Genomic DNA, 57,671 nt, shown 5'->3' with positions numbered 1-57,671 from the left:
TGGCCGCGACGAGACCTGGAAGACGCCGTCTCCCGGCCTCATCCTGCATGGTTACTGCATCCGGCGGGCGATCGAGGACGGCTTCAAGACCTATGACTTCCTGCGGGGGAACGAACCCTATAAATATATGTTCGGGGCGGAGGAAAGGCGGATCAGCTGTACCCTGTTCCGTACCCGCAGCGGCCAGAACCTGCACGGCGTGCTCAATCCGCGCAGCATTCGTTTCGTCTACGAACAGGCGCTCGACATGTACCGCAACGGCGCCCGTGGTAGAGCGGAGATTGCCTTCAACCAGGTGCTGCAATCTGCTCCCGGCCATACCGGCGCGGAATTCGGGCTCGCCAATCTGCTGTTCGACCGAGGCAAGCTGACGGAGGCACTGACTGCCTACAAGGCTCTCACCGAACGAGCGCCCGATCCGACGCCGATAGAGATGCGGCTTGGCGACACGCAGCTTGCCCTGCATCAATACGACCAGGCCGCCGAGACTTTCCGCCGGGTCGGCGAGATCGGGCCGCATCTCATCCAGGCGCATTACAAGCGTGGCATCGCCCTTGCGGCGGGCAAACGGCTGGCCGAAGCAGAGACGGTCTTTGCTGCGATCCAGGGAGTGCATTCGGACGATCCGGCCGCACTCGACTATGCCGCCAAGGCGAGTGCAGCGCTCGAACGAATCCGCATGCGTGCGGCGCCTGCTCCTCATAAGGTGGACGTCGTGCCGGAGAGTATCGCCCGCTGGAACCGGGGGTGGCAGTTCAGCGAGCGACGCCGGCCGCGCCTGCATTGACGCGGTTTTGTCATGGTGCGGAAATGCGGTCCGGCGGTTCCAGGACGCGCAGATCGCCATGATCTTTGATTTTGAGCTGAGATCGTTGTTAAACAAGCGCGAGCCTATTTTTGCAACTCCTCAGTGAGAACTCATGCAGACCAATGCAGATGGCGCCGAAAGGGAACGGCTTCTCGCCATTCTCGATTTCTGGCACAAAATCGAGTTCTTCATTCCTTACGATCTCTCCAGCCGTGTTGTCGCAGCTGCAGGCCGAACTATTTTCTGGCTGCATGCGGAGACACTCGAGGATGACGGCGCCGCGCTCAGCCGCCCAGCGATCCCCGAGGAGAAGCAGATCACTGGCTTTACCCTGTTCCTCGGCGTTTTCAGCAAATCGGAAATTGCCGACATCCGCCGGCATTTCGACAGCGTTGCGGCCGATTTATCAGAATATGAGGATGCCGAACGCGGCGACCTCGACGGCGACACCTGCTTTGCCAGCCTGCAGCTCTCCCCCTTGGGACAGCCGATGTTCGAAACGTTTTCGGTTTCCACGCTGCCATGGGCTCTGGGACGGGTGCGAAAATCCGGCCTCTCCTCGCTCAGCCACGAGGCATTTGCCGACAGCAAACGGCAGCTCTCGGAACTGCTCCAAAACTTTCGGGCACAGCGACAGCTGAGATCTCCATCCTCCGAGGACACGGACGATCAGCCGATCGACGCCGGCGAAATCCTGACGCTGCATGAATTGCTCTGCAATTGGGCCGGCTTTGCCTCACGCCAGGAAAAGCCCATCGCCGCCGTCGAAATACGCTACCGAGACAGGGCGGAAAAGCCCGAACTCCTCTCCCTGCCGCCACCGCAGGAGAGCAACGCGCCCGATGCCGCCGACGCGGAGGACGAGAGTGCAAACATCGAAGAAGAGATCGGGATCCTAAACAGCTTCTTCATCGAGGATATCGAGCAGGCGATGATGGGGGTCAAACACGGCGATATCCCCAAGCCGCTCAGGCAATATCTCACGCCGCTCGCGCAGGAGAAGCGGATCGACCTCTACACCGAGGATGGACGCCAGGCGATCGTTCGGGCCTTGCATCCAGGCAATCTCAACCGCGGACGTTGGCTGAGCGACCGTCACCACGCGATGAGCCTCATGCAGCAGTTTGCGATCAATTCGGCGATTGGCGACCTTTCGCAAGCAGGATTGTCCTCGGTCAACGGCCCGCCGGGGACGGGAAAGACGACCCTGCTTCGCGACATGTTCGCGGATAATATCGTTCGGCGCGCCCGGGTGCTCTCCTCCTTGAAGACGGCGCGCGATGCCTTTGGCGGTTCGGCGTGCCGCGTCACTTTCGGGGACCGGAGCACGAGCTCCATATCGGCGCTGATCCCGGCCCTTGCCGGTTTCGAAATGGTCGTGGCCTCCTCCAACAATGCCGCCGTGGAGAATATCTCGCGCGACCTTCCCAAGCGGAGCGCGATCGCGAACACGTCTTCATTCCAATATCTGCAAACGGTCGCGCACAAGATCGCTTGCCAGAAGGACAATGGTGCCACCATCAAGCTCTCCGACGGCGACCGCCCCTGGGGGCTGATCGCCTGTGCGCTCGGCAATTCCCGGAACCGCCGCGCCTTCAAGGAACGTTTCGCCTTCATGGAAATCACAGACAGGCCGAAGCCCGGCTGGTCCGGCACCGATAAGCCGCAGACCATTTGGGAATGGCTGAAAAGCTATGACGGACCGACCTTTGCCGAAGCGTCGGCGGCTTTTCATACCGCCGACGACGCGGTTCGCGACAAGATCGGCCAATGTGCACGCTATGCCGATCTCCATGACGAAATCGCCCAGGTGTCGCAGGATGCCTTCTGCCGCGAGGCGCTTGAAGGGGTCAGGGCAGCCGAAAGCGAATTTCGGCAAGCGCAGGACAGATGCAACATGGTCCAAGCCGAAATACTTCGTATCAGGGAAGGCTTGTCGCATCTGAAGGAGGAGGAGCAGCTGCTCGACCGCAGCGCTCCTGCGTGGTGGGAAAGAGTGTTGCCGACCACTCCTGTCCGGCAGCATCGGCAAGATGTCGGCGCCAATGCACGCGGGCAGTTGGAACTGCGCAAGGCACTGGCGGAATGCGAGCGCCATCTTGCAAAGGCTCATGGACCTGCACTGAAACGGGCGTTGCGCGGACATCAGCGGGCCGAACGGGCGCTCAGATCGCAACGAGAAATCTGGTCCCGCAAGCGAGAAGAATTCGATCGTCTTGGGACGATTCTCGATCATCCCACCCTGCCCGGGCGTCTCGGCGATCTCGAGACCGATCAGTTCCAGATTGACGGCCTGTGGCATCAGGACGAACTGGCGGGTCTGCGTTCGGCTTTGCTGGAAGCGGCGTTGACGCTGCATGAAGCGTGGCTGGCGGATGTCGGCAAGAAAGGCGGAGGTTTTGGCGGAAACATCGTCGCTATCAACAAACTGCTTTCCAACAACGGTCCCGCGGACGGCCAGCACATTGCCTTGATCTGGCAGAGCCTTTTCATGATCGTTCCGATCGTGTCGACGACGTTTGCCTCCTTTGCCCGACAGTTCCGCGGTCTCGAAGCCGGCTCGATCGGCTGGGTCTTCATCGATGAAGCCGGTCAGGCGGTGCCGCAAGCGGCCGTCGGCGCCCTGCTGCGGGCGCGCCGCGTCATGGTGATCGGCGATCCCCAACAGATCGAACCGGTCTTCACGCTGCCCAGCGCCTTGATTGCGGCCACCTCGGCGCTCTCGCCCCACACGGCGGCAGGACTATATTCCCCGAACAGAGTGTCGGTGCAGATGCTCGCCGATGCCGCCAACCGCTATGGAACAACCGTTCAGGGCGAGGAGGCTGATGGGCTCTGGATCGGCAGCCCTCTCAGGGTGCATCGTCGCTGCATCGACCCGATGTTCAGCCTCGCCAATCAGATCGCCTATCAGAACAAAATGGTCTTCGGGCTGGAAGAGCGCCGGCCGGCCGGTGACGCTCCGCCGTTTTATGGCAACAGCACCTGGGTCGACATCGGAGGAAGAGTGTCAGGCAAACAGGCCGTTCCAGAACAGACGGGCTTCATCGTCGATCTCCTCACCGCCACTTATCGGCGGGACGGCGGATTGCCGGATCTCTATATCATTTCGCCGTTCAAGGAGATCAAGAATAGTTTGAAGCAGGCTCTGGCCAATGCAGCGTGGGGCGATTGGAACGGAAATACGCGCTCGGCTCCGCCGAAACTGTCGAAATGGCTGCAGGAACGGATCGGTACGGTGCATACCTTCCAGGGCAAGGAGGAAGACATCGTTTTCATGGTGCTCGGTGCTGATGCCGACCATCGCGGCGCGGCGAGCTGGGCCGCCTCGAAGCCAAACCTCCTGAACGTCGCCCTCACTCGCGCCAAGCGCCGATTCTATATCGTCGGCGATCGCAACCTCTGGGAAGGCCTGCCTTACTTCAGGGAGACGGCCGGCGCCTTGGACACAATGCAGGCGGCAGACTTCCTGGCCCGGAACGGATTGGGCTGAAGGATTGGATCTGCGCGTTGAAGCCTTGGCTTAATTCCATCAGGAAACGCAAAAAGCCCGCGAGGCGGGCTTTTGTGTATTTGATATCGAGGAAGTTTGGTTGCGGGGGCCTGAACACATCGAGACTTGTAATTCCCGACACATAGTACCCTACACGGCGGCAATGATTCCCGATCTGGGCTAACGTCGCGCCTAAAGACAAAAGGGGACCGTTCCTGCAACGATATTTTCCAATCCAGACCAATAAATCTTGGCAGTCGAGGGGGGGCCAAATGAGCGTTCACCCAGAACAACGTCGACCACTGTCTCTAAGATAGCTTGATCGGTTGGCAGCAGCGGCAACCGGCGATGAGATCATCCCCATTGACGGCCCGCTGCCGGAATTCTTTGACCTGATCCGCCAGGGGCAGCTAAGTTGCTATTTTGAGCGCCATCCTGCCCCGTACACTTTCACGAACTGGAGACTTGACATCCGCAGCGGCTTCACCAGATACCGGCGACAGACGATTCATAAGCAATCTTTCTGAATGGATCTACACAAGTTCGTCTGAGTTTCAACCCAACGGATTCGAGCTCCGGCTTCATCTGCCTGGCCAGAGCCGGCGGAATTCAAAGCTGGCCTGATATTCTCTATCTTGGATAACAGCTCCTGTTTTGTAAGCGTGTTACTCTGATTGACGTAAACTTTCTGAAAAAAGCCATAGGTTGCAGCTACGAACTTCCCTGCAGCCGCCCAGCAGGTGCCGCCCGCCGTTTCCACGGTTAGAAGGCACGACACCAGAAGATACTTCGCGACCAAATATCCCCCAGCTGAAAAGAGCGTTCCCGGCACATCATCGCCCGGAAGCTGTTGAACTTGGTTCTGGAGATCATTCAGCGCAGTAACCGCTCTCTGCTGAGCAGTTGCCGGGTTGCCGACAAGATCGCTGCCTTTTACAATCTTATCCCCCTCGACAAAGAGTCTCTCGCGCAACAATTCTGCGGCACCACAGGATAGAGATGCGGTACTTCCCGTTGCGAATAGCCAACTGATGTCAGTCGACACTTTTTCACTTTGTACATTGAAAGAAACCATGCAATCGGGCGGTACGTCTTGAGCGCTCGATGTGGATGGCAGCAATGCAAGAACAATTAGCCCAGTAAGAAGAATTAGAAGTCTGCTCATCGGTCATGCCTCCACATTTTCTCAAGATAGTGAAATATCAACTAGAAATCCTCAGGCAGAGATGTTTCGCTCTTATGTGCCGCCATGTCAGCGAGTAGCGCGACCACCGAGAACAGCAGTTCCAAGAAAAATCTCATCACTGTCTGTGCCCCATCTCCCGCTCACCCAATGCCCGTGCACGGTTTTGTTGGTCAGTCTTTCAGATGCCGCTTCAGGCTCCCGATGCCCTGACCGATGTCACCAAGCAGACCGGAGATGCGGCCGCGGCCGAACAGAAGCATGACAATCCCCAGAACAATCAACCAATGCCAGATGCTCAAGCTACCCATCAGTTTCTCCTTTCCTGTCTGCTACGTTTTCTCAAGGAATGGCACGCGCGCGCTGAAGCGCGGGCCTGACTCAACAAATGAGTTCAGCGCGAACATGCTCCTAAGCGGGACCGGTTCCTTGCGGTAGGCTGCCGGCATACGCCGGTCCACCTCTTCGACATAGGCGACGATACGGCCCCGGCCGAGATCATCAAGCGCGTCGGCTGCGAAGTTGAAGTCGACCTCCCAAACCAGGTTGGCGTTTTCGATCGTCGGCTCGACCTCGCAGTGAAAGTTCTCATCCATCGCCGGGCCTACTGTCGTGCTTTTTACCGGGATGGTCTCGATGGGGGTGCGGACAACGCCGTTCTCACCATCCTCAACCTCGTGAAACAGCGAAAGCTTCATCTTTGGCCGGCGAAGTGTGTCGAAATTGGCCGACCACGCCTCGTCGGCGCCGGGAAGCAAGTCTGGGAAGATATCCTTGATATCATGTGATCCGAGCCCGCTGACCCTGATGGAAACAAAGCGATCCTGTGTTTCCTTGCCCTTTGTCGTGATTTCGATCTGGCGCTCGGCCAGGAGCTGCATGGCCACGCTCACCGGCTCTGACACCATGATGCTTGGAGAGATGGACTGGGCCTGGTAACGCACGATCCCGAAGCGAACGAAAGGTTCCGACGCTCGGATCGGTTTGAGATCGACATCCACGTACCACTCTTCGCGATCGAGGTCGAAGCATGGCTCATAGGTCAGCAGGGAAACGGGAAGATATTCCGTGGCCGTCCCCGAGGCAGCGCGAGGGATGGGCATGAGTGCGCGTGGCACGATCTCTGGGCGATGCGGGGCCTTTCCAAGCCGCTTCAGATCCTCGAAAGCATCCGGAGGTATAAAGTTCGCCTCTTGGTCCGTGGGGTCCTTGCGAATTGGATCTCCGCCCCATCGCGTTATGAAACTGCCCCCCTCGCCTAGGTCGGAATCTTCAAAATCGCGCAGTCTCAGGTTCCGGTCGTTGAACCTGATCTTGTCCGCGTCAACGTCGCTGCTCTTGAGAGTGGCGTAATCCGGCGGCCAGAGCACAATTCCGACCCGCTCGCCCTCACCCGAACTGAACCACCCGCGCCCGAAATAAAGCCGTGTCTTTGCCGTGCGTACCAATATGTGCTTCTTGCCATCGCCAGCCGGTTCGGACTTGCGGGAGATGGTGAAGGAGGGCTCGGGCCGCCGCAAATCGGGAACGGCCGGCCGCACCGTCGATCTCATCCAGATTTCGGCATAGTCCGTATTCATGACGGCCTGGTCCGTACGCTTGAGCGGCTGGCGACGATAGAGAAGCTGTTCCCTGCCCTGCAGGTATCGCGGTGTCGTTTCGAAGGCCGCGGCATGTCTGGAAGTCGACACGAGTTTCAGGGTGAGCTTTCGGGCAATTGTGTCCTTGAACACATGAGGACGCTGTATCTTCAGTACGCGTGTCCGTCGCGAAACATCCTTGGCCCCTTCTTCCATGGCCATCTGAAAGGTGATCGGAACCGACATACCAGCCGCGGCAAAAAGCGGTGCGAGCTCGATCTGGGTCAATCGGTCTGTCGTGGGACCAAACACGGGCTCGCCGGGGTTCTTTCCCGTTGGCGTGGCGCCGAACTCAAGGTCTTCTGGCACCTCGCAGGTGATGCCGGTGTCCACAAGCGAGATTACTTGCCCAAGTGCGCCGTGAGCGGGCAAGTTGCCGACATTCAGTAGCGTCACCGTCTGTTGGGGCAAGGTCACGGAGCCGTCCTCGGCGACCCTGAAGCCAACAACATCGGTCGCAGACACGTAAGCACGTTCGCCATCCTTGGTCATCATTACTGGCCACCGTCCGGTACGCTTGGAGATCGAACTGCGCCCGCGGTCGCGGGAGTCGAGAAGCGCGCCATCGGTTGCAACGGTCTCGGCCACGATCTGTAGGCTGTCGACCAAGGCGAGATCGACTTCGATCTGCCCCTGAAGAAAGAGGCCGGTTGCCTTCAGCTCATCGCTGAGCTTTGGATTGAGAATTACGTCACAAGCCAATTCGTAGTCCTGGCGGACAGCCTTCAGCGACGCCTTGTTCCGCCAATTGGCCAAAAGCGCCGGTTTGTTGACGGCATGACACACCCGCAGCGTCGTGACGGCAGCGACTTCCTCAACCGGCCACTTCGTCTTCATTGCCGCCAGGAGATTGGCCGCAACCTTATCGACAATTCCCTGCGAAGGGATTGCCTCGCCACAAAGTCCGATCACTTGCTGGCATTCAACTGCTGGACCACATGCATCCGCGATCTCTCCGCCGCAGATCTGTGATAGGAGCTCCAGCTTTTTTTTGTCGGTACCTGCTGCCTTAAACAGCAGTGCTATTGTTTCAGACACTGAAAAGCGCCTTGCCAGCATTGAACCTGCCGGAAGGCAAGCGACCTCCAGATCGTAATCCTCACCTGCATAGAGCCTCACCTGGACGTGACTGACCCGCGTGCCCCGTCTGGGCTTTGTCAACCCAAGCTTGCCGGCATCGTCAAGCCAGGTTGGTCCGGCCACGACTGCAATCTCGCTGATCTTCGTTGCATGTGCTGGGCGAACGGTCTTCGAGTTGCCAGCGGCTTTCGCGACGCTCACGACGAGCGGTAGCACATCCGGATATCCCTGTTCGGAGAACGCCGGCGCCTCGATCGAGCCTTCGAGATAACGATCCCCTCCCCGGATACGGGCTCTTATCGAATAGTGGTTGATGGCCGGATCCACGAGATATCCAATCCCGCCGTTTGGCGTCGCGTTGGTTCCACCAGGCTCGAAAACAGGAATGCCTCGCTCTTGCAGGTCTTCCTGTGGATTCGCCAGCTTGCGGCGATAGATTGCGCCTTCCGGATCAAACGTGTCCCGCTTGCTGGTGATTACAATCGGAAAACCACTGGGGCGTGGTGTGTTCGTCGCTTGAGACGGATCGGGCAATGGTCTCGGCGCGAACGATACGTCCAGCAAGCCACCTCGGCGAACGCGCGGCACGTTGCCATTGTCGAACTGCCCGTGACGCACGACGAGATCAAGCGCGGCTTCAGGAGCAATAAGAATACGCATCGTACTTTCCGGCGTCGTTCGTACGGGCCCTCCGACATATTCCCCTCTTATGTCGTCGAGGTCACTGATTGTTTCGAGCGCCGAAGAGACGTCGTTCCAGGAACGTACGATGGCCTGGTCGGCCTGTTCATAGCCCATATGAAGCGATCGCGCCTCCGCAAGGTGCTTTGGTAGCATCAGGACCGGGGCCGCGATGCTCTCGTGGCGAAGGAAGCGACGCGGCTGGGCAACATCGCCGACGGCAACCGGTAGAACGCTTAAACTGTCGGTGGTGGCCTTGGTGCTCTCATCGGAGGCGTCGGGGGAACCTCCCCCGAGGAACATTGAACGGCAGCGGCACATGTACGGAAAACCGAATCGCAACGGTGCTACACGGAGCCCTTCCTCGTCAGGCAGCGCAAACGTGCGATCGAACGGGAAAAAGCTCGGCAGATCGACGTTCCCCACACCGGCATCCGTGAGGACGCCGGCAGGCGTGCCATCCCAGAGGAAAATCGCTTCTTCCGCGACAGCTTCAACGTCCTGTCCGGTGATCGGCATGTAGCGAGCTGCCACCTGAAATGACACCTCCTCGAGGATGCCCTTTTGCCCCTTTCCCGGAAACAGTTGTTTCAGGACTGCTTCAGCGACCGGATCTCGCGATTTGAAATCGAAATCAACGTAGCGATGCATAAGACTTCGCCAGGTGACACTGCTAAGTTTCGCGCCAGGAGCCACCGCCGCAATGTCGATCCTGCGACCGACTGTCAATTCCTCTGCATGAAGGACGATCACGGCCCCCTTGCCCGGTAGTGTTTGCGCTTGCATCGCCGACAGGGCCAGATCTCGCGCGATCTGGTCGGCGCGGCCCCGATCGAGGATTGTAAAGCCGGCAGTATGATGTTCCTCCCCACGGTCTCGGCCCGTGGTCTTACCATCAATGGAACGGCGAAGATCGAGCGACACGATATCGTAGCGCGGAACTGCTGCCTCGCCGCCCCCGGCATTGACCTTGCAGCATGTGCCCAACCTCCAGATACCATCGCGCTGCTCGACGAGATCGTCACGATGAAGGATCTCGAAGCTTCCATTCGTTTTCGACTTCACCACGTGGGCTTCGAAGGCGGACACCGGCCAGAACCCATTTTCATGACGCCGCGCGGCCGTGGCAATCAATGCGCGCCGCGGGCTTGGCGTCCAAACGGCCAGGTGGACCTTCTCGGTCGCAACCTTTTCCGTCAGACGCGCCTCCTCGACCTCGAAGTCGATTGCCATGCAGAACAGCCGTGCGAGCGTCGGATCGCCCTGCAGGGCGAAAAACACACCTCTGTGGCGCTCGCGGAGTGCCGCAGCCGGCACCTGATCGGGTTTGTCGTCTACCACGGGGCGGGAGGTTCTGCTGTCGCTTCGGTATTTCGCTCGACGCTGCAGCCAAGTTCCATACTGGTGTGTTGCCCGTCGCTTGCCGCGATCGGAGGTCGGAGGGCCGGCGCCAACTAGAGGGGCTTCCTTTGGAACCTGCTCAGCGACAACATCACCGGGTTGGGGGATAATCGAGGCTGTTGTTGGTTTCGGGGCGTCATTGGCGATGGCAGGCCCGCCTGAGACTAGAGCCGCCACCTGCAACGAAGTCGCCTGAGTGCGCTTGCGCTCCTCGTTGGTCCCATCGGTGACCGACCTGAATTTTTCCTCATAGCCGGCTTCCTCCGGCTCTTCGCGCTCATCGAGAACAGCGAAAGGTCCACCCTGTTGCTTTGCAAGGATGCGGACGGCACGCTCCGATTCCTCCTCGATGGCAAGGTCACTTTGGCGGATTGGAATCACCCCCTTGACGGTAACAGTCTGTTCCGCGTCATGGGGCGCGGCGATGATGGCGCCATGCGCATCAATAACGGGCGTTCCCGAATATTCCTTCTGCAAATCAGAGGAGCGTTTCGCGCCCGTCAGTGACCGCTCGATGTCGAGTGCCAAGTCTCTCCAGTTACCAGCTATGGGTCCGGCAAGGGATCCTTGCCATATCGCATTTATCTCCGTCCACCGGTTGGGGTTGTCGAAGGCTTTTGAGGCCGCGGCCTCCAAGAGTACCTCCTGCCAGTCCGAGCCGGGGGCGATATCAGGGATAGCCGCTGCAATGATGGCACGTGCATGGAGCCGCAGTCGCGCATCGCCTGCAGGCGTCACTTTGCCCGCAAACGGTCCTTCAGCGCGACCGTTGCGCATCCTCTCCGCCATTTCCTTCGGCCAATTGGCGAACTCGAAGGCGCCGTCTTCCGCCGTGAAAGGCTGCTTGCTGTCGTACTCAGGTGTCGCGATCAGGGTGAACTTGAGAACATCCCCATTTTTTCCCTTACGCCGGCCATTGGCAACCACGCGAAGCAACGGGCGGACAGGCACGAAAAGTTGGTCGATCATGGTGACAATCCCTCGAGCAGGCCGACGTCGAAGTAGGCCGCGTAGCCGTTCCAGTCCGTGAGTTGGTTTGCAGTCTTGATTTTGGTGAAGCCCGGCGCGTCCTCGACGGGGCTGCCGGTAGTGATGGGATCAATCCCAAAGGGAGCGTCAGCGGTGGCAAACCGGGTTTTTCCGCCACCGTCAGGCAGCAATGCCGCTCGCTTGGAGCCGAGGGAGTTTTCTTTTTTAAATGCTGTAATTGAATAATCGTAGTCAGCTATCCCAAGGCTAAATGAAAACGAATAAATCGCCTCGCCGTACATGGCTCCGCCTTCGGCGGTCCCCAACCTCACGTAAAGTGATGTAGAAAACTGGAATACCCAGATACTCGCCGACCCACCTGCGAAGAAAGTCCCGTAAATCTCTGTAGTTTTTTTGTTATTTACCTTGAGAATGCGGACAAAGACACCGGCGGAAATTCGGCATTGGGCGCTCAAGGGACCGAATCCGATCGCACCGCCGCCGCCGTATTCGAATGACGCTTCAAATCCGCGGACTCCATCGGCCGCGGCGTAAATTGAAAAATATCCTGACCCGACGAACGGCAGAACGCCCATGCCGAAGGGAGACAGGCGCCTGCCAAGAGATACCTTGAAAAGGGATTCGTCGTCCCCGAAGGGCAGCTCTGCGGAAACGTTCAGTGACACATTGAAAAACGATGTGACGCCCACGCCGATTGTACCGAGGTTGATTCCGTATCCGACCTCGATGCCCGCGCCGCGCGTCATCGGTTGAATGAAGACGCCGTTCCCCTCCTTCGGCGTAAGGTAGCTTTGCAGTTGCTGGGCGAATTCTAGGTCCTTGCCGATTTCGAAGTCCTCGTACTTGACATCGAACCGCGCGCTGGACCCGCTGCTGACGCTAAAGGCGGCTCCGCCGAACGAAAGGCGCAACGCGTCGGCTACGTCCCCGATGAGATAGATGTCGAACGGGCCCAGATTGGCGCTTGCGGAATAATCGCTCTTTTGCGTCAGGAGATCGTATGAGGCCCTGACGACAATATTGAATTCAGAGCCCTGTTTCGGTTGGAAGATATCTTTGGCGCTTGGCGGCTCCGCTACGGTCGAGCCAAAATCGTAGGAGAACTTGACCTTGGTTGGAATGAGTGCCGCAATGGAATCCTCGAGCTGATCGCGGAATGCTCCAAGATCGACCGCCGACAGGACATTGCCGCGAAGAAGGTCTTTGCCCATTTCCTTGGCCTGCTCGACGATGAGCAGCGGCGATGCCTGACCATTGCTCCATCCACGCAGCGCCAACACAATTCGCTGGCGCAGTTTCGAGCGCTCGTCATCCTTGAGACCCGCGAGCTTGCGGGCGTCCACAAAAACCATCACCTCCTGGGCCAGGCGATCACATTCGGCGAGCACGGCGTTTTGCTCTTTCGGATCCTTCACGTTGCAGGCGCCGTTGCCCGCAGGGCCTAGTCCGCTCAGCGTCTCGACGATGAGCGCCCTTCGGGCGAATGGGGCAAAGAAGGTGTTTTCGGCGGCTTGTGACAGGAGCTGGTTGCGCAGGACCTTGATTTGATCGTAACCGGTCGCCAGCTTGTCGAAGAGGCCAAGGGTGACGACCGCGTTTTCGGCGGCCTCCTTCATTTCCGCTGGCGCGCCCTCAAGGCGCTTTTGCAGCGCGCGCCATTCGCGCAAGAGTGCGGATTCGAGGTCTCGCAGGTCCTTTGCGGCTTTGTGCAATTCCGAGACGCCACCATCAAGGACGGAGAGCTCCTTCAGAGTGGGGTGACCGCCTTCTTTCAGAGGGGCGGCGAAGAGCGCTACAAGCGTTGCCTGATCAGTCGGGATAGATGACACCTTCAGATTGCCGTAGGTGGTCAGTTGCACTCTAATGCTCGCAAGCCTTTTCTGCAGGTTCACCACTTCCGGATCGAGCGACAATCCTGCCTTCGACGCAAGGCCGTTCAACAGGGGAAGCTGGTCTTCCAGTGTTTTGATCCCTTGCGCCGTCCCTGCTGTGGTCGTGCCGATCGAGGCAAGGCCGAGATCGATCACCGGAACGAGAGCTGAAACAAGGCTTTTTTCAAGGAGATCCGCCCGGCTGCGGGCATTCTCGAGGGCTGTCCGCACCGTTTGGTCGATGGTATTGAGGTCGATGCCGTTGCTGCTGGCGAAGACGACGACGTTTCCGGCGATCATGCCTGCGGCTATGAATTCGGGGTTCTGTTGTGCAAACTGTCCCGTCGACCTGACGATTGCGGTGAGGTGATCGGCAATCGCTTTTGCCAGGAAGCGGATCTGCTTTGCAAGCGAGCCGATTCGCTCGATTTTGGCAAGGTCAATGTCGTCGCCCGAAAACGAGAGGTCGAGATCAGTAACGGCCACGGTGAGATCGACGATGTCGCTGTAGAGCCCGGCAATCTCGTTGGACACACCACCCGGTCGCGAGTCCTCGACGCCAAGGAACGTCTCCAGGTTGGAAACGAACGTAGTCAGCTTCGATGAGACCGCTTCAAATCCGGACGAAGAGGCCGCTTCCGTAACCGCGGGCAGTGAGGCACGAACTTCCTCGATTGTCTTGAGGGCGGTTGCAAGGCCCACTAGCAGCGATGTGCTCGCTTCCACCTTCTGATTGACATCAAGCAACGGCAGAGTCGACTTTTGCGGCGTTGCCAATTTTAGAGGCGCGCAGGCCTCGATTTCACGCAGAAGGATGTCGGCCTTTACGGACACCACCTGGTCCGGAAGCAGGGTTTTTCGTGCCTCGCGAACCGATGCGGCAATCGGCGCCGTTACGGTCTGCCGGAAGCTTTCCGCCATACCGTCGACATCGATGCCGAGCACCTCCGCGGCGAACGTTCCGCCGGCGTTGAGGATCTCCTGAAGTTTGGCGTTTTTAACTGCATCCGCCACGCGTTTGACGCTGTCAAACGCGTGGCTCGCACGCTCGACGCCGGCGACCAGCACCTGAATTTCGTCGGGATACTGCTTGAGGCCCCAGTCGATCGTGTCTGTAAGCAGTTGCTCGGCGTATCGGTTGAGCGCCGCCTCAAGGCCGAGCGCGGCGCGACGTTCAGCGTCCGCCGCAGAGGTTTTGAACGCCGCAACCGCAGTTTTTGCGATGTCTATGGCCGTCTTGACCTTCGAGCTTACCTGGGATTGATACTCGCCGACGCCTGACATGAGAGCGGCCTCGACGGATTGGCCCTGTAGGAGCGACAGAAGCACGTTCTTCAGGGTCGGCCGGATCGCCTGACGAGCGGCGTCCCTGACAGCTTCGGCGAGGATCGGGCCAACGCCCTTGTCTGGCGGTGACGAACCAAGAATCGCCTTGCCCAATGACGCGGCGTCCTTGTTGATGTCGGCGACCAGGGCCTTCAGAACGACTGAGAGATCGAGCGGCACGACTGCGAGCGGGAAGAGATTAAGAAATTTCATCGAAGCCTCGAGATCGACCTCGGACTTAGGGACCGCGCCGGCCATTTTCCCGTATATCCAGTCGGCGGCCTGTTCGGCCACGTCGGTGGCAGCCGCGTCGAGCAAATCTGTCGCCAGTTGCTCTAGGCTTGCGACAAGCGGCTGCAACTGCGCAATCGCGTCTGTTACTTCCAAGATGCGCGCCTGCAGGCTGCCGATGACAGCGTCCTCAAGCCGTTCCACCGGGTTCGACGCGATAATGGAAAGTCCGCGAATGAGTTCCCGGGCAGCGGAATGCACCGCCGCCAGTCTTGGGACGAGCGCCGTGGCGTCCTCGGCCGCCAGTGCTTCGTCCAACGCCTTCTCGACGGATGACAAGCCTTGATTCACCTCGGGATAGATGTCTGCAAGGCTGAGTGCGGTGGATTTCGAACCGGCCCCAGGAATAGGGACTTCTACTTTTTTGTTCCGGAGCGACTGGTCAAGTGCGTTCCATTCGGCGCGCAACTGCCGGATCACATCGCGGAGCGGTGCGAGAACGCGCTCGCGCACGTCGTTGCTAAGGCCATCGAGTTGGGAGTTGGCGTTACGCAGGGCGGCGGTGCCGTATTCCAGTCCCTCCTTCAAGACGGGGATGCTGTCCAACTTGAGGTCGAGCAGCGTCATCAGGTCCTTGAGCTTGACCGTGCCAAGCAGTTTGGCGTCCAAGCTGAAGAAGGACTGGACCTGATTCAATATCTCTAGGTTGGCGGCATCCGGCGTCTTGGGCGCGAAGGCAGGCTGCCGGTCTTCTTTCAGTGGTGTCAGCGCCGGCCGCGGCACTTCTTTATTGAAGTAGTGTGCCAGCGAAACAAGCGTTGTCGACCCCATCGCCGTGTCGAGCTTGGCGTCGATGGGCTTTCCGTTAACCTGCTCGACCTTGTTGACATCTGGGGCCTTGTTTTGGCGACCAGTGCTCCACCAGGTCGTTTCGTCGCCTCCAAGCGGGCCCTTGCTTCGGCTGATCGCCACAATATTGGATTCGGGGCGGGCAATCCCGCCTGCGCGGTCGCCATTGCCGCCCATGCCGAAATTTAGCACGCTGCGCAGGTTGAGAAACACTTCCTGGGGATTGGCATTGGCGCCCTTCGCCGGTTCGAGGCCGCGCGCCACGCTGTCCTTGTCAAATCCATAAAGGACATAGTGTCCGTCGTATTGCACCTCCACAGCGCTTGGCGTGCCTCCGCTCAGGCGCTCAACCGGACCTAGTCTGATTTTTGCCTTCTGCATGGCTGGATAGAAGGGCGGCTGTCCGGCACCTTCAAGCACGCCCGACGTGACGAAGTTGTCGATGCCCTCCAGTTCACCCGTCCAACTGTCTGCCTCGACGACGCGAGTCCTGCCATGGGCGCGGACCAGAATCTCCTCGGTTTCGAACTGAGCCTCACCGGCTTTGCTGTTGGGTGCAAAGTCGATCTTGCCCCCGCCGACGGCCAGGGTGCGATTTCTCAAAAGAATGTCCTGTAGGCCGGGCGTAGCATCGGGAGCAAGTTTGCCGTTATAGTGATCGACTGCTCGCTTGAGGGACTCGCCGGTCGTTGCAGCGATATTGTCGACGAAAATCATGGGCAGCGAGGTCGGGGTGCCGTCAAATGTCACCTCAAAGCGGTGCAGGCCGTTGGCGGTTATATCGGTGCGCGGCCAAAAGGCCAGTCCTGGCCCGTCACCCAGAAAAATCCGTCCATTGAGGCTTTCCGGATTCTGTTCACTCAACGGGCCGAGGGGGATGCTTGGGTCTAGGATATCCGGCGTCTTGTCAGCAAGCAGCCTGACCCTCTTGGCGCACCACATGCGCCCGGCATGCGGCTGCGCGAGCGCACCGTAGAGCTTTTCGGGCTCGCTTATGCGCAAGAACATCCGCTGCCGCAGCATTGCTTTGATGCCGCTGTTTGGCGTGCGAAGAAAGATCCGTTCCGTCAGTTTTATAAAGGAAGCTTGATGTCCTAATGGTAGGCAATAACCCTTGTATACAACTTCCGTTCGAATATCTCGACCGAGCACGATGTCCTGCTGCAGGGTGTCGATCGAGAAACCTTCGAATATTTTGCGGCCGCGGAAATCGTTGGCGCCTGCCGAAGGCTTGAAGGACGTTTCATGTAGGAACGAGCCGCCAAGCGCAGTCAGCGACAATGCCTTAACCTTGAACGAGACGGGCTTATGAAGTGCCTGATCGTCAGTCGCATCGAGCAGCGAGAATGCCTCGCCGGGCTCGATCTGGCCAGAATCCGTAACAAGTCCACCAGCGCGATCCGCGTCTTCATCACTGCCTGCGGAAGCTTTCCGTTTGCCGATGACCGGGAGACCGTAAGTCGATGTCAAAAGGACCAGTTGGTGACGGTCGAACGCATCGAGCGATGTGCGGAAAAGGGTATAGTCTTCGACGGGAAGGCTCTGCCGGAAACCTGCGCGTTCGCATAGCCAGCGGATGAGCCTGTATTTGCTAGGCGCCTTGGGGGCCAGGCAAAGATCGGGATCCTTGAGTTCATCTGCAAGGGTCTGCGCGGCCACCGTACCGCTTTCAAGCTGCTCAGGCCCGATAAACCAGGGGGCATAGGGACCGCGTGGCGGAGCACCCTCCCCCGGAAACCGCGCAGTCCCCGGCTCACGAGGACCGATGAGAGCCGACGGACGAAGATCGGGTGAAGAGACGGCCCTTAGATCCGGTTTGAGAAAGTCAGTTTCGAGCCGCACAGACCATAGGTCGCGCGGCTGGACACTCACGGTTTCGATTTGCCCGGCAAGACCGGCGCCCTCTTCAAGCCCGATCGGCTCGCCATCAACCGGCGCGACGGGACTGTCGTTTACGGAAGAAGTTACTTCCGGTGGCATGCGCCGATTGGTGCGCCACACCGCGTCCTGGGCTGTCGACAAAATCAGGCGCGCAGGAATCTCGATGGCCGTTTCGAGGTCGAGCGGCTCGCCAGGAAAGGGCGCCTCGCCTCTTCCGGAAAGATCGGCGACACGTTCGCTCTTCAGCGAGGCGCGCACCTCAGCCATCCGCGATGCACCGGTGATAGGCCCTTCCGAAAAACCCTGAAACCGCATCATTGCGTGGTCGCTTGGGTTGGCTGAACGGCTCCCGGGCCGAGGAAGGAGACCGGAAGGAAGGCTCTCAAAGAGCTTTCTGGCGCGCTTTGTGACCGCAGGCTCGAACCGCGACCAATCGGTCAAGCCTTCGAATGTAAACGGGATAGGTTTGAACCGGGAAATGCCAGGTCCGGTTCGGCTGGGCCCATCGTCGGAACTCGACATCGTTCCGGCCTCATAGGCAGTGGCAGTTTGTGGCGGATCGCAGTCGATGCGGAAGGCAAGCCTGCTCTTGCCCGAAAGGCGCGCTCCGACGAGGTCCGGGATAGCATCGAGTCCGAGCGCGAACTTGGCGAACCGGTTGACCATCAGTGCGACCAACATTGCGAGCTTGCCCTCGTCATATCCGACGAAACGATTGTTTTCGATCAGGAACTCGCCAAACTCTGGATAGCGTGCCGGGTCAGCCTCAGCCGGCATGATAAAGCCGATCCTGTCAAAGATCTCTTTTGACGGGACGTTGTGCTGGACAAGTGCGAGGTAAGTGACGATTGTGTCACGCCAGAAAGTGCGAAACACGCCGTAGAGGGGCTCCAGCGACTCGAACACCGCCTCATTGCGAAGGGCGCTTCCGCGGTAATCCGGCGTTGCATTACCGGCAACCGCAGGCGACGTCGGGTCAGGCTTTACCGGAGCCAGCTTTCCCAGCTTGGAAAGAGGCCCGGCCGGGTGCGCGTGGACGTTAACGCGCGCAAGCAGGTCGTCAACCTCGGCTTCTACTGCCGCAGGGCCGATCTGCGTTATCAACACGCGCGCAACGCCCATGCCATCCGCATCGATTGCAAACGGCCCGATGTAGATCTGCTGGTCGGAAGGAAGCGTCTTCGCCTTTTGCGCAAAAGCCTCGGCCATTGCCTTGAACGGCTGCGGCTTTCCAGACTTTGTTTTCCCCTCCTGCTGAATCTTCAGGCCTTGAATGGTCAGCCGAAGGTTTTTTCGTTTCTCCCGGTCCGCCTCGTTCGCAAGGGCAGCAAGAATGTTCTCCCGGGTCCACCATTGGTCGCCGGCATTGGCTGGTTTATCCAGGTCGACGTCGGGAAGCGGCGGAGCCTCAGGGCGAAAGATGGCTGCCTCCATTAGATGTTGGGGGCTGAGTTCCGCGACAATGATTGGCCGAGTATCATGCACGGCGCCATCGTCGCCGATATGGACGCGCGCATCGTCGCGGGCGGGCACGATCCTGGGCTCAGGCTTATATTCAAGCAGGAGATCGCGAAAACGAAGGCATAGCTTCATGAGGTCGTAGTCGCGCCCACACGTGAGCGTCGCGTCCGAAAGATCGAAGGACGCGCGTCTTTCACCAGGAGACATCGGCCCGAGCCAGACGAAGCTCCCGGCGATCGGACGCGGGTCTTCGCCGCCTTTCAGTTCCGCAATCGGCGCGCCGTCCTCGTAGACCAGCCTGAGATCGGAACTCCTGAAGGTTAGCCGGCTGAAGCTGGTGTCGGGAAGAGCAGCATTGGTGGAGAATAGCGAGACGTCGAAGTGGATGCGCCGTATTGCCGAAGCGTCGGTGTTTCCGTACGGACGATCATGAAGGACATAAAGGGTGGCATCGGGTACGCCGCCACGATCGCCGTTCACAGCCTGGAAGAAGCGTGCGAGATGGTCGCCTGTCGCGTCGACAGACGCGATCGGCTTGCATGCCTGCGGGCCGGTGATTGTCACTTCGAGCGGAGCAGCCTCAGGCTTATCCTTCGCGGGAGTAGTTTCAGGAGGAAGTGCCTCATTCGAGGAATCCGCCCCCTCGCCCTCAGTCTGCCGGCGGCGCGTCGTTGATTGCGGCGCACCAATTCCGAGAAGGCCGACGGGAGAGGGAACATCTCCCTTCTCCTGCCACTTCAGATGTTTCGCATCCGGCTTTCCGACCAAGGGGCCAGTACCGCTGGCTTGTCCCCATAGGACCGTACGCCGTACCCGCGGCAGGTTGGTCTGGGGAGTGTCGGTCTGAGCGAACACAAGATTTCGGCCTGCGAGGCCATCAGTCAGGGTCCTTGTGCCGTTGCGAACCTGAAGAACGCCTTCACCGATGCTGAGGGCCGAAACGACCTGCATTTGTCGCGGCAGCGACGAGGCGGGTCCAGTAATGACATCAAGATTGACTGTACAGAGATCGCCGGGGCGCAGCCTGACTTGGTGACCATCGGACCGGCCAATCTCCAGAACGCCAGCGCTACCCGTCAGTTTCACATCATTAGGGCCCGCTTGCCCCGAAAAATAGATCGCTTCCGTCGAGCCGCTCCGTGCCGCATCCGTTGGGGCCGCCTCGGGATTTGCCCGCCGCCATGCAAAATTGAACTCGGAAATATCCAGCCGGCCATCCAGAGCCGAGACGGCGTTGTCACCGACTCGCTTGACGGTCCAAACCAGATTTCGATCCAGCGTCACTCGGAGATATCCGGACGAACCCGGCCTTACGCCGACCTGACCTGCGAACATGATGTCAAGGGTCGACCCGACGCGACTGTGAACGACATCCTCGAACGGCAGCGGTCGGGTGCCTGGATCCGGATCGGGATCCATGAAGGCATGAAATTCCGCGGGCCTGCTTGCGCGGATACTATCCACGCCGCCCTTCGTCAGAACCCACAGGTCGGTTATGTATTCGATGGTCCAACGCGTGCCCGGCCTCTGAAACCTGAACCCGATGAAACCGGGTTTGCTGCTGCCAGCTTTGACTGTCGACTTATCGCCTTTGGCGAAGCGCAATCCGTAATCGACGTTGCGAGCATAGACAGTGCGCGCCGGAGCGGGCCCGACCTTGCCGATGTCTCCCGCTGCCGGCTCTTCCATGTCGAAGTAAGCTGCCGGCCCAAAGGCAAGTGCAGGTATGTTCCACCAGCACGCGACCACACGAGTGTCCGGCGACGCGGCATTCGCGTCAGCATTCGGCTTGCCCGCGGGCGTAACCTTGATCTCGAGAACGGTTAGCGATCTCTGGTCCTCGGCCAGTTCAAACTGCAGATCGTACCAGGACTCCCCTTCCGCGTGGCTCTTGCTCGCGTACAACAATAGCGGCGCGGCGCCGAGACCGCCAAGCAGACCACGGCGGGTTATCTGCGGATTGATAATGTCCTGCCAGCCGACCGGACGCGCGTCGGTTCCAAGCCCCACTGCTGCCCCCATACTTGTTCGACAAGTTCGCCCGTCACCAGGCGTAGATCATTGCGACTGCCCAATTGATTTACACGGGCGAACAGATTGGAAACTCGACGGAAAACGGGCAGAGACGCCCTATCTCCGCATAGGAAATCAGGCCGCAGACAGGTCGAATGGGGCTGACCCACAACGACCTGCACGGAAAAGCGCAAGCGCAAAACAGAGAGCGAGGCCATCGTGAACAACCTCGTTGCGCATCCATTTAGTGAAGCCCGAAATTCAGCCTAGTCGTTTGCGAACCGCGTTGACCATGTCGGCCAAGAAGTAAGCTCACAGTACTTCTTCGCTCCTACCGAGACAAAAGCCACAGCAGGATTCAGCTTTTCAACAATAGTTCAGCAATGCAATCACTCACACGATTGCACTCTCCACAACAATTCGGGTATTCCCCCTCTAATCCTCGTAGAATACATGACGTACCAGCGCGCTTCCACGGGAACAGCAATTTTATATTATACTTTCCAATCACGCTCAAGTGAAAATTGCATATGCCAGATACACACGCAGGCGAACGGTTCAGCAAAGATTCAAGTGGCTGCGTTGGCCGAACCGTTTAGGAGCAGACGACAGGACCGGACGTGGGTCAGCCTTATTACCGACGCAGCTCAGAGGTCCCAGGCGCTATTCTTGGGCCTGAAACCACGGAGACTTATAAATTCTCCGCCTCGAGCCCAGCCTTGACGGCAACAATTCTGCTTCGCGCCGCCAGGAGCCACCTTTGCTCAGTCATTTTTGAAATTTCACGTTCGGGGCCGGAAGCGGTAAGAAGGCTTTTGGCGAATGGGCCGTCTATAGCGGTCGTTCCGAAGCTGGACGGATTTTCGGTCGAACATCACGAACGTGAATCCTCTTCCCATGCTCGAATGGGAGATTCCGACTTGGAAACAGCCAACTGCGGGGCCACACGTGAACAGGCGAAGGCGAGCGATGCCCCACCCGGGCATGACTATGTCTGGTCTGTTGCCGCGCTCTATTGCTTCTGTGCGGCGCACCCCGCAGTCAGATCCGTCGGCATCGAGCGGTCACGACTTCAACGTGTCTTCCGCCTAACGGGGTAGCGTCACCTCGTTATCGGCCGTGGCACTTCTTGTATTTCAGCCCGCTCTTGCAGGGGCACGGGTCGTTTCGGCCCACTTTAGGGAGCCCGACTGCAGGCTGAATCTTTTGCGGCGCTGCTTTCTGACCACGCACGAAGTTCTTAGCACGCTGTTTTATGCGTTCCGCTTCATCAAAAATATGCGCGTTGGCCTCCGTGCGGTTTGTGTGTCGAGTGACCGGGAAGGTGGAGGCCGCCTTGTAAGTGCCACCGGCTGTCGTTTCGATCATCAAGCCGGTCACCGTCCCGGTAGGTGTCATCAGGGCCGCCGAACTCGCCTTGTCATTCACCTTCTTCCAGTCGATGATGCCACCGGATCTGTGGAGCCATATGAAGAACGGTGTTTCCGCTTCCTGACCGTAAATGAAGTAGCGGCCGTCGTGTTGGTTCAATGATCTGCGAAGCTCAACAAGCATCGCCGCAAACTCTTTGCGACCTTCGCTACCCAGATTCCTGAGGTAACTGTCCGCTCGAAGCCAACCGGCCTTGCGCGTCGCGTCGAGAGCCCCCAAGAGCTTGAGCATTTCGTCGGGATATTCTTGTGTCGGACGTGGATCAGTCTCCCAGTTTTCACCTTCGAAGCTTCGGTCAACGTCAAAGCTCATGCCATCCCACACAACGAAGTCGGCGTCTTTCTTGAGCTGCTCGGTTAGTTCGATATCGACGCGGTTTTTCTTCAAATAGGCGCCCAGATGGTCCAGCTCGTCGAACAGGTGGGCGCGCCGCAGGCCAGCCACGGCCTGTCGCACTTCCATATAGTGCGTGAATTCGCCCGGTGTCGGCAGGAAACGCCTGAGGACGAACAAGTCATCGATCGAAAGGGAAATGAAAGCGTGTTTCCCAAGCAAAGGCACGATATCGGGCAGTTCCTTACAGAATGCCGAAAGCGGAGAGAACGATTCAACCGTGAGCCCGATGGGTAGCATTACACGGTAGTCAGCGCGGCGCACGCGCGCGCACTCCACGTGCTTGCCGTCAATCAAATGGAAGAGTGGCACTTCATCGGCGGTGTTCAGGTAATTGAAGAAGCGCTCGCATTGCTTGTAAGCCTTGATGACCAAGTCCTGCACCGACTGAGCATGACGCCCGAAGTCCGAGGCCGGTGACGCGATCGTTGCTGCGGCGCCTGCTTTGGCCTCGACCAGATAGAGAACGTCATCAATGAGGATGAGCGTGTCGTTCTCCGACCATTGCTTGCTGACAGGGTCCTTGTAGTAAACCTCCTGCAAAACCTTGGCGCCGGGCAACTGGGTGCTGAGAATGTCGGCGAAGGCGGCTTCGCTCATTGCCTTTTGGCGCTCATTGAACTGCACCTTGTAGACAGGTTTACGCTGCAAGAGGTTGAATAAGAGCGCGCGATACCCGGCGTCGCGAGTAAAGCATGGATCGACGGCGAAATAGTCCGATCCCAGTTTGATCAGCGGTTTTTTGCGCACGGGGAGCGTACGATAGGGCGTGCCGGAGTGGTCGCCAGCCGCGAAAAACTCTTTGTCCTCGCCGCGTTCATAGGCCAAGTCGGCTAGAAGTTCCTGTGGCAGGTCGGTATGACGGCTGACATTGGCTACGCCACCACGGAACAAGTCCTCCATGGCTTGACCGGCCGCTTTCGACTGGTCCTTGTTTTCCGCGACCCACTCTTCCATGACCTCTTCGAGCGGTTTTGCTTTTGCTGCAGCAAAAGCATGTGCCGCCTGAAACTGGTTCATAATTTCTTCGATGGCAAAAGCTTGTCCGGTGCGTGCGGCGTCGGCCATGGCCTGAAAGCCCGCAGCAATCTCCATCGCCCCTACGCCGTAAATCTCTTTCAGGGCCTCGTCATGCGGTTCAAGGACGTAACGGTAGAACTCACCTTCAAGGACCTGGTAGCGGTTGCCACGAAGCAGAACCCAGCTAGACTTGGCGTGAAATTCTATGTCAGCAGTATTTGGCCCAAACGCGCCGTCCTTCTGGTCGGCGGAGCTCGCCATGGCGTAAAACATCGCCTGTTCCCTAAGCTTGCTGCTTAGCTCAAGCAGCTCCGCACATTTCTCTTCACTGAATTCCACCTTGTCCGGTGCTGGGTCTGTGGCCAGCACGGCGTGGATATACTCGAAAAGGAACTGGTTTTGGTTGATGAGGTCATCCGGCCCCTGGGCCTCACGCTCCTCCTTCGTGGCGTTCTTCTCCGACATCGCCTTCATCATGCGCTGCGCATAGATGTAGCCAAGAAGGTCGTGCGGCGGCATGCAGACAATAAGCTCACGCATGCGCGCGGCGGTAGCTTCCATATCCTTCATCAAAGATGCTGCGACTTCCTTACGCTTCTCTTCGTCGGCTCGGTTTTGTATCATGATGTCCCCTAAAACGTTTATTATAATCAAACGGGGTAGACTTCGTATCTCTTCGAGCCAATCACGTCGAAATAGACGATTTCTACAAGTGCTGTCTAAAAGTGTTTGCCTTCGCAGTCTTGCTCTTGCTCATGATTCAGCCCATCACCTTACTCGACGACCTATTTTAGGTCCCCTTGGAAGGCGTGACCACGGGCCATACCCCGGCCTTTGACCTTCGTTCTCAACCTCCGCTTTCGGAAAGCCGCGAGTGACCGGAATGAGGGGGCGTTTGCCGTCTGGCCGGATCCGCCCCCATCTCTGTCGTTCCTAGGCACTGACCGCTTGCCGAAAGCCGCCGCTCCTGGCGCATCCAACTGTGGCTGTAGTCGGGGCCGGAAGCGGTCATCCGATCGTACGCGTTGCGCTCATCGAATTGAGTGACCGCCATCATCAGAAAGAGCTTAGGATTTACCCGGAGATTTAGCGCGCCTAGGGATCGGCGTGGGGCTGCGCTTCGCGGGCGAGCGGGGTTTTGCCGGCGCGGACTTGGGCTTCGCCGCCGGCGCGGCAGGAGCGTCGTCTTCATCTTCATCGTCGGCAACCAAGTTACCATGGTCATCGATGTCGTCGAGGTCGAAAGCGCTCACCTCGTTCGCCCGGATCGCCAGCGCCTGCCACTTGTTCTCGTGTACCTGCTTGGCCAAGTAGGCACGCTTGATGACGTGGTAGGGGTTGTAGATTACGGCGAACGAGAGCTCGCCCAGCGGCCCGGGCATCACGCCGATGAAACCTAGGTTGGCCAAGCGGTGAATACGGTCCTTCCAGGTCCGCAGTGCACGCTGCCCTTCAAAACCTGCATGGAATGCCATCTCCTCGGGGCGATTGAGCGCGATGAAGCTCTCCTCGATCCGGATCCTCGACCAAAGCTCCAAATAGGTCCGGCTGACCGGGACGCCCTTGCCCGCAAGGTCGTCCATAATGCTCATCATCAAGGGCATCAAACGCGGCAGCGCCACCCAGCCCTCATTGTCCATGCTCCATAGCATGTCGCTCGACAAGTCGGGCCACAGCTTCTTGCGTGCGTCGAGCTGCCGTCTAAGGATGGATCGTGCTTTGCCGCGGGCCATGGATCACCTAGTTGCTAAAGTAGAGGCGGGCTCGGGTTTGGACGCCGAGCCCTTCGCTATCGATCTGCCCCAGGAACCGTGACGACCGAGGGCTTTTCGGGATTCGGCTGGGTCTGGACGCCAGCTATTCCCGTGACCTTCACGATGCCTGCATTATGCGTTCGGCCGCCAGAAAAGTCGAATGCGTAGTTTCGGCAACAGCGCTTGAATCAACATGAAATCTGGCAAACTCCGATACCGAGTTCGCGTATACAAGCCATCATTGAATATTCAGTAGGTTCATAGTCGCGACAGCTACAGCGCAAGCATCTGAAGATACAAGGAGATTTTACCGATGGGCAGGTATCACGGTTTCGGATTATCGGCGTGTCGAGGTTTACCGGTATCGTAGTATTTGGGGATCCCAAGGGGGCCTGTGTCCCTAGGACCATCCATTGAAATGGCGGCCGGCGGAGCGCCCGCAATCACTTGCCTAGGCCATTGGCGTCTACTGTAACGTCCAGCAAGATCTGGGTAACACACCGCGATCGGCATGGTAATTAGAAGCATGGTCAGGTGAAAAGCGATTCGGTTGATGGATGTGAAAGTGCAGACGGCTGCGAATACTTCGGATGGCGCTGGCGGCGCGACGATCCTTCGGTTGAAGATCGATCGATTTCGAGCTTTTCAGACGTTTGACTGGTTTCCGAAAAAGGGTTTGAACGTTGTCCTCGGAGGCGGCGACGCTGGCAAGACCACCATTCTCGAAGCGATCGCACTCTTGCTCAATCCGAGCAATTCCGCATTGGTCTCCGACCACGACTATTGGCAGCGGCAGCGCAGGGATGGCTTCTTCATCGGCGCGGTCATCAGTCTGCCGCCTGACAGCAGCATCGCCACGCAATCACGCCCGGCATTTCCATGGGAATGGGACGGCAGGAAGGCCTGCGCGCCGCAGGAGTCTGAGGAAGGCGAGCCCATGCGCCCGGTCGGCCCGCCTGTCTACAAGGTTTCGGTCAGCGGATCTGACGAGCTGGACCTGACCTATGCGATCCACAATCCGAACGACACCACCGACATCTTCTCTCCGACCCTGCGCCGGGAGATCGGGCTGGTCCGGCTGGGAGGCGACGATAGGAATGACCGCGACCTCCGCCTGGTCCAGGGCTCTGCCCTGGACCGGCTTCTCAGTGACAAGGCCCTTCGTTCGCGTTTGACCTCGACGTTCTCCGACGTCGACGTCAAAGCCGAGTTGCAGAGTGAAGGCCAGGAGGCGATCAAGCAGTTGAACGCGACCTTCGGCGAGCGCGCCCTGCCGCATGACCTCGGCCTCGGGCTCAGCGCCGGACAGGGGCAGTCCATCAGCGCGTTGATCGGCCTCACCGCGGCCATTGAGGATAGCCGCCTACCACTATCGAGCTGGGGATCGGGGACTCGGCGGCTGGCGTCCTTGGCCGTGGCCCAGGCCTGCCGGTCGGGCTGCCCGATCACGCTCGTGGATGAGGCCGAACGTGGGCTCGAACCCTACCGTCAGCGCAAACTGGTCACGGAACTCGCCGAGGGACCCTCCCAGGTCGTGATGACGACGCATGGCGCGCCTGCCTTGGCCGCCGCCAAGCCGGCGACGATCTGGTATCTCAGCCAAGGCCACGTCATCGCCGAACTCTCCAGCCCGCGGGTGCTCCAACTCCAGCAGCGGGATCCGGAAGCCTTCCTGTCGCGCCTAACTCTGGTGGGAGAAGGCCCGACCGAAGTAGGTTTCATCCAGGAAGTGCTCGGGCGGGAAATTCCAACCGACCTGCTCGACCTTGGCATTCGGCTTTGCGATGGCCAGGGCAACACCTTCACGCTCGATTTGCTGGAGGAGTTCAATAAGGCCAAACTAGCCTTGGCCGCCTTTGTCGATTGTGAGGGCGACAATACCAAGCGCTGGGCCGATCTAAAGACCGCGATGGGCGACCTTCTATTCCAATGGCCGACAGGCTGCACGGAAGCCAATGTCATTGCTCATATCGGCGACGACAAGTTGGAAGCTCTGCTCGTTGATCCAGAGGAGACTCACACCCAACCTCGCCTAGCCAGCTTAGTGGAACGACTGAAGATCCTCGAACCCACTGCTCAGTTCACCAAGCACGACTTCGCCACAATCAAGGCCGTGGCTGGCGACCGCTTGCGGACGCTTATCATCGCCGCGGCGAGCGGCGACCCAGGCGGCGCCCCAGAGAATGAGGCGAAGACCTGGAAGAAGCACGGCAAGCGCTGGTTCAAGAGCCTCGAAGGGGGTCGCGAGTTGGCCGACAAGGCCTACGCTCTAGGCGCGATGCCCGAGGTGAAGCCCCAACTACAACCCTTGATCAGCGCGCTCACCGCCCTGGCGGCAACGACATCGAAGGCGACCGACGGTGGCTGACGTGGCGGTGGCCGCAGCCCTTCGTTCAGGGGCAAGGCTGGTGGTGATTGAAGCGCCCGGCGGCTGCGGGAAGACCTTTCAGGGGGCGGCTTTCGCCGCCGACATCTGCCCGACGCTCGGTCCAGGGCGGCTCTTGATCCTGACCCACACGCACGCCGCCTGCGACGTCTTCGACGATCGAACCCGCGGCCTAACCGGATTGGAAATCCGAACTATCGACAGCCTGATTGGCCAGATCGCCGAAGCCTACCCCGAGCCGGGGAGCATACTGGGCGCTCCGCCAGACTATGACCGCAATAGCCGGTGGGCGGCGGGCCTTCTGAAACGGCGTCCCTTCATCGCCGACATGCTGGCCCGCCGCTATCCAATGGTGATCTGCGACGAACACCAGGATGCCAGCCCTGAACAGCATGCGTTGATCGAGGCACTGCACGGCGCAGGGGCGAGGGTTCGCGCATTCTTCGATCCCATGCAGCGCATCTATGGTGCAGGGGCAAACGCAGTGCAGAGCCAAGCTGACGATGATCGGCTAGCCGCCTTTCAGTCCGCAGCCGACATATCGGAATCGCTCGATGTGCCGCATCGGTGGCGCGGCGGCGGGGAAGACCTAGGAGACTGGATTCTCGAGAATCGAAGCCGTCTGGCTGGCGGCGGCAAGCTCCGTCTGACCGGGGCGCTCCCGCGCGGCCTGAACGTCGTCTTCGCCGAGAATTCCGCGCAACGGAACCTTGGCTTTGGACTCGACACTCGCGACCGTCGCCTTCTTGATCCCGATCTCGACGGCATCCAATCCTTGCTGATACTATCTCACTATAACGAGACGGTGCGGGCTATCCGTGCCTATCTCGGTCGCTCAATGCCGATCTGGGAGGGCCATACGCGTTCGGCCTTGCCGCCGCTGGCGGAACGATTGGCGGGATGCGCCGATGATGCCGCAGCGGCGGCCGACGCTGCGGTCGCTTTCGTGCAGGAGGTCTGCACCGGCTTTTCCGACAGTCAGTTCGCGACACGCTTTCGCGCCGAGGTGGCTGGCGGTTGCGCCACGCCCGCACGAGGCAAGCCAGCGCAGATTCAGGCCTTGGCGCGCCTGATCGTCGACCAGCCCAATCATACAGGCGTCGGCGCCTTCCTCCGCGGCCTATATGGCGCGATCAAAGATCAAGCCGGGTTCGCCGGAATTCACATCGATTGTCCTCGGGAGTTCTGGGAGGCGGTTCGCCTCGGCGCTGCGCCGGATCCCCAAACCGGCCTTGTGGAACAGGCGCATCGCAACGCGCATACGCGCCGACTGCCGCCAGCACGCGCGATCAGCACAATCCACAAGGCAAAGGGCTTGGAAGCGCCAAACGTCTTGATCATGCCGTGCGACGGCACAACGTTCCGCGAAAGGGACCGTCGCCTGCTTTACGTCGCGGTCAGCCGCGCGAGCCGCAGCCTCACGCTGGTGGTGTCGCGCTCGAATCCGAGTCCGATCATAGAGATTTAAAAGGGTGGAGGGTTTTTGCCCCATCGGATGGAAGAGCACCTTCGAACGTCGCCGTGAGTCTTTGCGGACGTTCCACCTGCCCGACTAAGGCGAATTGGACTGCGGTTTCAGTCGGAGAGAGAGGCTTGGCGCCTAGGTGCACACCTACATTGATACGATCACGACGCCTGCGATTAATGTTTATCCGAAGGCAAGACCCTTTCGGGCAATCGCCGTCAAAGCCGCCGAGCAGGGTTAGCCACTGCGCTTTCCCGATGCCTTGTCCTCGCGCTATCACCTCAATGATCTCTCATCGCTCCCGCGCGGCGTCCAGCCTAATCGAATGCGACACATCGCAGGTCATCGATTGAGCCTCCTGCTGCTGCTCGTGAACGTTTAAAGCTCCCAAACGCGCTGTGAACAATCGGTTCTGACGCGAGGGTATCGGGTAGCGTTTAGGCTGTAGCGGGGGAATGCAACATTTCCCCTTTGCCTTCTTCAATAGAGTCTCAGCGCCGGTCTCGCGTACAACAAAGGATTCGGAGCCGGTACCGACGGAAGACCGAATGCCAATCGTTGCATTGTTGGCAAACACAGATCGACCAGGGTCATCAGGACCGTGGCGACGTTCAACTCTCGATTCGAGAGATGGAACTCCGTTTCTTTATTGTGAACGATTGAGCATCGAATTTGGTACAGCAACTTTGGAAGGAGGTCGCAAGCTTCGTTGAGATTGCCAAGGTTGAGTCGCTGGCCGTTTGGCTTCACAGTCAGCTTTTCCATGAAATCGTGAAAGTCGTCGGCAACAAAGGCTGGGTCATGGAACAACGCGTCGAAGCGATCGCGGACATAATCGCGAAACGTTTGGATGCCAATCTGCTTCTGCCAGGATTCGGAGATTAGTTGGCTCAGATGGGCCATCTCCTTCTTCTCAACAGCAATCTCCATCTGCTTAAAATTTCGAATGCCAAACAGCGTGGATCCATTGTTGCGCCCAACAACCTTAGCGATTTGTGCGCGGATCATGTAATTTTCGAGTACATGGTAGCAACTGAGTAGCGTGTCGAGAACCGTCGTCCGGCTGTTGATCTCTCCCAATATCTCAAACGGCTCGCTAAACTGGTTGTATTCCTCGGCGGTTCGGAGTGTCTCCGCGATCCCTTGAAGAGCTAGTGTAGAGGGCGCAAACACTGGGTTCGTCAGAAGGTGCCCCGCGAGAAGGACGTGGTACTTGCAGAAATACAGGCGGCGCTGCTCGTCTTGCACAGACGATACAATCCACCTCTTGCCTGTAAGATCAACCGTTTCGAGTCCCGCTCGGATGGCGACACACGCTGCCATTGTGTGTGGAAAATTCGCCGAGTTAGGTGCGATTTCAAGGCCACTACTGAAATCCAAGAGAGCGACCGACTCGTTGAAGTTTGTTGGGTGCTCGTAGACAAACAGCTTCAATCTATCGCCACTCTTGCTGAACGCCTCAAGAGCTGCCTCGCGAATAAACAAAGTACCCAGTTCGGCGGGCACTTCCTCAGCCAGCTCGTCGGGATCAAGCTGGTTAGCGAGATTAAGGAACGCGACGACGTTCGTGGCCTTTGGGAAAACGTCCTTCAGTGGCGTCGCTATAGGTAGACGCGCGAAGAGCGAAACAATCTCGGATATGAAAGTGCGGGCCGTGTCCCCGAAAATCTCGGCGGCCATAGCGGAGAGTTCATCAGCCCTAAGTATGATGTCTGTGATATTATCGAGTTCGTCCTGAGGAAGAATCGTTTCGTCCGCCGTCAGGGCCTGCGTGATGATTTCAAGAATCTTCTCACGAAGCGTCATGGAGCTCATCCTTGACGTTCACGTTGCGCCAGTTGATCGGATCAGAAATCTTGCCTCTCAGGAATGCCGAAGTGGCATTGAAGACAGCTCGCTTGTTCACGTTGCCGATGTTCACCTTCGAGAGGTCAAGCGTATTCCGCCACTCTTCGAAACCTTCGAGGTTCAAGATCTCGGCGTACTGCTCGATGCGGGCGTTGAAATTTGATAGAGCTTCGATTTTTGTTCCAGGGTGGTTCTTTGCCATCGCGCCGATCGCGCCAAAGATTCCAACCAGCACCACTTCGCGACCAAGCCATCGAATTCCCGACTCGCTGCGGAGCGCGCCATCAAGGAGCCTCAGTGTCTTAGCGAACGCCGAAAGCAAACGGTCGTCGATATCGAGCAGTGACTCGTCGGAGCCGTTGTCACCGCTAAACGATTGAGACGCTGAGAATTCCGCGTTCGTCGTTACCGTTTCGCCTTCGGTGAGCGAAACGAAAGCGGAAATGAGATGCGCGAAGTGAAATTCTCCGGGCCTTCTGCCCTTGCTGTAGGTGGTGGAAGCCTTGTCCTTCTCACGAACCATCGTGCTCGGCGCCAGTTCGTTGGCAAGAACCTCGAAATTACTCCAGAAGATCAGCTCGATTTGGTGCTTGATGTTCACCGACTTATGCCCGGCGTTTAGTACAAGCATCTTCTGTATCTGCTGCGCTTCCGACAAGCCGAACCAAATCTCAAGCCAGATGGTGTTGCTCTCGAAGAGTTCCACTGCCTCGATGCCTTCACGCTTCGCCTCCAACACCTTCTGAAATATTTGGGGGCTGAGATCGATTTCGCGCAATTTTAGCGCGAATTGGCGCGTCAATCGCGCGACGGAAACGCTAGGCTGGTCATCGAACTCTTCGTTGATATATGCCAGCGTGTCCCAGATTTCCTTGAGGCGATGACTCCGTTGAAGTCCGTCAAGAACCTTGAAGTCCGAGCCGAGATTGAAGACGGAGCCTACGTCGTGCGCAGGGGGGGTCGGCCCGGCGACGAGCACGATCGGGGGGATGTGTCTTTTCTTCGAAAGCGTGTCCCAAAGGTTGTCGAGGAAGCGGTTCGTTACTATGCCTCTTTGAATATAAAATTCGCGAAAATTAGCTGGCAAATTTTCGACGTATTGAGCGAGCGATGTCTTACAGAGGAAACATACGGCCTCACCCTCGGAAATCCTGTCGAGTAATTGCAGTTCCACGGGGCTAGATCCTTGCCATCAACGCCACTTTGGCGACTAAAACTGAGTTACCCTGAAAAGGTTGATTGTTAGTTTCAGTATCACCTCTTGGTTGATCCAGCCATTTTCATCCACCAACTTGAGCTTCGGCGAATGGGCCGGCGCAGTCGGGGATGCCACGATACGAACGCGCTGCTCGACCGCACCTATGATTCCACATCCTAAAGATCGGAAACGATAGCTTGTGCTTTAGGAACACCACAGCGCACGAGCCCAAAACCACGAAGGAGAAACATAGGAACTAGACCAAGCGCGTAGGCCTCCAAAAAATGCCTGATAGGCGGATGAGTTCTCAGTGGCATAGTGACCGGAAAAAATCCGGGAAAGTTCAGCACCAAAGATCAAGCTTGTCTCTCAAGTATTTTCAGTTAACGGTCCTCCTATGTCCCCACACGCCCCATCGCAAAAATCGCAAAAACCTAAACCGCCGGATTTTGCGGATGTGCCGGAATCCCGACGCCGGAACATGTCCGCCATCCGATCGCGGGACACCAAACCCGAACACATCGTGCGCCAATTACTATACCAGCTCGGCTATAGGTTCCGGCTTCATCGCAAAGACCTGCCCGGGCACCCGGATATCGTCTTTCCCGGCCGTCGAAAGATAATTTTTGTGCATGGGTGCTTTTGGCATCGCCATGGCTGCCGAAATTCAGTACTGCCCCGCACACGCAGGGAATGGTGGGAAGCCAAGCTGGATCGTAACGTGGAAAGAGATCTAGCAGCCCTTTCAAGACTCAAAGAATTGGGATGGTCGCCATTGGTTGTATGGGAATGCGAAGTTGGGGACAGGGAAGTTTTGGCTGAGGTGTTGCACAAGCATTTGGGGCCGCCGGGCTCCCATACGGCCCAGATGTGCTACTGAATTATGAATGGCTCGCCGAGTCGCGCGGCGCAGGAAGCAAGAGGATAACACGACAAGATGAACAAGGCCGCAGCCGGCATCGTGGCTTCTCCCCTTCTCTATAAGCTGGACAGACTTCGTCGGGGCGAGCCAGCACGCGCTCTTGATCTGTTTGCAGGCGCCGGCGGCATCAGTCTTGGCTTCCATCGAGCAGGCTTCGAGATGCGGGGCGCAGTTGAGATCGATCCCCTGGCGGCTCTCACCCATGCGAAGAACTTTCACGGGCATTTAGAAGCGGACAAGTTTAGGGCACATGCCCAACCTCGGGATATGAGGATGGACCCAGCAGCTCTGGCGGAGGAACTTGAGCTGGGCGACGTTGAACGTGCGATTGACGTCCTCGTTGGGGGCCCACCTTGCCAAGCCTATGCCAGAGTCGGCCGCGCCAAGCTGCGTGAAGTGGCAGATCACCCCGAGGCGTTCCGCGTTGACCCGCGAGGCAACCTTTACCTGCGCTATTTGGCTTACGTCCGCGCGTTCTGCCCTCTCGCCGTCCTGATCGAGAATGTGCCCGACATCCTTCACTACGGCCACCACAACGTAGCAGAGGAGATTGTTGAGGCGCTGGACGACCTCGGCTACACGGCGCGATACTCGCTAATCAATTCGGCGTTTCATGGCGTGCCGCAGATGCGAGACCGCGTCTATCTGATCGCCTACAGGCGAGAGCTGGGACTAGATATACGCTTCCCTAAGGCTACCAATCATCTCAAGCTGCCACCAGGCTATGCCGGCACCCGTGCGGTTGCGCTGCGCTACGTGGATCGCCAGGGTGTGTCAGGTTATGTCTCTCCGGACCTCGGCCATGATGGATTGGCTGCCCCGGTATCCGCCGAGGACGCGATCGGAGACTTGGCACCCATCAGTGGTCGTTCCGTGAAGCGTGGCACCCGACGTTTCGATAAACTCTCTGTGTACCGCGAAGACCGGCAGCCGTCAGCGTACGCGATCAACATGCGGAATTGGGCTGGGTTCGAGTCGGACGAAGGCGTCTGGGACCATGTGATCCGATACCTGCCGCGGGACCACCTTACCTTCGCCGAAATGCGTCCGGGCGCAGAGTATCCTGAGGCTCATGCAACGGCGGCAAAGATCGTTGACCGGGTTGCGTCTGAACGTGGCGTAAGGCAGGGAACGCAAGCATTCAACGAGCTATGGAATAGCATCGTTCCACCGTACGACGTAACCAAGTTTCCGAATCGCTGGTGGAAGCTCAGGCCAGAGTTCCCAGTCCGCACCTTAATGGCTCATATTGGCAAAGATACCTACTCACATATCCACTACGATGCTGCGCAGGCGCGGACGATCTCAGTTCGTGAAGCGGCTCGTCTCCAGTCCTTCCCAGATGGGTTCGCCTTCAGCGGAACCATGAACCCGGCTTTCCGCCAGATTGGCAATGCTGTTCCGCCCATGATGTCATTTGCGCTGGCTGAGGTGATCCACGAAGACCTCAGGACGGCGGCCAACGCACGAACAGAAACGCAGCTACTGCAACGGCGGGGTTAACCGAACGCCTGCGACGCCCTAACCATCTCGATTACCTCGTCTACCCCCAATGTCGGAAGATTGGCAAGGCTGACAGTATAGCGAACCGACAGAACCCCAGAGGGTGGTCGGAAGTCTTCATTGAGACGCGGAAACTCATCATCAACGTCATAAAGCGCGGCATCACGGAGATGAAAGTGGAGGAGCTCCCCAGACCTCCTCATTTCGTCCGACCAGTTGAGACGCGAGAGTTTGAGCAGGAAGTCGTCGACCGCGGCGGGGTCATCCCTAATTAACTCGATGACCTCATCGATCAGGGACGCAAGGGTGAGCGTCCCGCCGACAGACGCCTCAAGTTGCACTGACGCCAGCAAAAGGCGACGACCGTCCGGCATCCACAATTGATCCAGGCGAGAAATGTCGTGCTCATGCCGGCTGGCGCGGGTGGTTTTCACCTCGAGATGAAGGTTCCCCGAAACGAAGTCATGGCGCTCACTCTCCGGCCCGCTCCAGATCAACACGGCGCGCGACCCGAGCGCATCGATCATAATTCTGGCAAGGACAATCAGTTCTCCGGCTAGGCCGACCTGGGTTGTCTGACTCATATACTGGCGCGTTGGACGCCAAGCCGACTGCCACTGCCTGACAATGGAAGCGACGGCAGTCCATGGTTCACGATTCTGAACCAGCACGGCCTCTACGACCTCCCTACATACGGGAGTGAAGACGCGCTCATGAGGGGCTGTCGCTACCAGACCAAGGAACTGACCCTCAGTGGTGACACGATGCCGAACCATCAGACCGTTTAAGTCCGGGAACTCCTGGAACGATGGTCCCTTGGAGACTGGGACAAGCAGATGGAGATCGCCTTCAGCGTCCATGCCCATGAGGATGGCCGTCTCTTCATCACGGTAGTGAAGGCCACGCGTCACCAGCCCATCATCCGAAGTCGGACGTCCGGACCTCAGCTCCGCCCAGGCCTCCGGATTTGGCTCCTCAGCCATCCGCCACCCCCCGATTGACGATACTGGTGCTTGCACCGTCAGACGTTCGAGGCAAGCTTAGGGCTACAGCGATCACAGCGTCTATCTCGCCGATGCCGAGGGGACTCGGGTCAAGCGGATACACGATAAGTAGTCCCTCGGTCGGAGGGCGAGCAGCGCGCATGGACTCCGCGTCGTAATTGCCATTTCGGCGGCGATAGGCATCGGGGCCACCCGGCAAGTCGACTCCCTCGTGCCGTGGGTCAATCAAAATCCCGATGCTCTCGGAACTTGTACGAGATCTTGTAACTACCCCAGTTAACAGCCCACCAATTTTTATTTCAGCACCTTCCCGGGAACCGGCGACAAATACTGACCAATTCACCAGTTCTCCTGTCCCGGCGCGCTCGCTGATCCAGTCCGCCAACTCTTGACCGCGGAACGCAATCACATCGTCATGCGTGCGGTACAGGCGCAGGTAGTCGCAGATGATTTCAGGTGGGGCATCCTGAAGCAGCCAGCCGCCAGCAATTTGCCGCCCGCCTCCGATACTGCTTATAAGACGCTCGGTCAGCACCCAGTTATCGGCCAAGCGATCCGGGTTACCAAGCGGCAACATGACGGTCTGTGGGTGCTCGCCGGACCAGGAGTCCCGGACTTCGGTTGAGAGCCCCGATTTGTTGCGGGCGGTCAGCAAGAGACCGCTATGTGCGCGAAGGCGAATTGCCATTTCATCCGGTCGGCGGCCAGCACGCGCCAGAGAGCGAAGAGAGTCTCTCAATGACTGTTCGACGAGCGCGAGCTCCGTAAACCACTGAGCGATGCCGTCTGTAGTCCAGACGCGAACCAGATCTTCGTAGCCCGTTCGGAACCCGTACCAGCGCGCCATTTGCAACAAAGTGTCCACCATGTTGGTGGTACGGAGAAAGTAGGACACTGTCAGCCCCTCAAGTGTGAGGCCACGAGACAGTCTGTTACCCCCAACCGCAACGAGATGCCGTCCGGGATGGAGGTCGTACTCAAGATTTTCTCCGGCGACGCTGTTGAGTTCGAGGATCTCCAGTCCGCCCATCACCCGACAGGCGCGCGCTATTATGTCTGACTCATCAGCCGGAAGCTCTACGCCTGCGAGATGGCTCCTGATAATTCCGCGAAAGAGACCGTCCAGGCTCTGCCCCTGTTGAAGCGCACCCTGCCAGATGTCGCGCTGATCCTTCAAAGCGCCCGCGATACGAGCCTGATCAGCCGTCCGCGAGCTGACATGCACCAGCATTGTATGCGGTTGACCTGCAAGGCCGGGGCGGAGTTCCCGGACGGCACCGGCCACGCAAAACGTGAGAAAGGCATCCGAAAGCGAGGTCGGGATCAAGTTTTCGGCAGGGCCAACAATGAGACCCGCGCTCCGGCGCCTGCCGGTGGTGCGCAAACGTTGAACGTCGTCTTCCAGCACCGGCCTTAACATGTCGCGCCCCTGCGCCGCGACACCAAAGAGCTCTTCGGTGCCTGTGTATCCATCCGGTCTCGGTAGCTGGAGAGCGAAGTCGCGCGGGAATAGGTCTTCTCCCGCCTCACTATCAAGCGCTTGAGGATTTATGAATATGTTGGCGAACGGGGTCGCCGTGTACGCGACGTAGCTGACCCGAGGCAACAGCCTCAGAATAGTACGGATCAACCTGTTTGTCGGCGAAGGAGCAGAAGCCTTGTCGCTCGCGTCCTCCTCATCACTGATTGCTGGGTCACGGTTGCCCCGCGTATTGATTGATGCTTGATCCGCCTCGTCGTCGATCACAAGCGCCGGAAGGTCCTCGACGAGTGCACCTGCCGCCTGGAGGAACTCGATTAGCTTGGCAAGGACGTGTGTGTTCTTCTTGATGACCGCCAGAAAAGCCCCGCCCCGCTGGAGAATAGCGGCATCGGTAGGCGCAAAATCCGCGTCGCGTCCGGTCAACAACGTCCAACCCGGAGCCTCCCAACTCTCTTCGGACAGCCCCACCAGTTCGCGCTCAAGGCGCGCCTGGGTCTGATTGCGTAGGGAATCGTGGATCCCGGATAGCACGATGATAAGGCGATATCCCGCGTCTACAGCCCGCGCCGCCACAGCGGTGTAATTTGCGGTCTTCCCGCTCTGCACGTATCCCACAACAAGGCCACGCCCACTGAAGAATCCATTCGAAAGTGGATCCCGCAGATGCCGAAGGACACGGAAGGATTCTGCGTCAAGCGACGCGACCTGATCCGGCTTCCAGCGTCCGTTGCTTAGCAATAAATTCTCCAGCCGGCTCCATGTTGGCCAAGAGGCTCCTGAGAGTCGGTCCACCCAGCTCGGCGCTGATGGAGGTGTCGCGAGTAAACGGAGGTTAGGCATCAGCGCTCGCTTGAATCTAGCAGGAGTGCCTGTACCCCCTTCTCGTCGAGCACCGCCAGGAACGCCACGAGATCCCCCGTGGCATCGGGGTCCTTGGCGAGACGCTTCGCAAGGACCGCGAGCTCTGGCATACGATTACTTACCTGCAAATCGCGTCCGCCAGTCAAATTCTGCGCCACTTTCCAGGCGAAACGCTCCGTTGTCACAGGCTTGTAGTTTACGACCGGCGGCGGTGCCGGATGAGGAGATGTGGGCAGCGCGGAGATGGTTCCGCTTTGGGTTACCAGAGGCATTCCACTCGCCGGCAGCCTCTGCACCGGAGTAATAGCTGGAATAGCAGATGCTCCGAGGGGCCTTGCAGGCTGAGGCGATGCTGGCTTTTTATACTTCGCCTTGCTCGCATTACGGGCGGGGTTGGCCAGTTTCTTGATTTCTTCCTGAACAAACGCGGGAAGGCTCACTGAACGCTTAGTAATGTTAATGTCGAACGCGGTATCAAGTTTCGTGCCGAACGAAACGATCACCCGGGCAAGCTTGGTCTTTTCGTCAGATGTTGACCACATCTGGTGCCAGCCGCCCCACTTGATCAAGCGGTCATTCCTATAAATAAAAAGACCCTGCGACTCATTGCGCTTGCCAAAAAGCCCCACGCGCCCCAGTACGTCATTTACGACCTGAGGTCCCTCAGCCTTGTGGTGCTGCTTTATCTGGTCTTCCGAAGGAAGAACAAACGGCTGCACCGTAATGGTTTCGTCGCCCGAGTTCGTGGGCATTCGAATTGGCTTTAGCTCGTAAGGCTCGACCATTGGGTGCCCAACAGGGTTATTCGGTCGAACTTCCACACCGTTAATCCGGATTGTCACCTTTTTCCGGTTCTTTGCATCCCCCTCAAGGAACCGGTGAAAGACCAGTCCCAGATGCCGTTCAAGCTCCATCACCTCGGCTGAATATGGGGACACCCCTGGCACGAGCGGAGCTGCGGCGGGCGGCGTCATTTCCTTCCAAAGAATGGCCGTACCCTTTTCTCCAAGGGCGGTGGCATTGCGTTCCCATTCTTCCAGAGGCGCGTCGCTCGGCTCCCAGTCCCCAAGGTTGTCGATATCCCAGGTGAGATGGCTGAGTGAACCGCCACGTCGACGAGTAACCACTGTAAAGACGCGCGCTTGCGACCAGGACGCGCCTTTAAGGCCAAAGCCGAACTTGCCGAGGCTATTGGACTCATATTCGACATCGCTCCCCAGGGTCATTGCCTCATCGAGTTCTGGCCCTGACATACCGTCACCGTTGTCTCGGATCGTTAGCCAACGGCCGTTCCCACTGTCCGGAGGGGCGAAGGTAATGTCAATCTCGGTTGCGTCGGCACTGATTGAATTGTCGACGAGATCTGCCACTGCGCTCGGAAGACTATGCCCAGTCTTTCCAATGATCTCTGCCAAACGCTTAGGGCGGGGCGGCAACCGCTTCCGACCCACGACACTTCCACCGTCGTTCATGATATCTACCGTTTCTCTGTCTCGCCCGAACATTTCAGGTCTGGCGTCATTGAGTAGGCACTGCACGCGCACGCCTTCTTCCCCATGCAGTGCAATCATCCCGGCCTGTGTTAATTCGGCGGTAGCGCCATCCGACAGAACTCCGATCGTCACCTCAGCATCCGCGGGGAACACAGCCCAAGCGCCTGTAGCCGGTTTGACGCCCGCGTCGACCTCCATGGCGAATAGGCATCCCGGATCAACAAAATCGTAAACCTTGTCTCTTGGGCAATTGCCCTCGAACCGCCAGTTCTTTGCTTGACGTGTAAGCCATTGCTGCTTGACAGCGATACCGTCATCCGTGTCATACCGAAGTTTCAGCGGTATGCGATCGGTGTCCAGTGCTGTCGGAAAAACCCGGTCTACAACCGCGCCATCGAAGTTGATTGCACGCTGCTTCGAGCCTTCTTTGCCCTGACGCCGGTACTCATGGAACATGCCAAGTTCACTATGGGTCAGGACTCGCAAAATCAGAAACTTCATGCTGTATAATTTTGACAAGAGAGCGAGATGCGGCCCTTCATTTGCCGATCCTTGGCAACAACCCAGACTTTCAAGTCAACATGCCGTTTAGCCGTAGAAAACTCAAGCCCTGAGGCATCGGTAAATACTGAGATCTTGCCACCGCACTCATTCTCCAAATCATAATTCGGACCCGGAGCACCCGGATCGTGTTGTAGTATTGCTGATATTAACGTGCGTTGCCGCAACTCGGACGGCGCCGGATTCTCGTTTCGTACCTACGCCCCTGTCATACCTTGCACTGATCCCTGTCGAGGAGCTTCATCACAGCCGCTCCTTCGAATGCCTGGACAACTAGGAGTGCTTTAGCCAAAGCAGGAAGGTTGAGCCAAGCCTCTTGAGTATCGCCGGCTCTCGGTCGAGTGGCGCCTCCCGCTTAGCAGAGATCGTGTCCCGCCTCGTGGAACACGAACCGCCAGCGCGGCTCGTCAGACACAGTGGCACGATCGCTGCGTAACAGGTCACCCGCTTGCTACGACGCGCCTTCAACCGTGCCTCCCGGACAATGCCTAACATCGGCGCCGGGATAATAGCTATTGACGCCTTCGTGAGTGGTGGTCAGAAGACCGCACTTCGAATAGAGGCTCGGAATGCCACCGGGCATGGCATTTAAACCCTTTTCGTTGCGATGGAGAAGCGCCGAACTCCGACGACTACTGAGACTGATGTGAAAAGTTCCCTCAAGCACCTGGAAGCAAGACATGACCGTCTAGCCGCGTAGTTCCGTGCTTCATGTCTTACTGTTCAATCGCCGAGCGAACAACGCCCGGCGACCTAACTTAACTCTAAGCTGCCTCCCAAACCTGATTGAGAATTCGTGCCGCCAATGCCGCCTTGTCCTGCGGTAGGAAGCGACCATAGTGCTTGGCGACCATGTCTGCCGTATCCTGGATCGCGTAGCTGGCCTGCTCGTATGAGCCGGTCTGCTTCAGGATGTGCGTGGCGAGCACATCACGAACATTGTGAGGACCATGCGGCAGCAAACCTTTGATCGCCCCACGGCCGGTGTATGGATTGTAGATGCCGTAGCGCTGGATGGTGAGCCGCCATGCCTCATAGAAGCTGGTTATGTCGTAGGCTGCGTCGGTACTCGTCGTCTTGACCGTTTTCACGAAAAACGTCCCGGGATCGGCAGCACCTTTAAGAAGGACCGAACGATGGCGCTCGACGTAGTCATCGATGTGGCGGTAGAGGTCGAGCAGATCGGGCAGAATCAGCCTAAATGGTTTGTCTCCGAAGAACGACGAATGGGCGTTCTTGAAAGCCACCGCCGGGATCAACACCTCCCAGCCACCGTCTCGGTCACTCCAGCGGATTTCACCACGCTTGAGCTTTTCGAGCATGCGTTCCGAACGGGGCATTTGTCCGCGCGGGCATAGCATCAACTGCCGCAGGTTTTTCTGACGAAGTCCGAGGTGCAGCCCCAAACGCAGCATGAGGAACGAGCGAACCGCCTCGGCAGCCGGACGCGGATAGCGCTCCTCATCAGGCATCAGCCTGATGACCTCCTCGGTGATCTTCCGATATTCGCCGACCGGGCTGTCAGCTTCGAGCACCGGCATGATCGGCTCGAACGGATCACGATGGACCCGGGCGATGCGCTGGATCTCTTTCACACGGTGGGAGGCATGTTTGTGAAAATCCTCGCAAGCGCCGTGCCAATCCTCCCGGGCATAATCAATCTCGTTCTGCGAGACGAGACCAGCAATAGGCTGCACACGCGCCAAGAGTTCGGGATGCTGTCGAAGCCACCCGGTGCTTTCTTTGGTGATCGCCAAGGCGATCCGCAGCATGTCGACTTCCCACGCAGTGTAGAAACCCCGGCGGCTTTCGCGCCATTGCAGATACCAATCCCAGACGCCCGGAAAGATTAGGAGCCCGAAGGTCAGTTGCCGCAGCGGTACCCCATATCCCCTGATCTCTCCCGCCTTTGACGCCGAAAGAGCTCCGAACATTAGGCCAAGATGCTCGATCTTCTGGGAGGCGGTTTCCTCGCCCCAGACACCGTTTCGCTGAAAGCCAATCGATGTCAGTGCCGATGTTTTGAAGCGGACGAGGTCGGCCATTTCCATGGCAAGCGCTGGTGGCGCATCTATGACGCCGGACAGCAGATCGGGATCCTCGATCCACGTTTCCTGGTAGTTCGTCGGTACAGTGATCTTTCCATCGCGTGGCGCACGTCCCCCGTAGGATACACCGGGGAATCGGATGGCGTAGCGCTGCTTAGCGGCAGCAGCTTGAAATTTGCGGTAATCCGTCGACCCACTGATGATGACGCGACGGACCCAATCCAGAATCTCCTCGCGCTTAGCGAACGGAAGCGAATTGAAGTCATCAGGTAGATGCCAGGCGATCCTGCGTCGCTCCGCAGGCTCGATACCCGATAGATTGAACCCGGACGCCGAACGCGACTGATGCGGCAACTTCGCTTTGAAGTATCCTTCCGGGAGATGGTAGCGGCGCTCGATACGACCAAGCACGTCGAAGCTGTCAGTGCTTCGCGGCACGCGTCGGCCTTCGATCCAGCTCAGCAGCGTATTCTTGTCCATGGGCTCATCAGGCCGCACGACCGATCGATAAAGAACCCAGTAGCTCTCACCGTGGCGACGCATGTGGAGTTGGAGTGCTTCGGCGAAATCCGCTGGGTCATCCCACTCGCGAAACAGCGGCTCCGGAAACTCGACCTTCACTCCAGGCTTATTCACTGCGGGGGCAGCCTTTGGACGCGCAATTTTCGGTGGTTCCGACTTGATTGTCGGTCTCGCTTTCTCGGCGCTGGCATTCTTTGCCCTCGTTCCACTTCCGAGTCTTCGGGGCCCCTCTTGCGCCGCTCCAGCCGTTTTCCCGACGTCCCTGTTCCAACGATCGATGGCATCAAGCCCGGGGTCGATCAAGCGGTGATGCAAAGCAAGCGATCGAGCATCGATCCCGGTTATGCGGGCAACGACATCCCATTCGGTGCGGCCTGCCGTTCGGGGAGGCCCACACCGCCTTTCGATCAGCCGCCGCATATAGGCCCTGAGGGCTTCGGCTTCTTCCCCGGAAAAGGTGGTCGAAATACGTAGCTCACAATACGCGTCGATCTTACGTTGGAAGGTTTTGATTGCTGTTAGCTTGGTCATTTCACTTCATGAGGTTTGTTGCTCGGACCTTCTAGGCGAAGGGTCGGCCGAGCTAAGCGACGAGGGTTAAGGAAGGATTGGAGTTGCCTGCGTCACGACTTCATCGCGTCCGCTCCCGTGCAGTGGCTCAACGTCTTTCAGGATTTCACTGACCGCCGTCTCATCCATTGCCTGGGCATCGAACAGCGCCTTTGCGAGGGCGTGGAAAGTCGGCCTACGTCGTTTGAGGATCGCCACCGCTCGTTCGAGTGCCGCTACCAGCCTGGCATGAACGCGAGCAGCTAGCTCGGCCTCACGGTCGAGAACCGCGCTAGGATCGCGATGGGGCCGATAGAGCAGCGGATGCTCGGTTCCGAAGCCGAGGGTGCGCTCCATGTCAAAGGCGAGCCACGTGGCCCGCGCCAGATCGCTGTCGTCGGCACCGGCAGAGCCGCTTGAGACGCGCTTGAGCACCAATTGCTCGGCAGCCCGCCCCGCCATCAGCATGGCCAGCATGTTTTCATACCAGTCACGAGTGTCGGTGGCCCAGACGTGGAACCCGACGAGATTGTAGCCGCCTTGCCCGGTGTCGATATTGAGGCCGCGAACAGGTCCGAGATCAAGCGTATGATGGACAACTGCATGCCCTGCCTCGTGGAAGGCGAAGCGCCAACGGAGATTATAAGGCACGGGCGGGCGATCGCCGCGAATGCCGTCTTCGATGTCCTGATAGCGGATCACCCGCTTGCCGCGACGCGCCTTCAACCGCGCCTCCCGGACGATGCGCTCGATATCCGCGCCCGTCAGCCCCATCGCTCGCGTGGCGAGACGCCTGAGGATCGCGTCGACGGGATTGCCCTGCTGCACGGCTGCCGACATTTCCGACGCGTTGGTATTCTGTGGCCCGGTCATCGGCTGGCTCCCTTCCGTTCACTTCCTGCGTCTTCCGCGAGATAGTCGGCGACGATCTTCCTCAGCGAGAATCCGTCCTCGGCTTCTGACCCGGCGTCCGCCACCGGCTCGGAGACCAGCGCCATCACATCGTCACCCAGATGATGAGCAAGGATCTCGGCAAGCGTCGGGACATCGGGCTTCTGGATTTCGACATGGGTCTCCAGCCGCCCGGAGCGCTTGATCGCCTCGTCGATATGCTCGGGCCGGTTGGTGGCGCCGACGACGATCAGCCCCTCGTTCCTGACCGCGCCATCGAGCAGTTCCAGCGCCTTGTTGACGACGGTATTCCAGTAGTCGGCATATTCCCGCTCGGCCGGCTGCCTTTTGCCGATGCCGTCGATCTCGTCGATGAACAGGATCGCTGGCGCCATGGCCCGCGCTTCGACAAAGGTCTTGCTCATCCTGTCGATGACGTCGTTGAGATGACCGCCCTGCAGCCAGGTCGAGACCGAGCTGACCACCAGCGGGATCTGCAGGCTGTTGCAGAGCGCCCGGGCAAAGGTCGTCTTGCCGGTACCGGGTGGACCGGACAGCAAAAGCTTGGTGCTCATCTCAGACCAAGTGAGGATGCTGGAGCGGTAATCGTCGAGATCGGCCTTGAGATCGAGCGCCCAGTCCTTCGCCTTGCCATAGCCAGAAAGCGTCTCGACGGTCACGGGCGGCTTGCGGCCGGGCTCATCGCCCGTCGGCAAAGGCTCCGGCTGGATCACCTCGGCGCCCGATGGCTTGTCCTTCTTCCAACGGCCGTTGTTTTCGGTGTCGGACGGCTTCTTGTCCGATCCCTGGGGTTTCTCGGGGGAGGTACTGGGCGATGCCGATCCGGATGCGTCGTCGCCCCCCTCACCGCCATCCTCGTCCTCGCAGTCGCCGCGATTGCGATCGATCAGCGTCGCAAGGACATGCAGCACGTCCCGGACATGGCGTCCCGGACGGAAGGCAAGGACGAGATCCTCGATCGACAGCCAGCGCGCCTCGGCATCCGACGGCAGGCCGAGCGTCCCGATTGCCGTACCGGGATAGAGCACCTCGACCAGATCGGCGATGAACCGTCGATCGAGCTTTCCCGTTTCCAGCGACAGGTCGGCGGAGATCCGCAGCAGGGAGGGAATATCCGACTGCTTCTCCGCAATAGCGAGGATCGGAAAGTCCCGGGACAGCGCACTGATCATCCGCCGGCGTAGGGCATTGCCGGTGACGCGATGCACGCCTGCGCCCGAGAACGTCATCAGACGCCGGCGTGTCTCCCCTTCCACAACATCGAAGTGATTGTCGTCGTACATGAGATCCGACTCGACGATCGCTAACGGGCCGCCAGGCACCAGCCGGGATTTTTCCAGCAGCCGAAGCACTTCCCGCTCGAAGCCATCGAGCGGCGCATGGAGGGTGACCACCGGCGTCACACGGGTCAGCGTATAGACAAGCTCCCGAAGGGAGTTTCCTCCATCCTTGATCGCCCGCGCCAGAACCAGGGCTGCCACGATATGAGTGACCACTGGCGCAGCCGCTGCCCGATCGACAAGACCGACCGCATAGGCACGCCGATCGATACCGTTGCCCGGCACTATCTCTTGTGCCATTGCCCCGCCGCGCATTCGGGGAAAGGCAAGCAGCGGCGAGACCGGCGTCATATCGACGGTCTCCATCGTCACGTCGCCGTCTCCGCTGGGACTGGGGCCGGAACCTGGCTTGCCCGCTTCCTTCGGCGCGACCAACCCCGCGCCAAAATTCCGGCGGAACCAGACATCATCCCGAACGGGGTCACCGCTCAGCCTTGTCGTATCGAAGGCCGGGCTATAGCGAAAAAGCAGATGACCATCGACATCGACGATCCTGGCCGTGAGCAGACCGTTGCGCAGCGCCATCCGGCGCGCCTCGCGACGGGTAAGATGCCGAAGCCGGCGAACGAACAGACGGGAGAGCTTATCCATCGGCGCGCCCTCCGGTTTCCGCGGCAATAATTGCCGTTTTGGTGCTTTGCACCGGATCGCGCGGCCACGTCCGGCCGCGGCGGCGCCTGTCGATGGGACCGGGTTTCGCGATCTTCGCCAACACACGCTCGCGCGGCGAATGGCGGTCAGCCGACATGACAGGCAACACCCTGTGCCGGTCGAAATCGCGATTGCGGTTTTGAAGCCAGTCGAGCAGCAGGTGGCATGCCGCATTGCCGCCGTCGGTAAGCGCACGCAGCCGCAGCATCACGGGCTCCGGCACAAGACCATCCAGCAGAGGACCTTGGCGAATGAAGGCGAGCGCAAGGCCGATCAGGACTGCGGGATCGTCGCGATCGCTCGCGTCAGAGGGGTCGAAGCTGGGCGCCAGCCTGCTGCGAACGCAGGGCAACGCAACGGTATCGATCGTGATCTGCTCACAACGGAAGCCGGCCACAGACGGGCTGTGGGTATCGATGGACATGACTGTCTCCTCACCGGAGCGCATCGGCATCCGGCGTTTTCGGAATGGAAGAAGGGGAAGCCGGCCACGCACTCGGCGCGGCCGCGATCAGTGCCGTTAAGCTGGCAGCGCGTCAGTGCCGGCGCGGACGGCGGGCAAAGCCGACCCGGATACGGACCGGTTCCGGTTCATCGTCCTGATCCTCGTCGAAGCAGCCGAGGTCATAATGACCATCACCGTCGTCCCGCGCGGCCATCGCCAACTCTTCCTCGTAGCTGCGCGCCGGACCGTTCAACGCGATCGGTGGCTTGCCGTACACTGCCGAGGCGGATGCAGCATCGGGCACGACACCGAGGGCCTTTCGCGCTTCCACCTCCAGAAGCTGCTGCACACGGCGGCCGAAGCGCAGGCGCAGCTCGGCCATGCAGGCGGCAACCCCATCGATCTCAAGCAGGTCGTCGATCTCGGACAGGGCCCAGATGCCGGCGGCATGATCGCTCGGGCGGCTGGCGCCGTCAACGATCGCGACCTCGACGGTGTCGACCATCAGGCGCTTCTGGTTCTTGTACAGCCAGTCCGGCAGCACCATCGCCGACGCCATCATCTTCAGCTTCAGCTCCTCGAGCCGGCTGGTGTCGCCGTAGGATGCAAGCGAGCGCTTCAGGTCGAGAATGTAGGCGGTGTGCCGGGTGCGGTTCACAAGGATCAGGTCCGGCGTATAGCTGCCCTTCGCGGGCGCCTCGCAGTCGAGCTTGATGCCGTCGAGGCTTTCCCAGTCGTTTCCGCAAACGGCCTCGAGCGCCGCCTTGACCAGCGGCAGTTTCAGCGACTGGGTCAAGACAACGATGTTGGGATTGGCTTTCGCCAGCCGCTCGACCGCCTGCTCCAGCAGCTTGCCCTCGCGGAACGAGACGGCGCGGACGAGCGAAGCGATGTGAACGTAATGGCCGAGGATTTCGTCCTCGACCGGTTCGCCGTCGGCAATCGCCGCGATGGCGCGGTCGATCAGCAGGTCGAGATCGGCTTCGACCTCGGCGAAGCGAACGATGTGCGGATGGCGGCGCAGGACGGGCGGTTCGCCGATGCTGCGTGCCCCGAGGCTGAACGAGCGCTGCGAGAACATGGCGGCCGCTGCTGCGGTCGAACGGAGAACTTCCCCGGCGGGGACAGAGAGAGTATGCGTGGTCATAGCCCGATTCCTTTTCGCGAAGGCTGAGGGTCAGGCCCTTGTCGATGTTACCAGCATCGGCTTGGGCCGTTTCGTGTCCGGTCTTCCGAACAGCCCCAACTTGGCAGGACCGGCGGGCGGGCTCAAGGACCCGGAGCGCAAAATCAGAACAAAGCCGGTACAAGGTTAACGCCGGGCTCACACGGCCCATAGCCGACAATCGGCTCCGAGGATCAGCACCATCCGAAGCCAAAAGGAAAAGGGCCGCAACGCGGCCCTCTTGAGTTCGTCGGGAAGGCCGGAGCCTTCGAGCAAGCTGCATCTTACCGGACGAGCGCCGGCGCCGCCTCGACTTCGACGACAGCGTCATCCGCAAGCGGCGGCACCTTGGCAAACTGCTTGCGGCTCCGAGGCGCCTCACGGCTGACCGTCATCAAGCCACCGGTCGCCTCTTCAAGTGCGGCACCCAACCGCCCAATCGCCTCATCCGAGACCTCGGCATCCTTCGAGACCTCGTCCGGCATTGCCGGTTCGGCATCCTGACGATCGCCGTCGCTGTCCGCCTCTTCCAAAACCATCGGCTTGGAAGCCGGAGCACCCGGCGCCGCGAGCGGCCATTCCGGTGCCCGCTCCTTCGATACCGCCCAGCCGAGCACCGGAAGCACATGCAGCGCAAGCCAGTCCCGCATCTCCTTCGACTTCGGCCAGGCATCGACACCACCCAATGTGTAGAGCGTGTCGTTGACCTCGGCCCAGCCGGTCTTCTTCGGGAACTTCGTTGGCTTGGTGTTGCGGCCCCAATCGAGATCCGGCTCGATGAACAGCGCCAGGCTTTCGAGCTCCTGACGGGCGACGCGGGCAATGTCCTGGATGTCCTTCGCCAGCGCTTCCTTGATCACCCGGCTCTTGGCCAACGCAGCCTCGATCGCCTGGCAGATCGCGACGATATGGGTAATGAACGCCTTTAGACCGTCGCGGATCTTGATGGCAATCAGCGCCTTCAGCCCGGCAACACCGCCGACACGGAACTGGTCGCCCGTCTCCGGCTTGTCGCCGCCCTCCACGCCGCCGGCCAGGATGGCCTTCACATCCGCGACCTGCAGACGCCCATTGTCTTCGGCGAAGGCGATCGCCGCCTTGACCTGGTCCTCCGTCGCCGAACTCAGATGGAACAGTACGGTCGCTCCGACCGAGAGGTCGACCAACTCGTCACGGAACTGACCGAGATTGCGAAACACCGCCATATTGTTGCGAGCGCTGCGCGCAGAGAGACCGCAGCGCGTCTTCACCCATTTGTCGAAACGGCCGTCGGCCAGGAGGTCCGCGGCCTGGGCCAGATGATCGCCGAGTTCGAAGGTCTGCTCGGTCGTGCGGCGGCCGAGGTCGAAGATATGGGCAGCGCTGGCTTCGAGCTGCTCGCGCAGCGTCTGCCCGATACCGTTGTCTTCATAGGAGAAAGCGGCAGTCGCGGTCGTCTTGTTGGTCTTTGTATGCATGGAAGTCTCCGGGTAACGAGATACTAAAACATCCGATGAACTTCTCACCGAATGACACTATGATCGCACCAATATCATCGCCATGCAAATTCAAGTAAAACAAAGACATAATATAGACTCCTATTAATGCTTCATTTTTTACCGTACTTTCGCACAAAAACTTTGTACTTATCCAAATTTTAACCGACACAATCTTATTTCAATAATTATTCTCGGAGATTTATTACTTAAAATCGAACATCATTATTTGAATCTCAAATCAGAACGAAAAGCGGGATTACGTCACCACTCACCTGAACGGCCTTGCCTAAGACGTGTCGGGGACAAAAAACGGAGCGCCAAGTAAATATGGCTATCTCCACCTCGCCCATGCGCAGCGTCCGCTCCCCGTCATCCGCCAAGCCGGTCACGCCGCGGCACACCCGCGCGGAGGATATGGCCTGTAGCCCGTGATAGGCACAGACCTGCTGACGGCAGACGGCTGGCAAGTCCAGTCAGATCGCGCACGCGTCATCTCAACGTGTTCGCACGTTAAAACAAATTGCGCTCATTTGATTCCGGCTTCGAGATTTTTGATTCCGAACGCTGATCATTTGATTCACGGCCGCCGTTTGCCCCTCGCCAGGTCACCTCGACCTGTCTCAACGTGCCCGCAATGCATCTCAAGTTGCGCTCATTCGATTCAGAACCGCGGACAAACGATTCATAAACCGGGATTTCCGATTCCTTGCAAACGGCGTTGCCGCAGCGGCGACGGTCTGGCATGCGAGGCAGGAGACCTGACGGGGAAGAGTGTATGCCAGCGAAGTCCGAGGAGATCCGCAACCGCAAGCAGCGCGAGCGGCAGCAGAAGTTGCGCGACGCGGATCGCAAGGCCAAACGCCCCGGACGCGACGACGTTGCCCGCACGGCACTGTTCATGGCGATCTCCGCCATGGCGGCCGAGGGAGCAATGGAGGCGCTGGGAACGTTTAAAAAACGGGTGGTCAGGATGCTGGTCAAGCAGGGCTTCGACGAGCACGAATCCCGCACCGTCTTCGATGGGCTTGTCGAGAAGTACCGGGATGGCGACTGGCCGTTCCGGCGCAAGCCCCACCTGCTCTATCCCGACGGCGCCGATCAGGGCGACTGAGCGGTTCCGCTCTACCTGCCTGCCGGTTCCGGCCTTGGCCATCCCACGCTGCCGATCGAACGCCTGACGGCGTTTGCACCGTTTACGACTTCTCCCCCCATTACTCGGTTAAACGCCGTTTGATTCCTGAATCGGATTTACAGAGTGCTGGGGGGGGACAGATCGCCCAAGATCAGCTCATCAGCACCCATCCGATTCGCTAAAATGCTATCGATCTGATTAAGCCCTGGTCAGCCAGGTTTTCAAATAAAGCTGACTCCCGCCAGGCCGCTGCATTGATTTCGCAAGGGGCATGGATAATGTCGCCGGCGGCTGAGGTGAACGCCTCGGCCGGAATGCGCACCAGCGGAAGCCCTTGCATGGCGGAAACTGGTTTTCTGATTGGCTTTTTGCTAACCGGGACAATCTTGCAAGAGAGGACTCCTGGCGCGCTCGTGACACCGATGATCGAGTGGCGTACCGATTTTTTACAGAGGCTCTGGCCGGTGCGGACCGTCCTGCAGAGCATTGCCCAGCCTGTGTCACCTTTTCCGTGTGGTGGCTTTACAGGCATTAGATGATGGGGATCGAGGGCGAACGGACGCCTGAGGGATCCAGAGTGGTAAGCGCATTCCTTCAACTCCACCCTGGATACGAAGGATCCGAACGTGCCCAACATCATCTACCTCCCGTCCGCACTCGGTGCGATCAAGACCCACCTCCTCCACGACGTCGATAACGACACCAGGACCTACCCGTACGCTGCCCCGAGCGCGATCGCCTCGATTACCGGCGAGCCGCTTTCGCGCGTACGAGACGCCGTCCGGCTTGTTCGCTTCGGTGCAGGCTGGGTGCACCGTTCGCGGTCTCCGATCATCAACTATATGTCGGATACCGACATTGAGGAGACGATGCGGGCCCTGGGCTATGTCGGCGCGTGGAACGACGTTGCCGGCTGTCCGACCCTTGCGGCCTATCTGAAGCACCGCACCGGCATTCAAAAGAGCCACCCCTGTATCGTTTTCCTGACCACGCACTGCGTCGCCATCAGCGGCGACCTGTTTTGCGGCCCTGCCAATAATGGCGTTATGATCGACATCGACAGGGCTCCGGGGCGCCGCAAACGGGTGAACGGCGTCTTCGTCGTCACCCACCGCATCACCGCAGCCCATATCCCGTCGAAAGCGCCCTCACGCAAAAAGCCGGACCATCGTACGGCGGAGGAGAAGCGCATGATCAAGGAACGGGACCGGCTGTTTCGCGAAGCCGTCAAGGCGGAGACCGGTGCAACGCGGATCATGGTGACCTCTACCGAAGTCTTCATTATCCGCCCCGCCGATACCGGCTGGACGTGGTGCGGCGCGCGCGACAGCGTCGTGGACAGCCTGCTCAAGCTTCAGGAGCATGGCTGGATTGGCGGCAACACCGATGAGGCTGCAGCCTACCGCGCCACGATGGGTTACTGACCAGCGCTCATCAGAAGCGGCTCTTCATCGGCGGCAATTATTGCCGCCGGCACCCACACCTGCCGGGCCATGATGACCTGGCATGGCTGCGGGGCTCTCAAGCTCCCCGCCGCCGGTTACCATGTCCCCCAACTTAGCCAATTCGAACTGAAGAGTACCCCATGACCAAGACCGTCCTGTTTTACGCGCGCTATTCGACCGACCGCCAGAACGAGGTATCGATCGAGACCCAGGTCGAGCTCGGCAAGACGTTCGTCGCCGACAGGGGCTGGAAGCTGGTCGAGACCTATGCCGATTCCGCGATCAGCGGAACCTCCTTCACATCGCGCCCCGGCATCCAGCAGCTTTTGGCCCATGTGAAGCGCGAGCGGATTGACGTGGTCCTCTGCGTCACCGTCGACCGCCTGTCGCGAGACGTCGAGCACAGCTCGAAGATCCTCAAGGACCTCAACTACCACGACACGGCGATCTGGACCGTGCAGGCCGGCCAGCCGATCAGCCATATCGAGCTGCATATGCGCTCCACACTCAGCCATGAATTGGTCGAGCAGATCCGCTATCGCACCCGCGAAGGCATGAAGACGGCGGCACGCAAGGGCAAGGCGACCACCCGCTTGTGCTACGGCTACCGGCTCGGGCAGCAGCGCGATGCCAACGGCGACAGGATCAGGGGCCTGCGCGAGATCGAACCGGCCGAAGCCGAGATCGTGCGCTGGATCTTCGAGCAATATGCCGACGGGGTCAGTCCGGCGACGATCGCCCAGAGCCTCAATGCCCGCGGCGTGCCGGCGCCGCAGCACAAGTACTGGCGCGACGACACGATCCGCGGCGACGGCAAACGCCAAACCGGCATTCTTCACAACGAGCTCTATGTCGGCCGGATCGTCTGGAACAAGCAGAACTACCGCAAGAACCCGGAGACCGAACGGCGAACCGCCCGCCTCAACGACAAAAGCGACTGGGTCGTGACGGAGGTTCCCGCCATGCGCATCGTCAGCGACGAACTGTGGGCGCGCGTGAAGGAACGGCAACTGACGACGCTGGAGAACTTTTCCCGCACGACCACCAACCGGCTGAACCGGACGCATCGTCCAAGCTACCTGCTGAGCGGCATGCTGGAATGCGCCGAGTGCGGCGGCTCCTACGCCATCATGGCCAAGGAGCGCTACGGCTGCTCGAACCACAAGAGCAAGCTGCCGGTCGACGGCCTCGGAGGCGCCTGCTGCACCAACCAGAAGACCATTCTGCGCAAGAACCTGGAGGACCGCGTCCTGTCCTGCCTGCCCGCCGCCTTTTTCGGGATGGGCGTGTTCGACGATATCGCCGAGGAGGTTCGCCTGACTATCGCAGCCTCGATCCGCAACGAACCCGACCAGCGTCAGCGCATTTCCGGGGAGTTGAAGGCCGCAGAACAGGAACAGCGCCAGATCATCCAGCAGATCAGTGACCGCGCCGCCGAGGGCCGGCCTCGCCTCGCCGCCCTCGACGATATGCTCGACACGCTTGAGGAGCGTCGCACCGGCCTCGAGGCCAAGCTGAGCCAAGCGCCGGCGGAGGAGGATTTCGGGGGGAGGATCAGGAAGCTGAAGGCCGAGGTCCGCCCCGAGGCCGTGGAGCTGGTCCTCAATTCCGCCTTCTATTACATGCGTGAGCATGCCGATACCGAGACCAAGCAGCCGTTCATCAACCTCGTGCGCCAGTTCATCCAGAAGGTGGTGATCGGCAAGACCCCGGGCCACCAGCCGGCATCCCTTGAGGTGCACGGCCGGATCGCCAGCATCCTCGCGGCGATGGAAGCCGCGACGATCCTGGAGAAGCAGTTCGAGGCACTGAAGCAGCACGATTATCTGGAGAAGCTTCGCGCCGGCGAGCTTGAGACGGAGGCCAAACGCAAAAAGCTCCTCGACGCTTACGCGGAGGAGCTTTCTTTGAAACGACTTGAATGGTCAAATATTCAAGTCTCAGTGGTTGCGGGGGCAGGATTTGAACCTGCGGCCTTCAGGTTATGAGCCTGACGAGCTACCGGGCTGCTCCACCCCGCGAGATATATTTTAACACGAAAGGCCGCTTTGAGAGCGGCCCTTTTGTTTCGGCTATGGGCCGTTGTCTGTGAATGAGAAGATTGTTTTCAAAAAGTTGCGTTTTGCAGACCTGGCAGCGACCTACTCTCCCGCGTCTTAAGACGAAGTACCATGGGCGCAGGGGCGTTTCACGGCCGTGTTCGGAAAGGGAACGGGTGCAGCCACCCCGCCATAACCACCAGGTCGGCAAAGCGCAACTTAATGTTTGAGAAGCTGGCAGGCGTTAGCCTGTTTTTTTTGAACACGTCTTACCTTTCGCAAGGCACCGTCGGCCAGAGGCCGCAAGCGCAAAGCGCGTCGCCAATCGTTTGGCGCGCCGTCCGCAGCGCTTTCAGCGCGTGAGGACAGAAGGTCAAGCATCATCAGCCTCTGGCTGATGAGCATAGTCAATGAGAACGATCAAGCCGATCGAGCTATTAGTACCGGTAAGCTTCATGCGTTGCCGCACTTCCACACCCGGCCTATCAACGTGGTCGTCTTCCACGGCTCTGATAGGGAATACTCGTTTTCAGGTGGGTTTCCCGCTTAGATGCCTTCAGCGGTTATCCCGTCCATATATAGCTACCCTGCTATGCCCTTGGCAGGACAACAGGTCCACCAGAGATATGTCCATCCCGGTCCTCTCGTACTAGGGACAGATCCTGTCAATATTCCTACACCCACGGCAGATAGGGACCGAACTGTCTCACGACGTTCTGAACCCAGCTCACGTACCGCTTTAATTGGCGAACAGCCAAACCCTTGGGACCTGCTCCAGCCCCAGGATGCGATGAGCCGACATCGAGGTGCCAAACAACCCCGTCGATATGGACTCTTGGGGGTCATCAGCCTGTTATCCCCGGCGTACCTTTTATCCGTTGAGCGATGGCCCTTCCACGCGGGACCACCGGATCACTATGACCGACTTTCGTCTCTGCTCGACTTGTCAGTCTCGCAGTCAGGCGGGCTTATGCCATTGCACTCGACGACCGATTTCCGACCGGTCTGAGCCCACCATCGCGCGCCTCCGTTACTCTTTCGGAGGCGACCGCCCCAGTCAAACTACCCACCATACACTGTCCCGGACCCGGATGACGGGCCGCGGTTAGACATCCATGACGATAAGGGTGGTATTTCAAGGATGGCTCCACGGAAACTGGCGTCCCCGCTTCAAAGCCTACCACCTATCCTACACATGCCGACACGAATGCCAGTGTAAAGCTATAGTAAAGGTGCACGGGGTCTTTCCGTCTGACCGCAGGAACCCCGCATCTTCACGGGGAATTCAATTTCACTGAGTCTATGTTGGAGACAGCGGGGAAGTCGTTACGCCATTCGTGCAGGTCGGAACTTACCCGACAAGGAATTTCGCTACCTTAGGACCGTTATAGTTACGGCCGCCGTTTACTGGGGCTTCGATTCAAAGCTTGCACCTCTCCTCTTAACCTTCCAGCACCGGGCAGGCGTCAGACCCTATACGTCGTCTTGCGACTTCGCAGAGCCCTGTGTTTTTGATAAACAGTCGCTACCCCCTGGTCTGTGCCACCCCATCATACTTGCGTAAAATGGGGTCACGCTTCTTCCGAAGTTACGCGTGCAATTTGCCGAGTTCCTTCAACATAGTTCTCTCAAGCGCCTTGGTATACTCTACCTGACCACCTGTGTCGGTTTCGGGTACGGTCTATACGGTGGAGCTATTTCCTGGAACCGCTCCGCTGCCCTGATAATCCAATAAACCAGAACAACTTGTGCAATCCGTCACTACCACCAGGCCCACGAATATTAACGTGGTTCCCATCGACTACGCATTTCTGCCTCGCCTTAGGGGCCGGCTAACCCTGCTCAGATTAACTTTAAGCAGGAACCCTTGGTCTTTCGGCGAGAGGGTCTCTCACCCTCTTTATCGTTACTCATGTCAACATTCGCACTTCCGATACCTCCAGGACCCCTCACAGGTATCCCTTCACAGGCTTACGGAACGCTCCGCTACCACTTGCGATTGCTCGCAAATCCTCAGCTTCGGTGCATGGCTTCAGCCCCGTTACATTTTCGGCGCAAAGACCCTTATTTAGACCAGTGAGCTGTTACGCTTTCTTTAAATGATGGCTGCTTCTAAGCCAACATCCTGGTTGTTTTGGGATCCTCACATCCTTTCCCACTTAGCCATGACTTGGGGACCTTAGCTGGAGGTTAGGGTTGTTGCCCTTTTCACGACGGACGTTAGCACCCGCCGTGTGTCTGCCGAGTAGTACTCCCCGGTATTCGGAGTTTGGTTAGGATCAGTAAGACGGTGAGTCCCCATAGCCCATCCAGTGCTCTACCCCCGGGGGTATTCGCTCGACGCTCTACCTAAATAGATTTCGCGGAGAACCAGCTATTTCCGAGTTTGATTGGCCTTTCACCCCTAGCCACAAGTCATCCCAATCTATTGCAACAGATGCGGGTTCGGTCCTCCAGTTGGTGTTACCCAACCTTCAACCTGCTCATGGCTAGATCACTCGGTTTCGGGTCTAATGCAACAAACTAAATCGCCCTATTCAGACTCGCTTTCGCTTCGCCTACACCTACCGGCTTAAGCTTGCTTGTTACACTAAGTCGTTGACCCATTATACAAAAGGTACGCCGTCACCCTTGCGGGCTCCGACTGTTTGTAGGCATCCGGTTTCAGGTTCTATTTCACTCCCCTTGTCGGGGTGCTTTTCACCTTTCCCTCACGGTACTTGTTCGCTATCGGTCATGCACGAGTACTTAGGCTTGGAGAGTGGTCTCCCCATGTTCAGACAGGATTTCTCGTGTCCCGCCCTACTCTAGGACAATCATGATATCTACGCGTACGGGGCTGTCACCCACTACGGCCGCACTTTCCAGAGCGTTCCACTTTAATCACAATTGCCACTGGCCTGGTCCGCGTTCGCTCGCCACTACTTGCGGAGTCTCGGTTGATGTCCTTTCCTGCAGGTACTTAGATGTTTCAGTTCCCTGCGTTCGCTTCTTACACCCTATGTATTCAGGTGTAGATACCTTATCACAATGCTTGGAAACCTCTCCTGTTTGTCCTCACGGCCAAAGGCCTGCGGACAGCGCGCCGGATAACCGGCGACGGCCCTTGGCCTTGCGAAGCATTCGCTTCGACCAAACCAAAAGCCAACAGAACAGATTTCCCAAGCATTTAAGGTGGGTTGCCCCATTCGGAGATCCATGGATCAAAGCTCATTCGCAGCTCCCCACGGCTTTTCGCAGCGTATCACGTCCTTCATCGCCTGTGCATGCCAAGGCATCCACCAAATGCCCTTACGACACTTAATCGTTCTCATTGCCAATGCTCATCATCTCGTTGCCCGTTTCAAAGAAACGGCAACAGACCGGGTTACCTTTTACAACCCAGTCAATCCAACAATGCCATTAACGTGTTCGACCTGATCACTTTATTGGAGCTACGCCGAGCAGCTCGCTTGTATCAGGTCTTAAGACCAGCTTCTCGAGATTGGATCCGATACCGCGCGGTCAGGCAACGGTAATCAAGCCGTCCGTCAGATACAGTCCCGAAAGACTACAAACAACAACGGCCCAGAGCGACAAGCTTCCCACCTACCTCCAGTTCCTCCACCATATCCGGCCGGCTAGGCCATCCATGGTTTCACAAGAACTGGGCTCGGACATCATGGGCAGAACCCACGACACCTGGAAGCCTCCAGATCAATCTTCTCTTCACGAT

General features: G+C 58.8%; 25 protein-coding genes, 1 tRNA gene, 2 rRNA genes and 1 pseudogene (1 of these 29 cut by a window edge). 9 read left to right on the top strand and 20 right to left on the bottom strand.

Going from position 1 to position 57,671, the window contains the following annotated elements; all coding sequences use genetic code 11:
- Both QMO82_RS23265 and QMO82_RS23260 read left to right on the top strand, forming a co-directional pair.
- Positions 1 to 787: the final stretch of a GNAT family N-acetyltransferase gene (locus QMO82_RS23265; RefSeq protein ID WP_183609914.1), read on the top strand. 866 nt of this gene lie to the left of the window's left edge; 787 of the gene's 1,653 nt are visible here — the last part of the coding sequence; its start codon lies beyond the left edge, outside the window; its stop codon occupies positions 785 to 787.
- Between the two features lie 133 nt (positions 788 to 920).
- Entirely contained in the window at positions 921 to 4,301 is a 3,381-nt protein-coding gene (locus tag QMO82_RS23260) for a DEAD/DEAH box helicase (RefSeq protein WP_183609913.1), read from the top strand.
- Between the two features lie 508 nt (positions 4,302 to 4,809).
- Here QMO82_RS23260 and QMO82_RS23255 read toward each other — a convergent pair.
- From QMO82_RS23255 to QMO82_RS23230, 6 genes and pseudogenes are all read right to left on the bottom strand, one after another.
- Positions 4,810 to 5,466: a hypothetical protein gene (locus QMO82_RS23255; protein WP_183609912.1), complete on the bottom strand. Its 657-nt coding sequence runs from the start codon at positions 5,464 to 5,466 to the stop codon at positions 4,810 to 4,812.
- Between the two features lie 194 nt (positions 5,467 to 5,660).
- A pseudogene (locus QMO82_RS23250) lies at positions 5,661 to 5,795 on the bottom strand (twin-arginine translocase TatA/TatE family subunit); the annotation flags it as partial.
- 21 nt (positions 5,796 to 5,816) lie between these two features.
- Positions 5,817 to 11,255: a hypothetical protein gene (locus QMO82_RS23245; RefSeq protein ID WP_183609910.1), complete on the bottom strand. Its 5,439-nt coding sequence runs from the start codon at positions 11,253 to 11,255 to the stop codon at positions 5,817 to 5,819.
- Positions 11,252 to 20,905 (bottom strand): hypothetical protein, encoded by a 9,654-nt coding sequence (locus tag QMO82_RS23240; protein ID WP_183609909.1) that lies wholly within the window; start codon positions 20,903 to 20,905, stop codon positions 11,252 to 11,254. The genes QMO82_RS23245 and QMO82_RS23240 overlap by 4 nt, the downstream gene beginning before the upstream one ends.
- A 1,113-nt stretch (positions 20,906 to 22,018) precedes the next feature.
- Positions 22,019 to 24,376, bottom strand: coding sequence for a YecA family protein (locus QMO82_RS23235; protein ID WP_183609908.1), 2,358 nt, complete (start codon positions 24,374 to 24,376; stop codon positions 22,019 to 22,021).
- Positions 24,377 to 24,819: 443 nt separating this feature from the next.
- Entirely contained in the window at positions 24,820 to 25,485 is a 666-nt protein-coding gene (locus QMO82_RS23230) for a hypothetical protein (RefSeq protein WP_183609907.1), read from the bottom strand.
- Between the two features lie 574 nt (positions 25,486 to 26,059).
- Between QMO82_RS23230 and QMO82_RS23225 the strand changes: the two genes are divergently transcribed.
- A complete protein-coding gene (locus QMO82_RS23225; protein ID WP_183609906.1) occupies positions 26,060 to 27,874 on the top strand; it encodes an AAA family ATPase in 1,815 nt (604 codons plus the stop codon).
- Entirely contained in the window at positions 27,867 to 29,360 is a 1,494-nt protein-coding gene (locus QMO82_RS23220) for an ATP-dependent helicase (protein WP_277545656.1), read from the top strand. The genes QMO82_RS23225 and QMO82_RS23220 overlap by 8 nt, the downstream gene beginning before the upstream one ends.
- 477 nt (positions 29,361 to 29,837) lie before the next feature.
- Here the strand turns inward: QMO82_RS23220 and QMO82_RS23215 are convergent, their stop codons facing one another.
- Both QMO82_RS23215 and QMO82_RS23210 read right to left on the bottom strand, forming a co-directional pair.
- Complete coding sequence (locus tag QMO82_RS23215) at positions 29,838 to 31,163, bottom strand: hypothetical protein (RefSeq protein ID WP_183609905.1); 1,326 nt, start codon at positions 31,161 to 31,163, stop codon at positions 29,838 to 29,840.
- Positions 31,150 to 32,379, bottom strand: coding sequence for a hypothetical protein (locus QMO82_RS23210; protein WP_183609904.1), 1,230 nt, complete (start codon positions 32,377 to 32,379; stop codon positions 31,150 to 31,152). The genes QMO82_RS23215 and QMO82_RS23210 overlap by 14 nt, the downstream gene beginning before the upstream one ends.
- 421 nt (positions 32,380 to 32,800) lie before the next feature.
- Between QMO82_RS23210 and QMO82_RS23205 the strand changes: the two genes are divergently transcribed.
- On the top strand, positions 32,801 to 33,283 hold the full coding sequence (locus QMO82_RS23205; protein WP_183609903.1) for a very short patch repair endonuclease: 483 nt from the start codon (positions 32,801 to 32,803) through the stop codon (positions 33,281 to 33,283).
- 57 nt (positions 33,284 to 33,340) lie between these two features.
- Positions 33,341 to 34,828: a DNA cytosine methyltransferase gene (locus QMO82_RS23200; RefSeq protein ID WP_183609902.1), complete on the top strand. Its 1,488-nt coding sequence runs from the start codon at positions 33,341 to 33,343 to the stop codon at positions 34,826 to 34,828.
- Here the strand turns inward: QMO82_RS23200 and QMO82_RS23195 are convergent.
- The 9 genes from QMO82_RS23195 to QMO82_RS23155 form a co-directional block, all read right to left on the bottom strand.
- Positions 34,825 to 35,811: a PD-(D/E)XK motif protein gene (locus QMO82_RS23195; protein WP_183609901.1), complete on the bottom strand. Its 987-nt coding sequence runs from the start codon at positions 35,809 to 35,811 to the stop codon at positions 34,825 to 34,827. The genes QMO82_RS23200 and QMO82_RS23195 overlap by 4 nt on opposite strands.
- Positions 35,804 to 38,053: a Z1 domain-containing protein gene (locus QMO82_RS23190; protein WP_246718402.1), complete on the bottom strand. Its 2,250-nt coding sequence runs from the start codon at positions 38,051 to 38,053 to the stop codon at positions 35,804 to 35,806. Before QMO82_RS23190 ends, QMO82_RS23195 begins: the two co-directional genes overlap by 8 nt.
- A 101-nt stretch (positions 38,054 to 38,154) precedes the next feature.
- Positions 38,155 to 40,170: an ATP-binding protein gene (locus QMO82_RS23185; RefSeq protein WP_183609899.1), complete on the bottom strand. Its 2,016-nt coding sequence runs from the start codon at positions 40,168 to 40,170 to the stop codon at positions 38,155 to 38,157.
- A gap of 824 nt (positions 40,171 to 40,994) precedes the next feature.
- Positions 40,995 to 43,331: a hypothetical protein gene (locus tag QMO82_RS23180; protein WP_183609898.1), complete on the bottom strand. Its 2,337-nt coding sequence runs from the start codon at positions 43,329 to 43,331 to the stop codon at positions 40,995 to 40,997.
- Positions 43,332 to 43,397: 66 nt separating this feature from the next.
- Positions 43,398 to 44,222 carry an ATP-dependent Zn protease gene (locus QMO82_RS23175; protein WP_183609897.1) on the bottom strand — a complete coding sequence of 275 codons (825 nt, stop codon included), beginning with the start codon at positions 44,220 to 44,222 and terminating at the stop codon, positions 43,398 to 43,400.
- On the bottom strand, positions 44,219 to 46,192 hold the full coding sequence (locus tag QMO82_RS23170; protein ID WP_183609896.1) for an ATP-binding protein: 1,974 nt from the start codon (positions 46,190 to 46,192) through the stop codon (positions 44,219 to 44,221). The genes QMO82_RS23175 and QMO82_RS23170 overlap by 4 nt, the downstream gene beginning before the upstream one ends.
- A complete protein-coding gene (locus QMO82_RS23165; RefSeq protein WP_183609895.1) occupies positions 46,185 to 46,676 on the bottom strand; it encodes a hypothetical protein in 492 nt (163 codons plus the stop codon). The genes QMO82_RS23170 and QMO82_RS23165 overlap by 8 nt, the downstream gene beginning before the upstream one ends.
- Before the next feature lie 112 nt (positions 46,677 to 46,788).
- Positions 46,789 to 47,844 carry a hypothetical protein gene (locus QMO82_RS23160; RefSeq protein ID WP_283196551.1) on the bottom strand — a complete coding sequence of 352 codons (1,056 nt, stop codon included), beginning with the start codon at positions 47,842 to 47,844 and terminating at the stop codon, positions 46,789 to 46,791.
- A gap of 302 nt (positions 47,845 to 48,146) precedes the next feature.
- Positions 48,147 to 49,319 (bottom strand): hypothetical protein, encoded by a 1,173-nt coding sequence (locus QMO82_RS23155; RefSeq protein WP_183609893.1) that lies wholly within the window; start codon positions 49,317 to 49,319, stop codon positions 48,147 to 48,149.
- A 796-nt stretch (positions 49,320 to 50,115) separates the two neighbouring features.
- On the opposite strand from QMO82_RS23155, the gene QMO82_RS23150 reads away from it, so the two are divergent.
- From QMO82_RS23150 to QMO82_RS23140, 3 genes are all read left to right on the top strand, one after another.
- A complete protein-coding gene (locus QMO82_RS23150; RefSeq protein ID WP_183609892.1) occupies positions 50,116 to 50,451 on the top strand; it encodes a hypothetical protein in 336 nt (111 codons plus the stop codon).
- 647 nt (positions 50,452 to 51,098) lie between these two features.
- Positions 51,099 to 51,896 (top strand): hypothetical protein, encoded by a 798-nt coding sequence (locus QMO82_RS23145; protein WP_183609891.1) that lies wholly within the window; start codon positions 51,099 to 51,101, stop codon positions 51,894 to 51,896.
- A 161-nt stretch (positions 51,897 to 52,057) separates the two neighbouring features.
- Positions 52,058 to 53,905: a recombinase family protein gene (locus QMO82_RS23140; RefSeq protein WP_183610050.1), complete on the top strand. Its 1,848-nt coding sequence runs from the start codon at positions 52,058 to 52,060 to the stop codon at positions 53,903 to 53,905.
- On the opposite strand, the gene QMO82_RS23135 is transcribed toward QMO82_RS23140, so the two are convergent.
- The 3 genes from QMO82_RS23135 to QMO82_RS23125 all read right to left on the bottom strand — a co-directional run bounded on the left by QMO82_RS23135 (position 53,862) and on the right by QMO82_RS23125 (position 57,262).
- Positions 53,862 to 53,938: transfer RNA gene (locus tag QMO82_RS23135), tRNA-Met, on the bottom strand. The genes QMO82_RS23140 and QMO82_RS23135 overlap by 44 nt on opposite strands.
- Positions 53,939 to 54,045: 107 nt before the next feature.
- A 5S ribosomal RNA gene (rrf, locus tag QMO82_RS23130) occupies positions 54,046 to 54,160 on the bottom strand.
- A gap of 212 nt (positions 54,161 to 54,372) precedes the next feature.
- Positions 54,373 to 57,262, bottom strand: a 23S ribosomal RNA gene (locus QMO82_RS23125).
- Positions 57,263 to 57,671 lie beyond the last annotated feature (409 nt).

The sequence above is a fragment of the Rhizobium sp. BT04 genome (genome assembly GCF_030053135.1).
Classification (GTDB): Bacteria; Pseudomonadota; Alphaproteobacteria; order Rhizobiales; family Rhizobiaceae; genus Rhizobium; species Rhizobium binxianense.
The sequence above is the reverse complement of the archived record's forward strand: the minus strand, read 5'-3'. Positions and strand labels throughout refer to the sequence as shown.

Coding starts and splice junctions, on each gene's coding strand:
- QMO82_RS23225 (WP_183609906.1), top strand. CDS start 26,060: ATGGATGTGAAAGTGCAGACGGCTGCGAATACTTCGGATGGCGCTGGC.
- QMO82_RS23195 (WP_183609901.1), bottom strand. CDS start 35,811: ATGGCTGAGGAGCCAAATCCGGAGGCCTGGGCGGAGCTGAGGTCCGGA.
- QMO82_RS23200 (WP_183609902.1), top strand. CDS start 33,341: ATGAACAAGGCCGCAGCCGGCATCGTGGCTTCTCCCCTTCTCTATAAG.
- QMO82_RS23235 (WP_183609908.1), bottom strand. CDS start 24,376: ATGATACAAAACCGAGCCGACGAAGAGAAGCGTAAGGAAGTCGCAGCA.
- QMO82_RS23155 (WP_183609893.1), bottom strand. CDS start 49,319: ATGCATACAAAGACCAACAAGACGACCGCGACTGCCGCTTTCTCCTAT.
- QMO82_RS23215 (WP_183609905.1), bottom strand. CDS start 31,163: ATGACGCTTCGTGAGAAGATTCTTGAAATCATCACGCAGGCCCTGACG.
- QMO82_RS23150 (WP_183609892.1), top strand. CDS start 50,116: ATGCCAGCGAAGTCCGAGGAGATCCGCAACCGCAAGCAGCGCGAGCGG.
- QMO82_RS23180 (WP_183609898.1), bottom strand. CDS start 43,331: ATGACCAAGCTAACAGCAATCAAAACCTTCCAACGTAAGATCGACGCG.
- QMO82_RS23230 (WP_183609907.1), bottom strand. CDS start 25,485: ATGGCCCGCGGCAAAGCACGATCCATCCTTAGACGGCAGCTCGACGCA.
- QMO82_RS23160 (WP_283196551.1), bottom strand. CDS start 47,844: ATGACCACGCATACTCTCTCTGTCCCCGCCGGGGAAGTTCTCCGTTCG.
- QMO82_RS23245 (WP_183609910.1), bottom strand. CDS start 11,255: ATGATCGACCAACTTTTCGTGCCTGTCCGCCCGTTGCTTCGCGTGGTT.
- QMO82_RS23175 (WP_183609897.1), bottom strand. CDS start 44,222: ATGACCGGGCCACAGAATACCAACGCGTCGGAAATGTCGGCAGCCGTG.
- QMO82_RS23205 (WP_183609903.1), top strand. CDS start 32,801: ATGTCCCCACACGCCCCATCGCAAAAATCGCAAAAACCTAAACCGCCG.
- QMO82_RS23260 (WP_183609913.1), top strand. CDS start 921: ATGCAGACCAATGCAGATGGCGCCGAAAGGGAACGGCTTCTCGCCATT.
- QMO82_RS23170 (WP_183609896.1), bottom strand. CDS start 46,192: ATGGATAAGCTCTCCCGTCTGTTCGTTCGCCGGCTTCGGCATCTTACC.
- QMO82_RS23140 (WP_183610050.1), top strand. CDS start 52,058: ATGACCAAGACCGTCCTGTTTTACGCGCGCTATTCGACCGACCGCCAG.
- QMO82_RS23165 (WP_183609895.1), bottom strand. CDS start 46,676: ATGTCCATCGATACCCACAGCCCGTCTGTGGCCGGCTTCCGTTGTGAG.
- QMO82_RS23255 (WP_183609912.1), bottom strand. CDS start 5,466: ATGAGCAGACTTCTAATTCTTCTTACTGGGCTAATTGTTCTTGCATTG.
- QMO82_RS23185 (WP_183609899.1), bottom strand. CDS start 40,170: ATGAAGTTTCTGATTTTGCGAGTCCTGACCCATAGTGAACTTGGCATG.